A 42716-nucleotide genomic window follows, 5' to 3' on the forward strand; every position below is an offset into this window, starting at 1 on the left:
TTGATGTTCCCAAATCCTGCGCTCGATATGGTGAATAATTCTGGCCCAGGCTATTTAGGTAAACGCCATAGCCGAGTGAGTAAGCTCCCTGATTTTAATGGCGATTATCCAGTCGTTGCTATGAGCGACGAGATGTTGGTAGCAGGTGAGGGGCAATTAAAAGGATTTATTAGCGTCGCGTGAAACCCTGTTTTGAGTACGCCCAATGGTGAAAAATTAGATAAAGCTTTTGCCCAGCTAGATTTTATGGTTGCCATTGACTATTTTGTCAATGAAACGAGCCGCCATGCCAACATCATTTTGCCGCCAGTATCACCGCTTGAGCGCGACCATTATGACTTTACTTTTAATAACTTTGCGGTACATAACGTCGCTAAATATTCACCAGCGTTATTTAGTAAGAAGAAAAATGAAAAACATGACTGGCAGATTTATTTAGAGCTAGCAAAGCGCTTGGATAAAAAAGTGTCAGTAGCGACCAAAGCTGAGCGCCTAGTGATAAAGCAGTTAGGACCAAAATTTGTGCTTGATCAAGGATTGAGGCGTGGACCTTATGCTGGTATGAGCCTTAAGAAATTGAAGAAAAACCCTCATGGTGTTGATTTAGGGCCGCTCAAAACTATGTTGCCAGAAGCTTTAAAGCATAAAGATAAACTGATTCATCTCAATGTTAATTTTTATCAAGCGGATTTGGTGCGTGTGCAAGTAATGATGCAAGATTACGATGACAGTCAGGTTTTATTGATAGGTCGTCGCCATGTCCGCAGTAATAATTCGTGGTTGCACAATAGTTATCGCTTGGTCAAAGGTAAGCCTCGTTGCACCTTGATGCTGCATCCTGAGACGGCTGCTCAATATGGCATCGAAGATGGGCAAGATGTCAAAGTAACATCGCGCGTCGGTAGCGTGGTTATCGCAGCAGAAATTACTGATGAGCTGATGCCGGGGGTAGTGAGTATTCCGCATGGTTTTGGACATGGTCGTAAAGGCGTCAAGCAAAAGATTGCTCAAGCGCATGCAGGCGTCAGTGTTAATGATCTAACGGATGATACGTTAATCGATCGGCTGAGTAGTAATGCTGCTGTGAACGGTGTACCAGTGCAATTAGAGGCAGTTGAGCCAGAAGACATTAATTTAGAAGCTGCCGATTTAGATATTAGTGATTTACACACAACCAATTCTGACGCTGAACCCAGCAGTGCTGCATAACCCTGTCATAAACTATAAGTTTTAATATCGATGCTAAAGGCGCTTACTATATATATTAAGCACCTTTTTTATGCCTATCATCTGTTTAAGACTGAACCTAGATATAGTAAGTTCAAAATAAAATACATACGATCATCACAATATTCTGCTGGTATAAATTTTTCTCACTTGCTGTGCACTGGCGTCAGATAGAGGCTTCGAAAAGTTCATACCAGTAATAATATATTCTTTTTATAGTGAGCTAATTATACCAACAAAGTCAAAATCGACTGCTGGTGTTTCACCTTGTATCAATAAACTAATAGCCTTTGCCGAGCCGCAAGCATGCGTCCAGCCAAGCGTACCATGACCAGTATTGAGCCATAAATTATCAAAAGTTGCTTGCACATTGTGGCTGCCATGCCGCATGTGTCCCATATGGGCGCGCCCGATTAACGGGACATTCGATGGCGTCATTGGCCGCAATCCTGTCCAATATTGCACCGAGTTGGCAATGATGCCTTTAGGAAATAATTGCTGCACACGGCGAGTGATGGCTTCACAGCGTGTGCTATTTAAGTCTAGATTATAACCATTAAATTCTGCCGTCCCTGCTACCCGCAATTTATCACCAAGACGCGAGGTCACTAGCTTAAACTCATCATCAATCAAGCTAACAAAGGGCGCTAAATGCGGTGCTCGTGGATTGACTTGATAGGTCGCAGAATAACCTTTAGCAGGGAAAATAGGCAGATGCATATTGAGTGGCTTCATCAGCGCTACACTATAACTACCAAGTGCCAATACATAACTATCAGCAGTAAAGGTTTGTGCGTTTTCGCCCTTGGGTCGAATGGTAATACTATGTACGTGCGGATGAGCAGAGTGAGCATCCGCATTGACGGCTAAAATCTCAGTATCGTATAAAAAATTAACGCCAGCTTTTATGCAGTACTCTGCTAAACGCTGGGTAAATAAGTGCGCATTGCCTGACTCATCACGGCTGGTATAAGTTGCACCCGTGAGTTTATGAGCAATGGGGTAAAGTGCTGGCTCAAGACTGACGGCATTATTAATGTCAATCACATAACGCTCGCAGCCAAGCGCTTGCATACGCTCCGTTGGGGCAATGGCGGCATCAAACTCAGCTTGATTGGTATAAAAGTGCATAATACCGCGCGTTTGCTGCTCATAATTAATACCGATATCAGCACGCAGCTGCTGCAAAGTATCTCTTGAATACAGACCCAAGCGTACCATTTGCACCAAGTTCGCATCAGCACGATCGGCGCGGCACTCTTGCAAGAATTGCATCGCCCATTTAAGTTGCGCCTTATCTGCCCGCAAGCGATAAAGCAGCGGCGCATCTTCTCTAAATAACCATTTGAGTGCCTTCATCGGGGTCGTAGGGTTTGCCCAAGGCGTGGCATGCGAGACGGATATCTGCCCGCCATTGGCAAAGGAGGTTTGCATGCCAGCGGCAGATTCGCGTTCAATCACGGTTACATCATAGCCTGCTTGGCGAAGATACCATGCGGTGGTCACGCCCACCACGCCTGCTCCGAGTACCGCAATATGGGTCATAAAAATCCCTGCTAGGTTTATATCATTAAGCGCTTTCTATTTGGGACGGGCGACATCAGCTTGTAGAGCTGGTGGTAATTCTAGTATGGTTAAATCACTATCAGCAAGGTGTTCAGGACGGGCGACGACTAATGCTTCAAAGCCTTCTGCATTGGCGATAGCATTAACCACCTGAATTTTTTCTAGCTTGTCACCAGCTGCTGGCACGTCACCTGAACATTTAACACTTGTTCCTTTTACATAGTGCAAAAATGCTTTAGGAGCCGACTTAAAGTAAATACGGGCGATAACTTCTTGACCCAAATAACAGCCTTTATCGTAGTCCATACCACCGCGCTGATGTAGGCGCAGCTCTTGTGGTTGGAACTCGCCTTGGGTGGCTGCGACTATCCAATAGTTACCGACTGCGATACTAGATTGCATCCAAGCTTGGGTATTTTCTGGCGTATTGTGGTCATCTTGATGGCTAAAGGTCGGTACATTATCGAGCACGCAAGGATAAATCGGCGTTGGTGCACTGGTATCAAACTTTGAAAATGCGCCGAATTTTTTTAAGTGTCCTTGTAAAGCCTCAGCGCAATCAGCACTGATAACCACATCATATTGCTTTTCGGCCTGTTTCTTTATCCAAAGTCCAAATTCAATCCGACCTTTTAAGTTACCGATGGCCGCTGCCTGATAGCTAAGTCCGAGCTTGGTGACATCACAAGTTAACTGTCCTTGTAAGAATTTTTCGGCATCCTCGCCTTGGATGGTCATTTGAGAAAATTGTGGTAATGCTGCTGCATTGATAGTTTGTGTCATTGTTATTATCCTTCTAATAAGAGGTTTTTTATAAATTACTAAAGGTTAAAAGTAAATGTTAAGAATAAGCGTCAAAAAATAATGCGTCAGATTTTTATGCCAAATAAGCAGCTATAAAATTAAATGAGGTTAAGAAGAGTACCACAAAAAACACCGTCATAAAAAACGTCATCGTTCAGCTGACTATTCTCATTAAATTGGGTAGAGCGATTGGTTTTCAAGCGCACAAATTGGTTAAAGGTAGCGAGTTACGGTACAATATAGGCTCTACAATAAACCTAATTTATGATGGCTGCCGAGGGAATTATGAGCTTACCAAATTGTCCGAAATGTGATGCTGAATATACGTATGAAGATGGCGCGTTACTGGTATGCCCGATGTGCGCTCATGAATGGACAGCGTCAGAGACCGATGTCGCGCAAGCTGAAGACCAAGATGCGGTCATTCGTGATGCAGTCGGTAATGAATTACAAGATGGCGATACCGTTACTGTCATTAAAGACTTAAAAGTTAAAGGCTCTTCAACCATTATAAAAGTTGGTACAAAGGCAAAAAATATTCGCCTACTTTCTGATGCATCTGATGGTCATGATATCGACTGCAAACTTGATGGCTTTGGCCCGATGAAGCTTAAGTCTTCTGTTGTTAAAAAGGCTTAAATTATTCAGCTTAAACGTGGTTGCATCTAATTGTTTGATCAACAATATTCAATCAGCGATATAAAATACTAAAGAACCAATATTAAAGAAATAATAAATAGAGAATAATTATGAGCACTAAAAACGAACAACTTTTTGCCCAAGCGCGCAAACATATTCCCGGTGGCGTAAACTCGCCAGTCCGTGCCTTTGCTGGCGTCGGTGGCACACCAATTTTTATGCACCGCGCTAATGGTAGCAAGATTTATGATACCGAAGACAATGCTTATATTGATTATGTTGGCTCTTGGGGTCCGATGATTTTGGGTCATGCCCATCCAAAAGTTATTGATGCGGTCAAAAAAGCCGCTGACGATGGGCTAAGCTTTGGGACGCCAACACCGTTTGAAACGACCGTTGCTGATAAAATTTGTGAAATCGTCCCAAGCGTTGAGATGATTCGCATGACCAGCTCGGGCACGGAAGCGACCATGAGCGCCATCCGTTTGGCACGCGGCTATACCGGACGTGATAAAATCATCAAGTTCGAAGGCTGCTATCATGGGCATTCAGACAGCTTGTTGGTAAAAGCTGGCTCAGGCATGCTCGATATCGGCGAGCCAACGTCCAAAGGTGTGCCAGCAGACTTCGCTAAGCACACTATTACCCTTCGCTACAATGACCCACAAGCGATAAAAGATTGCTTTGAGAAATGGGGCGAAGAGATTGCCTGTGTTATCGTTGAGCCAATCGCTGGCAACATGAACATGGTCATCCCTACCCAAGAATTCCATGATACGTTGCGCGCAGAGTGTACGGCGAATGGAGCAGTATTGGTTTTTGATGAAGTGATGACAGGCTTTCGTGTTGGACTTGGCGGTGCACAAGCGCACTTTGGTATTGACCCTGATTTGACCTGCTTTGGTAAAATTATTGGCGCTGGCTTGCCGGTTGGTGCCTTTGGTGGTAAAAAGGATGTGATGTCTTGTATCGCGCCACTGGGTGGTGTTTATCAAGCAGGTACGTTATCCGGTAATCCACTAGCGATGCGTGCTGGTATCGCGATGTTTGAAGACTTAACCGTAGATGGCTTTTATGATGAGCTATCAGCTAAAGTTGACCAGCTAATCGACGGTATTCAAGCGGCTGCTGACAAACATGGCATTAACCTACGCACCAATAAATTGGGTGGTATGTTTGGGATGTTCTTTGTTAAAGACAATGAAACTGCCGCACCAAAAAATTTCGATGAAGTAACAGAGTGTGATATGGAGGTATTTAATACCTTCTTCCACGGTATGCTCGATCGTGGTATTTATCTGGCACCGTCTGCTTATGAAGCAGGCTTTATGTCTATCAAGCATAGCGATGCAGATATCGAAGCATCTATTAAAGCAGCGGATGAGATATTTACAGAAATGGCAAAGGCGTAACGAGTTTATTTAAAACTCAGACGCTTAAAAAAACCAGTATGAGAAATCATGCTGGTTTTTTTATTAAAAATAAATATAGGTCTTATTTTATCGTACCTTATCGAGTTTCCTGTCTTTTAAACTCAAATGACCGCGCAGCACATCTCCATACATACGAAAATCGCTGGCAAAACTTTTTAATGGAAATTTAAAAGAGGCCGGTTTGTTCTTTTCAAAGAAAAAATGTCCAACCCAAGCACAGGCGTATCCTGCAGCAATACCTTTAAGCAATGGTTTTGCTGAGCGATTCTTAATAGATTTTGCGAGTCCTATTAAACCAAAGCTACTACCCGCAAAATGCAGCCGACGGCACGCCATATTTTGATGTTCATCCAAATAAAAATCATAAAATTTCTGTGTGGCTGGGTTGTTTACTTTTACAAGCGTGCTATTACTAACTTCCTCAGCGATTGTAGTCTTGGCTGGCGATTTTTGGGTGATCGTCTGATTCATGGTCTGGTTCATGGTTTTGGCTTCCTTGCTGGTTATTTCTCATCAGTCCGTGATGGGTCTATAAGGCAAAATGGGAATGGTTTTTTATGGCATACACCATTATTGTCACGTGTAAGTGCTTGTTCTTTATTACAATATATGGAATTTTTAATGTAGCAAACTGCTACTGGTAAAACAAGTGCTAGAAGTGAATTGAGGCTTTCTTATTTAACAACGGTTTAATCAATTCCTAACCAGTGTTTAGCTATGGTAGCCGCTTACTTGCCAGCGTTTGGCATAAATGCTTTAATGGCAAAAATTGCGATATAATTGATTCTATTTAAGAGCGATACAGGGTTATTGATATTAATATCTCTCTTTCATTGCGAATTTATATCGGTTTGATGTTTTTAATTCCTGAGTGTTATTACTTTTTTATCTAGTAGATGCTCTATTTTAAAAGCACGATATCTTTTAAATACTCTATTTTTTTATCTAACATGGTAACGACTTCTCTTATGCCCAAAGACTACCTAAAAAACCCACCACTCGCCGAAGATGAAATGATGGCAGCCATTGATATTGGCTCCAACAGTTTTCACCTAGCCATTGCTCGTCTCGACCATGGTGAGGTGCGAAAAGTAGTTTCTATGTCTGAAAAGGTGCAGTTAGCGGCAGGCTTGGATGAGCATAATATTTTAGGTGCTGCTGCTGAAAAGCGCGGTCTTGAATGTCTAAGCCGCTTTGTGGCTCGTTTAGACTCGGTGCCTCCTGAGCGTATTCGTATTGTCGCGACCAACGCTTTACGCCAAGCCAAAAATGCCAATGATTTTATTGATCGTGCGAATAAGATTTTACCCAAGCCCATTGAAATTATTGCGGGACGAGAAGAGGCGCGTTTGATTTATTTGGGCGTCTCGCACACCAATGCCAGTAGTGACAAGCGTTTGGTCATTGATATCGGAGGTGGTTCGACAGAATTTATCATTGGTCAAGAGTTTGACCCGCTATTGACCGAGAGCTTACAGATGGGTTGTGTCGCTTTTACCCAGAAGTATTTTGCTGACGGAATGATTACCAAAGAAGCCTTTCATAATGCAATCTCAGGTGCGCGTAAAGAAGTGCTTGCGATTAATGGTCGCTACCAAAAAGTGGGCTGGAGTAGTGTCATTGGCTCAAGTGGTACGATTAAAGCGGTGCGTAATGTCCTTGTCTCTAAAGGCTGGGCCGATGAGCAAGAACGCATCACTTATAAAGGGGTTAAAAAGTTAGAAAAATTACTGCTGAAAATTGGCAACGTCGATGATATCGATTTAGAAGGGGTCAAAGAGCACCGTAAAGCGGTATTCCCAGCAGGCGTTGCGGTTTTAAGGGCAGTCATGAAGGTGCTGGGCGTTGAGACCATTACTTACTCGGATGGCGCGCTACGCGAAGGGGTCATGTATGACATGCTCGGACGCTTTGCTAGCGAAGATGTGCGTGACCGTAGCGTGCTGGCGCTGATTAAGCGCTACTCAGGTGATAAAAAGCAGGCTAAGCAAGTGGTCAAAACCAGTCGTATTCTCTTTGAACAAGTTCAAGAAAAACTTGGGCTCAGCACCGAAGATGGTGATCTACTCAGGCGGGCCGCTTTTTTACACGAAATAGGGCTGGCGATTGCTCATAGTAGCTATCATAAACACAGCGCCTATTTGATGGAATATTCTGACATTCCAGGGTTTTCGCAAGTCGATCAAAAACGTATGGCGCAGTTGATGCTCAATCATCGGCGTAAGCTTAAAGCTGATATGTTGGAGCAGACTTGTGTGATTGGCGGCGATCAGCTGGTTTATCTCTGTCTACTGCTACGTTTAGCCGTACTGGCGCACCACAGTCGCAGTGAGTATGAATTACCAGCATTAACGCTAAAAGTAGTCGATGAGCACCGTTGGGAAATAACGGTTGCCGATAGTAGTGAGCACTATGCTTTTTTATTATCAGATTTGTATACTGAAATTGAACAATTTGCTAAATGGGGCATTAAGCTGAGCGTCATTGAGGTTTAAAGATTTATAGGGTGAAACCAATATAGGCTGAAACTCATGAGCGATTTAATCGTTATTTGGCTAAAACTAACGTAACAAAAGCTGCGTTGTCGGTAATGTTATGGCATATAAGATGTGCTATTATAGTTTTTATTGAGTTTACAACTGTACTTTCATTATCCTAAAAGCGATAACGATGCCATTATTAAACATAACTCTATTAAACATAACTCTATTAAACATAATTATGAAAGGGAAGCGTCTATGAGTACCGTCTGGGATAGCGTTCAGCTTGCACGGCATGCCAAACGTCCATTGTTTATGGACTATGTGAATCAGCTGTTTACCGAATTTGATGAGTTGCATGGCGACCGTGCTTTTGCTGATGACAAGGCAATCCTTGGTGGACTTGCACGCCTAAATGGTATGCCAGTGATGGTCGTTGGCCAACACCGTGGTCGCAGTACGCGCGAGCGTATCGCCCATAACTTTGGTATGGCCAATCCTGAAGGCTATCGCAAAATCATTCGTTTGGTCAAAATGGCTGAGCGTTTTAATATTCCAGTCATGACCTTTGTCGATACTCAAGGCGCCTATCCTGGTATCGGTGCCGAAGAGCGTGGACAAGCGCAGGCTATCGCCGAGAGCATCGCTGTATTTTCAAGCCTCAAAGTCCCTATCATTGTCACCATCATTGGCGAAGGTGGCTCAGGTGGGGCGTTGGCGATTGGCGTTGGCGATAAGGTAAATATGCTACAAAACAGCATTTATTCGGTTATCTCTCCTGAAGGTTGTGCTTCCATCCTATGGAAAACGGCTGAAAAAGCGCAAGATGCCAGTGAAGCATTAAAATTAAATGCCATCAATCTATATGAAATGGGTTTGATTGATGCGGTTATCGACGAAGGCGAGGGCGCCCACATTCAACCACAGCCCGTGATGAATGCGCTAAAAGCATTACTCGTTGAGCAATTGAATGAGCTTGAGAATTTAGATGCGTACGATCGTTGTGAGCTGCGTTATGAGAAGTTCAAATCTTTTAACTCAGAAGTGATGTTGCCTTGCTAGTGCTCTGTCATTCTAAATAGCTAGTGAGTAGCTTTTAGCACTAGAGGTTTGCGCTTAATGTTAAAATAAAAACGTGTCATTTAATGGCGCGTTTTTTTGTGTTTATTAACCTATGTATTCGTTAATTTATAGCAGCAGCACTGTATCGTTTGAAGTGCTTTAACGATAGTAATCAAATAAATAAGGCTAATGATGAGCAGCAGCGCAATTCTTCCATATCCTATTGAGCCAATCGCTGATCTGTCGATTGATGATAATTTGGCAAAAGCGTTATTAAACAGTCTAGCTGAGTATGGCGAAAAGCTACACGGTCGCCGAATTTGGCTGGCCTGTAGTGGTGGGCGTGATTCATTAGCACTTGCAGCGCTGTGTGTGCAGTTATATTGGCAAGGTAAGTTGCCGTTTTTACCGCAACTACTGCATGTTAATCATGGCTTGCAGGCGAATAGTGGCGCTTGGGCAATGCATGTTGCTAATTGGGCAGAGGCTCAAAAGATACCATGCCATATTTTACATGCGCAAGTAAACGGTCATGATGAGCAAGCAGCAAGACAAGCTCGCTATGATGTTATGCGCGCGCAACTCAATCAAGACGATGTTTTATTGTTAGCCCATCATGCTGACGACCAAACGGAAACCGTATTAATGCGCCTAATTCAAGGCGCAGGTGCTAATGGTCTATCGGGTATGCAGGCGTGGCGTGTACAAACGCAGGGCGCGCATCGCATCGTATTATGGCGACCTTGGCTTACCATACAGCGCACCAGTATTAGCACCTATGCTAAGAGCTTAAAACTACCGTATATCGATGACCCGACCAATGATGGCGGTGATAATGTCCGTAGCGGACTGCGCCGTGACATCATGCCGGTATTGGCAAAATACAATCCCAATGTTATTGATAATATTGCTCGTAGTGCGCAGCTACTAAGCGATGCGCAATTAACGGTTAATGCACAAGCAGCAGAAGATTTACAGCAGACAGAGGCGGCATCATTACAACTGTTGTCTGCTCAGCGCGTTCTAAATATTGATAAGCTACAACAGTTGCCACTTTATCGCCAACGCCAATTATTGCACTATTGGTTAGGTCAAGATGAACCATTACCGCCTGCTAAGCAGCTTATCGATGATGTATTAAGTTTGAGTCAACGTCATGATCATGATCATCAAACGGCGCTTTTTTGGCAAGGTCGCAAACAGTCCTATACTATTCGCCGCTACCGTGAACAGCTTTATCGGCTCAGTAATGAATGGCTAACATGGCTTAAAATCCCACTTGTAGAGCAAACGCAGACGTTGTCTAATACTGCCTTGTTTGAGACTAATTTAACTGGCACTAATTTGCGTGATAGTAAGCCTGTATCCATTACGGTACGTAGCAGCCAAAACCTTACTTGGCAGTTGCAGATTATGCCAAATGCGTTGGCGCAACTATTAAACAATGATAATGATAATGATAATGATAATGATAAAGGTGAGATTGCGCTTAGGACAGTACTAAAAATAGCGCCATTAGATCGTAAGCAGCGCTTGCAAACGGCACTGGCGTCGCGCCCGCAATCTGGTAAAAAGCTATATCAAACCTTGGGTATTCCACTATGGTTACGCGAGAGTTTGATGGTCGTGACTCTTGTATTTATGAATACAAAAGATGAAATACCTCTAGAGTTGCCTTTATTGTTACTTTTGCCCTTTGAAAATTGGGTGTTAAGCGCTGATCATTCGAGTGTTTATAGCAATAACAAACCGCTTGCTGAAAGTATCAAAAGCAATATAATTTTTAATCAAACCCTTTAAAAATTAATATATTTATGCTGATTTAATGACCGTGCTGAAATACTTATAGTGAGCTTCAGACCGTTGTTCCAGTCATGAATTTATTAAACGGGGCTAGTAGCATTATGGTAAACTGAGTGTCATTTTACCTATCGTTATGTTAGTTTGAACACCTTTGAGTTTTTTCAGTAGGAGATATCTATGTCAGTATTGGATAATAAAAAAATCAGCTTTATCGGTGGCGGGAATATGGCGCAGGCTTTGATTAGCGGGCTTGTGAGCTGCGGTATCAAGCCGAGTCTGATTACGGTCGCCGAACCTAGTAGCGATGCGCGTGAGCAACTTTCTGCTAAAGGGTTAAATACCGTTGATCCAACGAAGGATGCCACTGCTGCTGTTATCGATGCTGACATTGTGGTGCTTGCAGTAAAACCGCAAGTGATGAAAGCGGTGGTCAGTGATTTTGCTGATGTTTTGGACAAGCAGTTGGTGATTTCGGTAGCGGCAGGGTTATCGACCGAGATGTTATCTGGCATGCTAGGTGGCTATGGCAATATCGTGCGTGCAATGCCAAATACGCCGGCGATGATTCAAATGGGTGCCACAGGTCTTTATGGTACTGATGCTATCTCTGCTGAGCAAAAACAATTAGCAACGGCCGTCATGGAAGCGTCAGGGCTGGTGATGTGGGTCGATAACGAAGAGCACATGCACGCAGTAACGGCAGTTTCAGGTTCAGCCCCTGCTTATATGTTCTACATTATCGAATCGATGGTTGATGGGGCAGTGGCTTTAGGGTTGGATAAAGAGCAAGCGTCAGCACTCGCGATGCAAACCATGCTAGGCGCGGCAAAAATGGCGATGGATAGTGAAGATGCACCCGCTGAGCTACGTCGCAAAGTTACCTCACCAAATGGTACTACCCAAGCCGCGATTGAGTCGATGCAAGCCAATGACATTGGTCGTCAAATTAGTGAGGCCATGCAAGCTTGCTACGATCGCAGCCAAGCGTTAAGTGAAGAGATGAGTAAATAGTCATCTCTATATCAGAGGCAGTATTTTCATAAAATGCTGCCTCTGATTGTTAATAGTAAATGCCTGATAATGACATTCGTCATCCTAAAATCCGTTAATAATGTCACATTGAGTAGCACTTCATGAACAACATGTTATTGCAAATTTTTGATTTGGTCACCACTTTCGCCATGATGTTGGTATTTATTCGTTTTATGCTACAGTTTGCAGGGATGGACGCCAGCAATCCTATGATTGCGCCTGCTTATAAAGCGACCCATATTGTCGATGTCTTTGGACGTATTTTTCCAACCGTCGGACAAGGTCGTATCAGTATTGCCGCCATCGTGCTGATGTTTTTGATTCGGCTGATTGATATTGCAGGAAAAGCAGCATTAACGCATAAAGGTATTGGTCCTGTACCGCTGTTTTTTACCGGTACTATTAGCTTGGTTTTAGACTTTTTACGCATGTGCCGCTACTTGGTGATTGGTTCCATCATCGTCAGCTGGATTGTAGTATTTACCAGATCTGAGCATCCTATTATCGGTATCATTATCAATTTGGCCGAGCCAATTTTAGCGCCATTTCGCCGTATTACACCAAACTTAGGTATGATTGATTTATCACCGATGATTGCCTTTTTTGCCTTCTATCTACTTGAGATTTTTATCGGTGGTTTGGCATCAAGCTTTATGCCGATGTTGGGCTAAGCTAGTTGAGTTAATAATTTTAAGAAAGTTTGAATAAAAAATCAGTAATAAAAAGGCGCTCTAGCTTAAGTTAGAGCGCCTTTTTTGTATTTGTCATTTATAGTCCGTTCAATATAAAAGAACGTCATTATTAACAGCACTATGCTGATAACAATACTTTGCTGCTATGACTTTTTCTTCAGTGAATCGACTGTATTGATTAATAGAAAAAACAAGTAGATTAAAAGTGGACAAATCTATTAGGTATCAATTGCGCTTTAGTATCATCAGGGTGCGGCGCATCAGCGGCACGCAGTGTTTGAGTAATCCAGCTATCTGCTGCCTTGACTGCATCGATAAGCGCGTCACCCATTGCCAAGCGTCCAGCAATAAAGCTTGCTAGCGAACAGCCAGAGCCATGAAACTCGCCATCTAAGCGTGTCAAAATACTTTTATGTACCATCTCGCCTTTTATATATAAATACTGCTCGATATCACCACTATCAAAATCATGTGAGGTTTTAACCAATACGGCATGAGTACCTTGGGCGCATAATTTTTGCGCACCTGTATGCAAGTCTTGCTCCGCGCTTAAGGCGCGTAGCTCATGGGTGTTTGGCGTGATTAAAGTGGCATACGGCAACAGCTTTCTAAATGCAGTGACCAAAGTTTGCTCATCGCCTAAGCTGCCACCGCTATTGGCAACCAATACCGGGTCTAAAACAAAAGGTGTGCCAGCAGTGATAACCTGCTCGGCAAATAAGTGAGTTAGCATGGCGATATTATCAGTCGTACCAAGCATGCCCGATTTGATAACGGCAACAGGCAAATCATTGAGCACTGCCATGGCTTGATCTCTTACTAAGCTTGCTGCACACGCCTCAAAGCCAATGACCTGCTGCGAGCTTTGTACGGTAATCGCTGTACAGGCGATGGCAGTATGAGCACCTGCTTGCCCGATGGCTTCAATATCCGCTTGTAATCCAGCCCCACCGGATGGATCTAACCCCGAAAAACACAACACAACTGGCCGCATAACAAATCCTTTTATATATTCTATAATGAGTAGCGAATACTATAGCCATCCACTACTAAAAAATCCATAAAGTCCTATAAATTGTTAATTATGAAAAAAGGATGCTTAAAAAGGCAGACAATGCTTGCAATTCGTTTGGGCTTTGCTATAATACCGCCCACGGCATAAGACGTATCACTAGCATTGATACCGTGTTTAAAGAAGTATTTTTTATAAAAATATTTTGATAAGCGTCTTAAATCGTTCGGTGAAGTGGGTGAGTGGCTGAAACCAGTTCCCTGCTAAGGAACCATACGTGTAAGCGTATCGAGGGTTCGAATCCCTCCTTCACCGCCATTTATTCGGTTTATTAGTAGAGTTGTAATGCAATTTAACGTTGTTGAACTGCTTTAATCGTTAAAATAAAAATATTATATTTTAATGATTAAAATGTCTTGACACTGGCAATATAATCTATATAATTACCAACCTAATTTACTACAAAGTTATTTACCGCGTAGTAAATGATGTGTAAAGTACGCGCTTGTAGCTCAGTTGGATAGAGCACTTGGCTACGAACTAAGGGGTCGGGAGTTCGAATCTCTCCAAGCGCACCATTTTACATCATCACTTTTTTACTAAATCAATCGCCTGTCTTATGACAATTTGGCGGTTTTTTTATGTCTGCTGTTTATGATTTTATGGTGTAAACATCAGCGCTGGATAGTATACGATAATGAGCACAATTACGGTACAATAGAGCCATTATTCACTGCTGGCTATGAGCTTGTACCATGTCAAAGAGTCTCCCTAAACGTCCCTCCAAATTTGCTGCTAAAAATAAAGTACATCATGCCTCTGAGATTGAGGAGCTCGCGATTGCCAAACCAGGTACCCGTATGGCGGCTATTCTTTATGATGGCATGTTAATTTTAGCATTATTGTTCTTGGTCGGTACCGTGCTGACCGTTATTGGTACGCTATTGACCATGAATGCAGGTACAGAATCATCACAAGCCCAGTCGCTGCCAACTTGGTATCAAAACTTTATTATGACGCCGTCTCTTATACTGACGCTGGTCGGTTTTTATGGTTTGTTTTGGCGTCGTGGTGGTCAGACATTGGGTATGCAGACGTGGCGCTTAAAGACGGTCAATAGTAATGGTCAGTTGCTGAGCTGGGGGCAATCATTTAAGCGGATTTTGGCAGCCAGTATGATGCCGATTATATTTGGCATCATTGGTAGTGTTATTGGTGGCTCGCGCGCTATCTTATTAACCAGTGCGTTTTTGGGCTTTGTCTTTAACTATGCGTTTTGCCTGTTTAACTCTCGCGGCCTCGCGGTGCAAGACATGTTATCGAATAGCATTACTTTAAAAATGCCAAAAACAGAAAATGATGGGCTATGGCGAGTGATTAGAAACCGCAAGCAAGGCAAATAGCCGCCATTCTAATCTATAGATTAAAAGTTTTTGCCAGTAATACCGTATAACCGATGAAAAATAGTAGCAATATAGAACCCGAAATATGCCCAAGTTGGCGTTTGCTGATAAAAGCCAATACAGAAAGCACAACCAATAACGTGGTCAGCAGCCCCATCGCCAAAACATCGCGTGACAAAATAATTGGGTCGGCTTGAATAGGGGCGATGAGCGCTGCAAGTCCTACTACTCCCAAGGTATTAAAGGTATTAGAGCCAATAATATTGCCCAATGCCATATCATGCTCACCCTTACGGGCCGCTGATAAGCTGGCAACCAATTCAGGCAATGACGTACCAACTGCAACAATCGTTAAACCAATAATCAGTTCGCTCAGCCCCCAATAGGTTGCAAGTTCGACCGCGCCCCAGACGATAGCGCGTGAGCTTAATACCAATATCGACATGCCAATTACTAAGCTTGCCAAACCGCGAGATAAACCAGCGGTTTCAGCTTTGCTATTATCTATATTGTCTCTATTTTCTGTTGTACTCTTCCCCTCACGCAAACCGACAATTATCTGAAAAGTTAATACCGCTAACAATCCTAGCAATAGCAGGACACCGTCTGTCTGACTGAGTTGCCCATCGCGCAGCTGCCATGCTGCCAGTATGGTAATGACAAGTAATAGCGGCAAGTCGCGTTTGACGATGCTACTGTGAATGATAATGGGGCTGATAAGTGCTGTGATTCCCAATACTAAGGCAATGTTCATGATATTAGAGCCATAGGCGTTCCCTAATGCCAGCTCAGGGCTGCCTTGTAGCGCTGCTAATACAGATACTACCATCTCGGGTGCTGACGTTCCCAAGCCTAAAATGACGACACCGACAAGAAAATTGGGAACGCGTAGATGGTTTGTTAGTGTGGTCGCGCCCTCAATAAAGACATCGGCACTCCAAACCAAAATAGTCAGACCAATCAATACTGCGATGACTGCCAGCCCCATCGATAATTTTCCTTATGGATTTAAACGCATCTATGGATATAAAAAAAGCTGAACCTATTTAGATTCAGCTTTTCTATTAAAATTACAGATTCAATCAGCTCGACGTTAACGGTATATACAAATAAGTCAGCTGCTGACAAATATAAAAATACTATTTATAAAAGTAAGCAAATTGAAGGCCGGTACGAATAAGGCTATTACGCCACTTGTACAGGAATAATATTCGCCGTGTCTTTAACGCTGTTGTCCTCGTTGCAATAGACCAGTTTTGGCTGATATGTTGACGCTTCAACTTCATCAAAATGCGCGTAAGCACAGATGATGACGATATCACCTAAGTCAGCCATGTGAGCCGCTGCACCGTTTAAGGAGATAATACCTGAGCCAGCTTCAGCGCGGATAGCGTAGGTGCGAAAGCGCTTACCATTGGTGACATTATAGATGTCGATAGATTCGTTTTCACGTAGACCGGCAAGGTCTAATAAATCACCGTCAATACCGCATGAACCTTCGTAGTGCAGCTCAGCATGAGTAACACGGGCGCGATGTAGTTTGCACTTGAGCATATTAAGTAGCATAGGTTGCTTCCTTAGTGTAACTGATATAAATGAGTCAAATCAAAGTGTTAATGGGGATTGACTTGTTAAAATAAAAGGCTGTTTTGCTTAAATAGCTATTTTATTCAGGCGTTTTAATCAAGCAACTTAAAGCCATTAATTTGCGAACGTGCCTTTTCGACATCACCTTCTAGTAATAGCGGTAGGGCTTCAAAAGCGGCCGTCAATGCGCTATCAATGGCAATTTGCTCATCTGGTGAGGCTTTCGAGAGGACATGTCCACTGACTTTAGATTTGTGACCCGGATGACCAATACCCACACGCAGACGATGAAAGTCGTTGCCGATATGCGGGGTGATGTCACGCAGACCATTATGACCGCCATGACCACCGTCGGTTTTGAGTTTGATGCTACCAGCTGGAATATCAAGCTCATCATGGGCGATTAATAACTCGTCATTATCAATGCCATAAAAATTAACCATGGGCACAACCGACTGACCCGATTTATTCATAAAGGTCAGCGGCATCAACAGACGCACATCAGAGCCATGAATTTGCCCGCGTCCTGTCACCCCGTGGAATTTTTTGTCGGGGGCGAGGGTAATATTAAACTGCTGAGCCAAATGGTGAACGAACCAAAATCCTGCATTATGGCGCGTAAACATATACTCCTGACCCGGATTACCAAGACCGACAATAAGCTTTATGGCCATAAAAATACCCTGCTTGACTATAATAAATGAGTGGTAAGGTTTGTGATGATGGTGCTATTTATTGAATAGCATGCATCGGATTTCTCAAACCTTACTTACAAAAACAGCAGGAGATATGCATCACCTGCTATTTTTTTGACTAAACAAACCTTGTATTACATAGTAGACGATAGGTCGCTATATAGAGGTTGTTTATTATTTGCCGTCTTTATCTTCAGCTGCACTATCACTTTGTGCAGTAGCAGGTACTTCAGCTGCATCAACTTCAGTATCTTCGTCAACTTCTTCAACCGTTGGAGCCTGCATGTTAACGATCGTACGGTCGTGTGCATCTTCCATATCAAGATCAAAGATGATAACGCCTTCAGGTAGTTTGATGTCTGATAGACGGAAAAGATCACCAATTTCCATACCAGATACATCTATTTCTAGATATTCAGGTAGCTGTGATGGTAGGCAAACGATTTCGATCTCAGTTACTAGCGTTGATAGAATACCACTAGCTTTCGTACCAGGCGCTTCTTCACGACCAGTGAAATGTACAGGAATGTTCATGTTGATTTTCTGACCTTTCACAATGCGCTGGAAGTCAGCATGCATTGGGAAACCTTTAGCAGGATGGCGTTGTAGATCTTTGATAACAACTTGATGCTCATCGCCTTTATCGGTCGTGATGGTCAAAATTTGTGAAAAGAAGGCTTCATATTCAAGTGACTTTACTAGCTCGTTGATTTTGATTGAGATAGCCGTTGGTTCTTCACCGCCACCATAAATGATAGCAGGAACTAGGTTCTGCTTACGTAGGCGGCGGCTCGCACCTTTACCTTGTTGTTCAGCAGAGCGGTCAACCGCGTTGATTGCAAAATGATCAATAGCCATGGATATAATCCTATAGAGAGTATGTGAAGTATCTACCAGCAATAATAGACTTGCGACCAGTCTACCACTGGATAATCAATACTTTAGAAAGTATAAATCATGTCGCTAAGTATAAAAACACCTAAAATAATAGAGGTTAGCTAATGATGAATACAGGCGCGCATTATACGTGATTCTTTAACAATAATAAAGACCTACGCAAAATCGCTATGCAAGACACTTATGCAAAACACCGATACAAATAACAGCGCAAGACTATTAAGCAAAAAAAAACGCCAAGTATCTAAACTTGGCGCTTTATCTTTAATCGACCATAACGCTTAAGCATCAAACATCGCGCTGATAGATTCTTCGTTATTGATACGACGTAAGCTTTCAGCCAACATTGGCGCGATGCTGACTTGACGAATTTTGCTACAAGCTTTGGCAGCGTCAGATAATGGGATGGTATCAGTAACGACAATCTCATCCAATGCCGACTCACTAATGTTTTGCAGCGCATTACCAGATAACACAGGGTGAGTGATATAAGCCACTACGCGGCGTGCACCATTTGCTTTGAGTGCTTCGGCAGCTTTACATAGCGTCCCTGCGGTATCGACCATATCATCAACAATCACGCAATCACGATCACGGACATCACCGATGATATGCATGACTTGTGATTCATTGGCACGGGCACGACGTTTATCAATAATCGCCATGTCGGTATCGCCTAACTGCTTAGCCATGGCGCGCGCACGTACGACACCGCCAACGTCAGGAGAGACGACCATGATGTTGTCATAATCTTGTTTTTGTAGGTCGTTGAGTAATACAGGCGTGCCGTAGATGTTATCTACTGGGATATCAAAGAAGCCTTGAATCTGATCTGAGTGCAAATCAACGGTCATCACGCGATCGATACTGACGATGTTTAGCATATCAGCGACGACTTTAGCCGAGATAGGTACACGAGCTGAGCGTGGACGACGGTCTTGACGCGCATAGCCAAAATAAGGCATAACAGCTGTGATACGACCAGCACTAGAGCGACGCAAAGCGTCAGCCATCATCATGATTTCCATCAAATTGTCGTTGGTCGGTGCACAAGTAGGCTGCATGATAAACACGTCTTTACCGCGTACGTGTTCTTTGATTTCCACGGCAATTTCGCCATCAGAAAAACGCGTGATGTCAGCTTTACCAAGAGGTATATGAAGATGATCGGCTACGGTTTTTGCTAATTCAGGGTGGGCATTACCCGTAAAAATCGCCAAATAAGGCATGACAGAAGTCCTATTGATTGACTCAAGCAGCGACCGCTAAGCAGTGTCAAACTGCTCAAATTCAGAAAAGAGTATGGAAAACTATTGATGACTACTATTACAGTAAAAAATGGCAGGGGTAGCTGGACTCGAACCAACGGATGTCAGGATCAAAACCTGATGCCTTACCAACTTGGCTATACCCCTGTAATGTCTAGGCTGTGTACGTCGATATCTAATCGTAACTTTACTAACAGTCATTCTTAGAATAGCGTCACGACCTGTTCGTTATCTGATAAACGGATAAACCGTTTAAAACATAACTTTTCCCTAACGGTGCTCATTGCGAACTATACCGAAACTGGGATAACATTGTCAATGTCAATACGATAAGCGGCTATCTATAAACTGCTTATAATAAGCACACATCAAACGCTTTTAGCTTAAAAATGGCAGGGGTAGCTGGACTCGAACCAACGGATGTCAGGATCAAAACCTGATGCCTTACCAACTTGGCTATACCCCTATTGAGGCGACCTATTATAAATAAATATTCAGCTTTTGCAAGTCATTTACGGCTTTTAATGGCTTTTATTCGAAACTAATTGAATTAGCGTGAATTGAATAACTACTATTATAGTGAATAGATATTTTTTATTAAGTTTTTGAATCGCAAATTGATGCTATACGAGGTTGATTTAGACTAGAGGATTCACCACTCTACCACTCATAAACACCGTGGGTTCTGTCAAACAAGCTGTATTCTCTGGGTCTTCAACAACAATATCACCTTTTCGTAAATAGTAATGACCTATACGTTCTTGAATTCTACCACTCGTAACAACTTCCTCACCGAGTTTAACTTTTGTTCCATTTAGAGAAATGACTTGTTCATTCTCAAAAAGAACGACTCTATCTGGATAAAAAATAGGACTAAGATATTCATTGTTATTTTTGACAAAGTATAAGCAGTTATTTTTAATAACATATTTGCCTTTTAAAACAAAATTGATCTCGCGCATTGAAAGAGTAGTTGCATAAGTGAATAGTTCAGCAGGTGAGCTGACTTTAGAGTCTTGCTGAGAAATGGCCATCTTTTGAGAGTCATCTTTCGCTATTATCTCTAGTTTCTGTGGCAAAACTATATTATCAGACAAGCGATTAGAATTAGATTCATCATGAGATTTGGATAGTGATGTACACCCAGTCAAACTTGATGACAGGCAAACAAAAAACGTGGCTGCTATTACACTCTTATTGAGATGTGAATGGTTCATAGTAATACCAACTGACTTTAGAGTTTGAGTAGGGTGCGCTCAGCGCACAGAAAGGGTACGTACCTCTTAAATATGACCCTACAAATTCTTCACCACATATCCTGCACAAGGCGCATCTGCAATCCATTTTGCTAAAAGTGCCTTATCATTAACCACACTCACATCCAATGGCAAAAATACTGCGCTGCCTGAGCCAGTCATACGAGCTGTCCCTAACGCTTCTTTTTCTAGCCTTTGTAAATATCGTAATGCTTTATCGACGGCTGGAGCAAGACTGGTTACTACTGGCGTAAAGACATTTTGATAAGGTGAATCCAAATGTTGTACATAATCATTGGACTGATTTTTAATGGTTTCAATAGATAACGGAGCGATATCTCGTTGTAGTTTGGGATGCGCGAAAAGCTTAGCAGTATTCACGTGAGCATTTGGTGTCAGTACCAAATATTGCTGATCCGGCAAATCAATGGCAGTCAACTCCTCACCAATACCCATCGCAATCGCATCTTGCCCAAAGATAAAGATTGGCACGTCCGCGCCCACTTTAGTACCGATTTTTATTAGTTTATTGTGAGTAAAATTAAGCTGCCAAATCTTATTCAACGTCATCAATGTTGTAGCGGCATTGGATGAGCCACCGCCCAAGCCTGCGCCCATTGGCAAGTGCTTATCTAAAGTCACTTGTACTGACGGCAGTTGATCAGGCAGCTTATTTGAGTCTATGGCAGCTGCCAGTAGGGTGCGAGCCGCTTTAAAGATTAAATTGTCTTCTATGCTGCTGGTTATAGCTTCTGCACCAGCCAACGTTAGTAGTTGACCACACAGGCTATTAACATTGGCTGCACTATTACCTGTTACGCTATCAATAGTGATTATTGCTTTATCTGCGACCGAAAAATGCAGATAATCGCCCCAATTAAGCAGACGAAAGACGGTTTGCAAATCATGATAGCCATCGGCACGTTTACCAGTGATATGTAAAAATAGATTAATTTTTGCCGGTGATAAGCGCGTGATAACTGATGCGGTAGCAGCGTTTTTAGTCATAAATGATCGTCACAATTCTCAGGTACAATTTTCAAACGCAAACACCCGTTTTTATAAATTGTTATTAGATACAGCAATCAAATCTACTTGGCGTATTTGGCGCTATTATTTTTGATGGTCAATCGTCATGACGACTTTATTGCCTTGCGATTGAACAGCGCTGATTTTGTTCGGTAGTTTATCTGTGCCTTTATAACTAAAGCTCGCTTGCCACTCACCATTGACCGAACTAATTAAACGGTTTTGTGCGTCGAGTTGCGGCGCGCTATCTGAAGGTGCTGGGCGACCAGATACCCAATAAGGCATTTGTGAAATTGGCGCTTGCCAGCCGGTGGCTTTTTTCAGTAGCGTTTCAGGGTCATCCGCGGTCAACGTACCAGTTTTTTCGCTAACCAAAGTCGCTGATTGACCGTTGTATTCGATATTAGTTTTACCAATACCTAGCGCACCGATGAGCTCAATGGCAAAGCGATCGTTTTGTTGGCCCCACGCATAAAACGCACTACCGCCTTGGGTGCCGGTTGTGTCATTGCCAGGTGTTGTGACGCCAATTTTACCAGTGATATTAAAGCTCTCAAGCTTTTTGGGTTGCTCAGCGTTTTGACCTTGTACGGTGGTAGTAGGCTGGTTGGTCGCATTAGCGGTTTTCATTGATTGGCAGCCAGACGTGATTAGCATCGCTGCCGTCATAGCGGTGAATAGGGCTAACTTATTATGCTTCTTATATGAAGGGGTTAGTACTGACATGATATTTCCTCAAAAATGGACAAATTTGCAAAATTATTGTTTAGAAAATAGGTTAGCTTAAGTGTTATTTGTTACTCGGTTATGCGTGGCTGTTAGCTTCTTATAAGTGGCTTGTAATTATAGGGTTCAATAAATAGCGCTTTGCTGAGATGGTTTTTCCTCGCTTGCTGGGCGCTCCACACTCTAAAGGCTTCGAAAAACTTATCCCCGCAGCGCTGCCTCTCTTTTAAAATCACTCGATTACACTGCAAAACTAGATAGCTTATCCAATATGTACATTAGTATAGTTGTATACGGTCATTGATATTGTGCTGTCCAAATGAGAAGCGCTGCTGCAAGTCGGCCAGTAATCTCTCGACTTTTTCATCATCACCTAAGCCTTGATAAGCGCGTAGGAGTAAAGTTCCTGAGCGCAGGGTGGGAAGTACCTCATAAGGTGTTTGTAGGTAGTCGATGACTTGCTGGTAATTCCCGTTGGCTAACGCATTGCCTGCCAGCACATTGAGCGCTTGTAGATGCAACTCATTGTCGTAACGTGGGTCATCGTAGCGAATCTGTATAATAGCGGTTGCCAGCGCCAAACCTTGCTCAGAGCCACGCTCATTGACGAGCAGTAGCTGTGCATAACTAAGCTGATAGGATGGGTTGGTAGGGTCGAGCGTTTGCAAATGATTGAGTAAGGTGCGCTTAACGATATAGTCATCCTTATCATCAAGGAGCTGGGCGCGGGCGAATAGCAACATCTCATTATCAGGGTACTTACGAGCTGCCCGAGTTAATAGACGCAATGCTTCTTCAGGCTCATTTTGCTGCCATAAAATATCGGCTTGTAGCACAAAGCTATCAGGTGCGAACACGGTAAAATCTTTACGCAGCTTTTCTAAAGTGGCGATTGCGGCATCGACATCGTCATTGAGTAAGTCAAACGCCACTACTTTTCTACGAGCTTCTAGTACCAAGTCTTCTTGCATGACGGCATTGAGATAGTATTTGGCTTGCTCAAAGCGCTGCTGGCGCTCGGCATTAATACCAAGATAGTAGTAGGCTTGATCAAGGTAAGCAGTATTTTTGGCCAACATATTAAGTAGCTGGTCGGCACTGTCATACTTTTCAATATCCAAACTGACTAGCGCGGCTAACAAGGTAATCTCAGCATCATCAGCGAAACGCTCGTGGGCGTCCAGTAAGCGTTGCCATGCCTGCTCGCTTTGTTGTAAGTCAAGTAAATAGCGAATCTCGTATAGGTATAAGTTTTTACTGTCAGGATTACGTAGACGTGCTTGGCTGACATACTTAACGACTACCTCCGCCGGTTCGATTTTGCGCAAGATATCGGCTTTTAAGGTAATAAAAGGTACATAGTCCGGTTGGTGCTCAAGCGCCCGATTGATATGCACGAGGGCAATCTCAGGCTCATTAAACTGATAGAGTAAACCGGCTTTTAATACTGATAGCGAGGCGTTTTGTTCACTGGCGATAGGCTGTAAGGCTGCGAGTAATTCGCGCCTGTCTTCATCGGAGTTTGGATAAATTCCAATAAGAATTTCACTGAGGTCGGCGCGAGGATCGTAACTTAAGATACGATTTAGGGTTTCACCCGCCAACTCATAATCGTGCGCCCGCAGTGCTAAATGAGCGACATAAAGCCAAGCGGGCACGTGATCTGGGTTTTGGTCTTGCCATGTTTTGGCAAATTGTAATGAATCTTCAACGTTTTCATGACGTAAAGATAAGCTTAGCGCCCGCTCAAACACTGCTGTCGCGTCTTGTTTAAACGATTGCTGTTTATAGATAGTAACGGCTCTTTCGGTATCATCGCGATCCGCTGAAAACTCTGCATCTAAAAGCGCATACAAGCTTGGTTCGCTAAAATCAGCTGGCGCTTCGCTGGGTGGCAAACGATTTACATCTATCACACTTTCAGTTATCTGAGTTTGAGTATCAAGCGTTTTATTATTAAGCCTTTTACTAGAGGCGCTATCAGTGACGGCTGTATCATTGGCGATGGCTGATGAGATTTCGGATAATTTTATGTTTGATGATGAGCTTACATTGTTGGAATGGTTGGCATGAGCAGGTAATCCTAGGCACAAACAAATGGCCAGCGATAGAGCTAGCTTATAACGTTGGCATAGACGCTCAATAACGGCGTGCAGTAAAGCTCGAAGGCTAGATTGAGCGTTATGCATAGGTTGCTGTCTAAATAATGACCCAAAAAAAACCATAGCTAGCAGTGTCTACCTATTATTTACCCATGAAATTGTCTGCATCATAAAAAGGCGATTTAATTACAATCGCTTTAAAATCAGATGTCTGTGATGAATATTTATATCGAACATTATAAGAGTAGATTGAGGATATAAACAAGAGCGCCCGTGTTACTTAAATATTAGCAATCAAGGAAGCTTTTTACCAGTAAATCGCTATTTCGAGTGGGTCTATTTTGTTTTGAGCTGACTATATAAACAACATAAGTAACCATCTCAATTTTGAGCTGATGCTAGCAGTTGATTCAATTTAAAAAGAATATAGTGCTGCAGGGATAAGTTCTGCGAAGCCTCTGGAGTGCGAAGCGCACAGCAAGCGAGGAAAATTTATCCCAGCATAACGCTATTTTTAACGTACCTCTTTTATATTGAGCTGATGCTAGCAGTTGATTTGTCGCTGGTGCGCCCAAATACAGACAAATAGCTGCCTTGTATAGGCGAGTGTTAAATAAAGCTGGCAATAATGATATAATGAGCGCTTTTTAGCATGTTACTGTGAAGGATTTCTGTTAAAGGCTATTTTTCAAAGACATTTATCAAGAGCTGTCTTTTAAAAATGGTGTCTTAAAAGCTAAAAACGATGTCTCCAAAAAATGATGTCTTCAAAGCTGCTTTTTAATATTTTAAAAAAGCGCTGAAGGCATTTGGCTGGCAGGTAAACGTTATATTTATGGTCTATCAATAATGAGATTAGTGGTCATCGGGGTCAATCATAAAACCGCACCAGTCGCTCTACGAGAGCGCTTGGCACTTGTGGGTGAGGATGTGAATATCGCGCTCAAGCAGCTACAAGGCTTTACTGACGGTAGCGTGATTGTCTCCACCTGTAACCGTACTGAAATTTATGCGCTAGTACCACAAAACTTAGTACCAGAAAACGCTGTAGCACAAAACTCAATCCCGCAAGACTCAGCCTCACAAGTTACAGAGAGTACTGTGGAGGTTGGTTCAGAGAATACACTGAGCAGCAACGCCAATCTTTCTTCTGCTACCATCAGCGCCCATATCTTAAAAATAAAAACGTGGCTTGCTGACTTTAAGCAGTTACCACTGAGCGAGATTGACTCTTATTTATATGTCCATCGTGATACTCACGCCTTAACGCATTGGCTTAGAGTCGCCGCAGGGCTTGACTCTATGATACTGGGTGAGCCGCAGATACTTGGCCAAATCAAGCGTTCTGTACATCTTGCACATGATCAAAAAGCACTTAGTAATCAGCTTGGTTGGATTGTCGATCAAGTGTATGCCGCTGCTAAGCGCGTGCGTAATGAGACCCAAGTCGGTGCACAAGCGGTATCGCTCAGCTATGCCGCTGCCAAACTGGTGACGCAAATATTTGACGATTTGCCCAGTCGGACTTTATTGGTAGTTGCTGCAGGTGAGATGAATCGCTTGGTAGCGACTCATATCGCTGGGCTTGGAGTAGGGCGCGTTATTATTTGTAACCGTAATCCTGAGCGTGCAGAAGCCTTAGCTGCTGAGCTACGTAATCCTAACCGCCGCGTGGATGTGAGACCTCTGCAAGAGCTACCGCAATTACTGGCAGAAGCGGATATTGTGAGCAGCTGTAGCGGTAGTATGGATATCCTAATTGATAAAACAATGACCTTACGGGCGCTAAAAAGTCGTCGCTATCAGCCGATGTTGATGATTGATTTAGCCGTACCACGTGACATTGACTCGACGATTAGCCGGATAGATGATGTCTATCTCTATTCTGTCGATGATCTGCAACACGTGATTGCTGGTAATATCGAACAACGTCGGCAAGCGGCAGTAGATGCCGAGCTATTAGTCAGCCAATTGGTCGTTGAGATGGATCGGCGTTTTCAAGTGCGCCAAGTGGGTAAAGATATTCAGCACTATCGTGCCCGTACTCAGGATCAGGTGGAAAAACTACTGCATGAGTCCATTGCTAAGCTTCAGCAGGATAATACCAGTCCTGAAGATATTATCACCGAGCTATCACGACGCCTGACGCAAACGTTGACCCATGCGCCATCGAAGCTGATGCGTAAAGCGGCTCGCGAAGGGGATAATGAATTGCTCGACTTTGTGGTATCAGGGCTACAAGACGCCCATCGTGGTCGCCGATAGTCGGCTGCTATTTATCGATAAACCTCACCGACAAACCATAAATTATACAAGTGTTATCCTAACGCAAACATGCGTTGTCAAGCTGCATTATCAGTGCTAATATCAAGCTGTTATAACTATATTAAGCGATGATGATTGATTGGTTAATTGATAATGGTTATTGGAATATGCTGGCGGTATTCGTTAAACGTGCTAGCGCCTCTATATTATCTTAACCTCTGTTCCACTCATCAATTGTCAACGCCCATTATTATCAGCCTACCACCGCGTAGCAACGATAATGGTGCGCATATCATATGCGGTTTCGCTTAAAATTTAATAACATCAACGACGTAAAAGATACCACCATCAACGGCAATAGCACTAGGATAAAGCGCTATATCGTCAACCCTGCGTCAAACTCTTAATACATACTCAATATTAATACCCAGTTAATACTATATATATTGGTATTTGGCTAAAACAGTGTTTATTTTTTGCTGTAACCAATACTTAAAAACAATTAAATTATCTAACAACAAACAAGGAACGTCCTATGTCTGCATTACGTCAAGATATTGATCCAAACGGTTTATTAGAATACTCAGTAGTTTATACCGACCGCGCCCTCAATCACATGTCAAAAGCCTTTCAAGAGGTGATGAATGACATATTGAGCAACCTAAAAACGGTTTATAACGCTGAAGCCGCGGTCATTATCCCAGGGTCTGGTACTTATGGTATGGAAGCGGTCGCCCGCCAATTGACCATTGATGAAGACTGCCTCATCATCCGTAATGGCTGGTTTAGCTATCGTTGGACGCAAATCTTAGAAAAAGGCAAATTTGCCAAGTCATCTACGGTATTAACGGCTGAGCGTACGGAAGATACCGAAGCGCCAAAACCATTTGCACCAGTTGATATTGACACTGCGGTTGCCAAAATTAAAGCAGAAAAACCTGCCATCGTTTATGCGCCACACGTCGAAACGTCATCTGGCATTATCTTGACAGAAGACTACATCAAAGCATTGAGCGAAGCAGTGCATAGCGTTGGCGGTTTATTGGTCATTGACTGTATCGCCTCAGGTTGTGTATGGCTTGATATGAAAGACTTGGGCATTGACGTCCTTATCAGTGCGCCGCAAAAAGGCTGGAGCAGCACGCCATGTGCAGGTCTTGTCATGCTCAGCGACGCTGCCATCAAAAAAGTAGAAAGTACTGAATCTAATTGCTTTAGTCTCGATTTAAAACAGTGGCTAACTGTGATGCGTGCGTATGAAAACGGCGGTCATGCTTATCATGCGACTATGCCAACCGATAGCTTGCGTCAATTCCGCGATACCATTTTAGAAGCGAAAGAAATCGGCTTTGATAAATTGTGTGATGCACAATGGGAACTCGGAAACCGTATCCGTAAAGTACTGGCAGATAAAGGTATTGAAAGCGTCGCTGCTAAAGGTTTCGAAGCGCCAGGCGTTGTCGTGTCTTATACTGAGCGTGATGATATCCATAAAGGCAGTGCTTTTGCTGAAGCGGGCATGCAAATCGCTGCTGGCGTACCACTAAATGTCGGTGAGCCTGATAACTTTAAAACCTTCCGTTTAGGTCTATTTGGTTTAGATAAACTGACTGACGTTGACGGTGCAGTAGCGCGTTTTGAAAAAGCACTTGACGAGGTGCTAGCGAAATAATTTGAGCCGCTGACTCGTTTATTAACCAATACCTTTATTTAGCCAGTCAGCAATCAAATAAAGAGATACTGAACTTCTGCGTTACGCGGCGTTCAGTATTTTTTTACCTTTTTTATTATATTTTACAATATAATGTATTTATATAAAATGAATCTTGAATTGGTTTTTGATAAAAATAAGCTTAGGTAAACATTATGAGTATACAAATAGACTGGCAAGCATTTACGCCAATCTCCTTGGTGGGCGGAATGATGCTGGGCGTGGCGACCGTTATCCTGCTATTAGGTATTGGTCGTGTCGCTGGTATTAGTGGCATTTTCTCAAGCCTGCTTAAGCCCAAACGCGTAGAGATGTGGCAAGTGCTATTTATACTGGGGCTTGTTGTTTCGCCAGTGCTCTATAGTCTGATAAGACCGTTACCTGATATAGAAATCAGCACCTCTTTGCCATTGTTAATTGCTGCAGGATTGCTCGTTGGTTTTGGTACGCGCCTAGGTTCGGGCTGTACTAGTGGACATGGTATCTGCGGTAATGCGCGCCTATCGCCACGCTCTATGGCGGCAACAGTGACTTTTATGTTCTTTGGTATTGTGACGGTTTATATTGGTCGGCAGGTTTTGGGCTTGATTTAAGCAGAGGCATGGACAGTACGTTGCTAAGACCTTATTGAATACCACTTATAAAAGTTTAAATAAATAAATGACGTGCGAGAAATAATAATGCTAAAAAATATAATTGGATTGCTGGCAGGTTTACTCTTTGGCTTTGGACTGCTGATATCCGGTATGACCGATCCTGTTAAAGTACAAGGGTTTCTAGACGTCTTTGGCGCGTGGGATATTTCACTTGCACTAGTGATGGGCGGCGGTTTAATAATCGCAATCGTCGGTGTACAATTGGCAAAGTGTCAACAGATCAGCTGGATTGATACACCAATAGATATGCCAACGAAAACCACGATTAATAGCAAATTATTAATCGGAGCGATGCTATTTGGTATTGGTTGGGGGCTGGTCGGTATTTGCCCTGGTCCTGGTATTGTATTGCTAGGAACAGGTCAATGGCAGGCTTATGTCTTTATCCCAGCGATGATAGTGGGTATGCTAATTTATCAATGGCTTGAGCCTAAGCTTGGTTGATAAATAATGAGTTTAAAGTTTTAAGTACACAAAAAAGGTCAGCCTAAGTTTGTTAGTCTGACCTTTTTTGTGCTTAATAACTCAGGAAGTTATGAGACATTAATTGATGAGTTATTTTGTGCTTGTCGTTACTTTTGGCGTTTCATGGGCCAGTGATTTAGCGGCTTGCCGTAGCTCAAACTTCTGTACTTTACCTGTGCTGGTTTTCGGTATTTCAGCAAAGATAATATATTTAGGCACTTTAAAGCCTGCTAAATGCTGCTTGCAATGCTCCATCACATGATCACGCTGCAAGGTGCTACCAGCATAAATCTCGATAAAGGCAACCGGTACTTCACCCCATTTATCATGCGGTGCGGCAACGACAGCACAGCTTTGAATTTCTGGCATTTTATATAGGACGTTTTCGACTTCAATACTGGAGATGTTTTCGCCGCCTGAGATGATGATGTCTTTGAGTCGATCCATAATTTTAATATAGCCATCAGGGTATTTAACGCCCAAATCACCCGTGCGGAACCAGCCATCAGCAAAGGCAGCTTCGGTTGCTTTACGACTTTTTAGATAGCCTTTCATGACCATATTACCGCGCAGTGCCAGCTCGCCCATCTCTTCGCCGTCGGCGGCAACAGGCTCAGTCGTCCCTTGCTTAAACACATCAAACCCTGTCATGAGATGGGAGGTAACGCCTTGGCGTGACTTTTTCTGGGCGCGGGTAGCAACATCGAGTTCATTCCATTCTTCCTGTTCAGCACAGACAGTGACCGGTCCATAGACTTCAGTCAGTCCATAGACGTGGGAGATATGAAAGCCCATCTTCTCCATGGCAGCGAGCATCGTTTCAGAGGGCGGCGCACCAGCAACCCAGCCGTTAACTTCGTGGGTGATAGCCTTTTTATATTCAGGGTTGCCGCTGGCAATCATATTGTGTACCACAGGCGCTGAGCAATAATGGCTGACTTTATACTTAGCAATCAGCTGTAAAATCAAATCAGCATTTATCTGACGCAAACAGACGTTGACGCCCGCGCGTTCCGCAATCGTCCATGGAAAGCACCAGCCATTACAATGAAATAGTGGTAGCGTCCATAAGTACATCGGATGCTTGGGCATGTCCCAGTCTAAAATGTTAGAGATGGCATTGAGCGTCGCACCGCGATGATGGTAGACCACGCCCTTGGGTTTGCCAGTCGTGCCAGAAGTATAATTGAGGGCAATGGCGTCCCATTCGTCTAATGGTTTTTCCCAATTGTCCAAACTGTCGGAGCTAGCAATAAGTTCGTCATAAGTCATTTGCCCAAAACGCTCGGTATCGACGGCAGCATCGGTTGCATGAATGACGATTAAGTTGGGAAAGGTTTCATTGATAATCTCAGCATGCTCAGCATGCTCAGCAAATTCGCTGTCTAAAATTAAAACTTTGGCTTCTGAATGTTGCAAGCAAAAGGTGAGGGCATTGATATCGAGTCGGGTATTCAAGGTACAGATTACGCCACCTGACATCGGCACTCCAAAGGCACACTCGACCATCGCTGGGGTGTTTGGCAGCATGACCGCAACCGTGTCATTTTTATCAATGCCCAATTTACGCAGACCATCCGCCAGTTGTCTGCAACGATCGTGAGTCTGTTGCCACGTTTGGGTCAGATTATTATGCTCTAGGTCGTCATAGATGATGGCGGTCTTATGAGGATAAACTTGCGCGCTGCGAATGATAAAATCAATAGGGGTAAGCGGTTGATGGTTGGCAGCATTTTTGCCAAGACCGGTGTGAAAGTCAGTCATTAAGATAGTCCTTTATCGTCATTCTAGTATTCGTTAACACCATATTTTATCGAAACTACTGTATCAGTAACTGTTAATTATAGACAGTCATAAGCAAAAATTGGGCAGGTTTTGTGGCGTTTATTTAACCAAATAATATAAAGCAATGCCGTCAGTAGATGTTATAAATAGTTAGGATGAACATAGTGTTCACTCATCAGTCGCTTGTCTGCATAGCTGACGATAATAGCGGTGTGGTACGATAGCGATAATGTTAAATCCCGCAGCATAACCATTTCTACAGAGCATTCCCGTAAACCATTCATAAGGAAAATGACATGACCGCCAGCCGCACTGCCAATACGATTGAGACTGCTAGCACCAACGAACATTACCCGCATTTATTTGAGCCGCTAGATTTGGGCTTTACCACATTAAAAAACCGCTTGGTCATGGGTTCGATGCATACTGGTCTTGAAGACCGCTTTTATAACTACGGTAAGCTTGCAGCTTATTTCGCTGAGCGTGCCAAAGGTGGCGCGGCGATGATGATTACGGGTGGTATTTCGCCGAATCGTGAAGGTTGGCTGCTACCTGCTGGCGGCACCATGAATAGCAAAATGGATGTTCTTAATCACCAACGGGTGACCCGAGCTGCGCATAAATACGATAGCAAAATGATTATGCAAATCTTACATAGTGGTCGTTACGGCTATCATCCATTTGTGGTGTCATCAAGCCCGATTAAATCGCCAATCTCACCGTTTAAACCTCGCAAGATGAGCATTAAAAACATCGAACAAACGGTTAAGGATTTTGCACGCTCAGCAAAACTTGCTAAGCAAGCCGGTTATGATGGTGTCGAAATCATGGGCTCTGAAGGCTATTTGCTCAATCAGTTTTTATCTCGCCATGTCAATAAACGCCAAGACATTTACGGCGGTGACATTCATGCGCGTATGAAGTTTCCGGTTGATGTGGTCAAAGCCGTACGTGAAGCGACGGGAGAAGATTTCATTATCCTATTTCGCCTATCGGTGATTGATTTGGTCAAAGACGGTAACGTCATGGACGAAGTTATCATCGTCGCCAAAGCGTTAGAAGAAGCGGGCGTGACCATCATGAATACCGGCATCGGCTGGCATGAAGCGCGTGTACCAACGATTGTCACTAGCGTACCACGTGCTGCCTTTGTGGACTTTACCGCTGAGATTAAAAAGCATATTAGTATCCCAGTGATGGCGGCTAACCGTATCAACATGCCTGATACGGCTGAAAAAATTGTGGCTAGCGGTCAAGCGGATTTGATTCAAATGGCACGTCCGTTCTTAGCCGATGCGCATTGGGTGAATAAAGCTAAAAATGGTGAAGCCGAGCGTATTAATACCTGTATCGCTTGTAACCAAGCCTGTCTTGACCATACCTTTGAGAATAAACGCTCGACTTGTCTGGTCAATCCACAAGCTTGCTATGAGACGGAATTGGTCTATAAGAAAACTAAAAAACCCCAAAAAGTCGCGGTTATCGGTGGCGGTGTCGCTGGTATGTCAGCCGCTCATGTCGCAGCTTTGCGTGGTCATAAAGTTACTTTATTTGAAGCCAAAGATATTTTAGGTGGACAGTTTAACTACGCCAAAGTCATCCCTGGTAAAGAAGAGTTTTTTGAGACGATACGCTACTATATCAATGAGCTTGAGCATTTAGGCGTTGAAGTTAAGCTTAATACCAAAGTTGATAAAGCCATGCTCGAGAAAGCCAAGTTCCATCACGTCATCGTCGCAACCGGTGTCGTGCCAAGAAGCCTAGCACGTAAGTTAGAAGGCGCTGATTTACCACAAGTGATGAGCTATGCTGAATTGCTCTCTGGTGAAAAATCCGTCGGCGATACCGTTGCCGTCATTGGTGCTGGTGGTATTGGTTTTGACGTTAGTGAGTACCTCACGGCTAAGCATGGTCAACCGCTTGATGAGCTAGGTCCCGAGTTGCTAAAAGACCCAAGCTATCGTCCAAAAGCCCAGTCTATCGACGAGTGGCGTGAAGAGTGGGGCGTAACCTGCGATACTGACTATCAAAGCGAAGGCGGTCTGATTAAGCCTGAAGCGATTAAACCTATCCGCCAAGTCTATCTCATGCAGCGTACCAAAGGTCGCTTGGGTAGTGGTCTCAATAAAACCTCTGGCTGGGTACATCGCGCTCATGTCAAATCGCATGGCGTTATCCAAGTATCGGGTGCTCAGTACGATAAGATTACCAATGAAGGGGTTTGGATTACTAATAACCAAGGTCAAAGCCAACTATTACGTGTCGATAGCGTCGTCGTTTGTGCTGGTCAAGAATCAGTCGTGGATTTGATGCCAAATGTCGGTGATGCACCTGATGCACAATACCACTTAATTGGTGGTGCAAAGCTAGCGGCTGAGCTAGATGCCAAACGTGCGATTCGTGATGGGGCTGAGGTTGCGGCAGGAATTTAAAACTTAGGTTAGAAGTTGTCAAAGCGGCAAGGTAGATTATCTTGCTGCTTTTTTGTAGGGTGTATTTTATCTTGAACTAATTTTGATGCTATTGAAAAGGAATTTTTATGGCAAGTAAAACTTTATTACTAGCTTTCGCTACTACAGCTCTTACATTCTCAGCCTCAGCCTCAGCCTCAGCCTCAGCCTCAGCCTCAGCCTCAGCCTCAGCCTCAGCTTATTCTGCACAGTTTTCTTCTATCATTGATGCGATAGCCATTCCTAAAAATGTTGAATACAATGTAAATGGTTGGGAGGATGTAGAGAAGATTCAAGGCATCGAATGGGAATGGCCGTATTATGAATCGGGAGCACATGACAGTACTATGGCAGGCACAACCAAAGTAGGGAACAGTAAAAATCCTAATATTGGCTATACTCAAATAAATGTCAATGGTGCTAGAACTTTCATCACCAATATCGAAATAATGATTCAAAACGAAGGGGGAAATCCTTCCAAGAGTGAAATAAATAAGCTTTTTGGTTCGGGGGAAATAATTAAAATTGCATCATCTTGTGACCAAGACTATGCCACTTGGGCAGATGCTACATATCAGTTTAAGAGATCAAAAGAGCAGCCAGTTTTTATACGATACGGCAGTAGCTGGGGTGCTTCAGGAAGCGGTGCTGTAATTATTGCAGTCGCTAATAATTTAGTATATTTAAACGATTACGATGATTGCTATGATAAGAAAACATTAGAGAAATGGAGTGACTATTAATTCTTAATTTTAAACGATGTTTGACGTATAGGTTCTAGAGCGACTACAAATTAGTATGACCTACTGTTAATTTTTATCTCACCAACTACGCCATAAAAAAAGGATTTTATAATGGCCGCTTTAAAAATACTTTTTAAATGGATCGTTTTGCCTATTTTAGCGCTACTCATTATTATCAGCTTAGGCTTAGTAGTGACGGGCAATGCTTATATCTTTCGCGGCTTACAGCTCACTTATCTTAAAGGTGAAAATACCGCCAATATAGACGATTACAAAGATTTTGATAACCGTACTATCCACACAAAAGATCCTATCGTATGGGAAAAAGACGCTAACTTCGATCAAGTCAAACTCACGCCTACCTTGCGAAATGCTTTAGATACCGATGAAACTGTTGCCTTTGCCATTATTAAAGATGGCAAGCTGCTTTATGAAAACTACTGGCAAGGTTATAGCGCCGACTCACACACCAACAGCTTTTCGATGGCAAAAACCGTCACCACTATGCTGTATCTCAAAGCGGTAGAAGATGGTTATATATCAAGCATCGATGAGCCAATTACCAAGTGGCTACCTGAATATGCTGATAATCAATACGCTCAAGGTTGCACCCTCTCACACTTATCGGCGATGACTTCAGGTTACGATTGGACAGAAGATTACTATTTTCCGATTAATCCCACTGCGGAATCCTATTATGGTCATGATTTAGTCAAGCAAATGGTCAATCGCGACTTTATCGAAGAGTGCGGCGGTTCATTCAAGTACTCATCAGGCGATACGCAAATGCTTGGGATTGCTTTATCACGGGCATTAGAACCACATGGCTATACCGTCTCTAGTTATCTAGAAGAGAAATTTTGGCAACCTCTCGGCATGCAAGGTGACGCCTATTGGTCGCTTGATGGCTCAGAGAGCATCGAAAAAGTATATTGTTGTCTCAATGCTAGCGCTTTAGATTTTGCCAAATTTGGGCAGCTATTATTAAACGGTGGCGAATGGCAAAGTAAGCAGCTACTTAGCAAAGCGCACGTTAACTTTATGATTACGCCCAACGCGCAAGCATTTGCAGCAGGGCAAGCCCAGATATACGGTCACTCGGTGTGGACGGATATGGACAGCCCGATTCCTTTTTATGCCATGCTGGGTCATTTAGGTCAGAGAGTATTAGTGCTGCCCGAAGAAAACGTAATTATTGTTAGGCTAGGAAAACAAAAAGGTTTGCCCACACTAGTAGAGGGATTTCATTTGGAGCCAGATTTGGGGCAGTATGTTACTGAGGTTAAGACTATTTTGGATGTTTTGGCTTTGGAGTGATGGCTTGTTTTATAGGGTGTTTCCAACTCACCAACTACCAATATTTTCCATCGAAATCCATGGTTCAATGGGCTCTAATCGCTTACCATCTTGAAGTAGCTCGATTGAGATATTGTTAGGGTCTTTAACGAAAGCCATATACCCATCTCTAGGCGGTCTTAATATATCGACACCAGCTTCCATAAATATTTCGCATTGCTCATATATATTATCGACTCTAAAGGCAAAGTGACCGAAGTTATTTCCGCTTGTATATTCTTCTTCGTCCCAGTTATGGGTAAGCTCAATTTCTGGAGCGCCTTCATGGGTCGCCAAAAAGTATAAGTTAAATCTACCTGTTTCAGAATTCTTTTTCCTAAGAAGCTTCAAACTCATAAGCTCACAATAGAAAAATAAGGTATCCTCAAGCTTATTCGTTCTAATCATTGCATGTAAATACTTCATAAAACACCTTCTAATTTATTATTGTCTGAAAAATGCATATCTACAGTTTTTGATTAAACACCAAAATCTAACCTTCCATCTGCTCAATCAACCATTTAGAAACATCATCAATCTGCGCAGCTAAATCAGGATGCGCTCTGCCTAATTCATCAAGCTTTGTTTTAATATCGACTTTATTGTATTTAACACCAGTCAGCGACTCTTTTAATAGGTCAATCAGCTCGACATTTAACGCATCTGAGAAAATAACGACATCGCTAATCAGCGCTTGCTTCACATCAAGGTGACAATCAATAATGCCCCAGCCAAAGCGCGTTTCAATGTGATGGGTAAATTCAGGCGTCTTGCCAAAACGCCAATCCCAATCTGCCATTTGCTGATAGTATTTGTTCAATGTAGGCTGCTTGGCGAGGCTGGCTTCATCCAACTCTTCTACTGGCGCGGTGTCGCCATGATATTCACAAAACGCCTCGATAATCGCAGCAGATAAGATTTCGTGATTAATGTCTGAATTAAACTCAACCAAATTGGCGACGCGAGCACGCACAGACTTGATACCTTTGGCTTTCAGCTTAAGTGGATGTGGATTGAGATAATCACCCAGCTTTTGCATATTAGCATTGACCAGTAATGTGCCATGGTGAAAGCTGCGATCGGCCGCATGTTTAAAGGCGCTGCCTGATATTTTCTTATCACCGACCTGCATGTCGTTACGACCAGATAAATCCGCGTCTATACCTAATTTTTTTAGGGCATTGATGATGATGGTAAAGTTTGCTTCTTGGTCGTAATCTGCTTTGGGTGATAAAAAGGTAAAGTTGGTATTGCCCAAATCATGAAATACTGCGCCGCCGCCACTTTGTCGCCGCGCCAAAAACACATCGTCGGCTTCCATCTTATCGATTTTGCATTCTACCCATGGATTTTGCGAGCGCCCAATGACCACGGTCTCGCTATTGCGCCATAAGAATAGCGTGTGCGAGTCAGGATCGAGTGCTTGAAATATCCAATCCTCGGTTGCGAGGTTAAACCAAGGGTTGGTCACGGCAGACATTAAGATGCGCAGTTTCATTATTTATCCTTTTTCTCGAATGATTTTTCTATATTGAGTATTATCAACAGATATTGTCATTGTTGCCGATGCGAGGTTGGAATTCAATGGCTGTGTGGTATGAGAGCATGATTTTGAGATTAAATGAAATAGGTTTTGAAAATGTTTCTACGAAATGCAGAACCTAGGCTACCCTAGTTGCTACAATATACAAAAGTAGATTAAATAAGCGCTGATTTATGGATACATTACTAAAAATTGTACAAATAGGCTTTTATATTACAGCTGCCTCTATTGGTATACTTACATATTTGAAAGCAAAGAATGGACTTCTTAATACTGTAAACACTGAATATCAAAAAAAAGTAATAGACAGGCTTGCCGAGTTATCTACCGAATTATTAGATGAATTTGATAGTAGTTCTGATAATTATTGGTTACGAGAAGATTCAGTGAAAGAAATTCTCGATAGGATACATGAAGAAATAATACCTTATAAAAGTGAGATCATTTCTGGAGCTAGAAGCCTACATGGAATTCCTGTTTCTAAAAAAGAAGAAAAGCTTCAGGCATTCTTATCTAAAGTTATGTCGGATCCGTTCATACCATCTGACATACGTAGCAAAATTTTAAATTTAGTAGAAGGGCGTTTAAATGCTATGCGAAGCGCACATTATACTGAAATAGAGAAATATCAAGAAGGGTTAAAATCTGGAATCTACTGGGATACATTAGATGGCAATGATGGCTGGCTTCATAATAAAATTTCACGTCGTCTTTATAAATCAGGTTACGGTATAAGTGATGTTGAGAGTCAAGTTCATAAGATACGAACAGATATACAGTTATATTTTGAGGGTTTCAATCCAATTAAAAAGTATAATAAGTAGTTTTATTACTTGAGCTTTTCTATCATTCACCAGAATTAGAAAGGAACTCCGAACCCAAATCAAAAAAAATGCCCATCAAGAGCGTTTTTCATCTAATCAAATTTCACAGTTCCAACTCCCTAACCAAAATCTTCCTGCAAAATAGCCGCCATATTACGCTCAGCAAGTCCGGTGATAAACACATACGGATTGACGCCAGCGCTACCCGGGATTAACGCGCCATCTTGCACGTAGATGTTTTTGTGCCCTTTGACACGACCAAACTCATCGGTCGCTTTGCCAAGTATGCAACCACCAAGGGGGTGATAGCAGAAATCATCACCGAAGCCTTTGTTGAATAGCAAGCTTGAGGTAGAGCCGCCGTTGGCTTTGGCTAGCTTATCTAACAGCTCTTTAGCTGCATTTACCGAATACTCATTTTGCTCGCGTTTCCAGTTAAGTTTGACGGTTTTTGAGGTTTTATCATAGTAATAATTACCGCGTTCTGGATTGTCAGTGATGGCGAGATATAGCGTCGTCCACGTCTCAAGTCCTAGCGGCAGTGGTGCAAGTTCGGCAAAGATTTTGTATTTTGAACCGCCTCTATCGCCGTCCCACATATTAATGGCTTTGACCGGAATGGTAGATTGGATAGTGCCAGCGGCGTGGACGAAATTGCGCCCAGTCATGATGTTGCCGTTGGGTCCCCAATGCTGTCCGATATGTTCGTTTAGATGATTAAGCTTGCCTTCAGCTTGGCTTTTTAATAGTAGCTCTGAGGTGCCAGTACTACCCGCATTAAGGAAGAGTTTATCGCAAGTGTAATGTTCAATTTTATCGATGCCGCCCGTCATATTGATAACGTGGACTTCTAATCGTAGCTGATTATTATCGAGCGCTTGGATAGTATTGACTTTGCGGAGGGTCTTAACGGTGACATTGCCAGTGGCTTCGGCGTCCTTTAGATAAGTTAAATCCAGTGAGTATTTGCCCGCATTATTACCATAGATGACTTCGCCGCCGAGTGCTGATTGATATACTTCGCCGCGGGCTTCCTTTTGCATATAATCAAAGTCATAGCTATTACCAAAGAATTCCGTCTTCAGTCCAGCTTTTGAAGCTTGGCGTTCAGCGGCGCGGGTAAATTCGTAATGCTCGGACTCATTAAAGAATGATTCTGGAATTTGGCTAACTTTGAGTTCCTTCATGGCGCGAGGGAAGTAAGTATCGTACATCTCATCAGAATCAATCCACGGAAATACAGATTCAAAGTGCGAGCGCCTTGGCTGAATGGCAATCGCGCCATTAACGATAGAACCGCCGCCATAGGCACGCCCAGCGAAGACTTTCATATCGTCATATTCGATTAAATCCAAAACTCCTGGATATTTTTTAATCGGAATAGGAATGGTGATCGGCGCGTTTGGCCAATTGCTAAACCAGCTTGAGCGTTTATCGGCGCTAATCATCTTGCAAAAAGTATCGTGCTTGGGGCTTCTATCCCAGCGCATACCCATCTCAAGTATCAGCACTTTATGACCTTTTTCGCTCAATCGCAGCGCCGAAACTGCGCCACCATAGCCACTACCAACGATGATATTAGGAAAGTGTTCAGCTTGGGTAACTTTGCTTGGCAGTTTTACTGGTTTTGCCAGCGTTTGGCAACCGCTCATTGCGGCAGAAGCACTGACGGTGGCGACACCTAGACCCATAGATTTGATAAATTTTCGTCGTTGCATGGTGCTTCCTAATCTTTATGCCTACCGTTTAGTCAACGTTGTTGGTTGTCATACTAGCATGCTAGTTTCATTTATAAATCGAGCGCCTGCTGTCAAAATAACTATAAGCCAGCAGTGAAGTATTTAACAAGATATTGCGTATTTCTACTGTCTGATAATGGTAGTCTTTTTATTATATAAAGATGGGCTTATATTCACTTAGCTCAGTGGATATTCATTAAAAATTACTACCTGCAAAAAATCTTGTAGTAGCTAGAGAGAGATCAATTATAAACAAAGCTACTTTTTTAACACAATCATAGAGTATGGTGAATTTTATGGGGAACTTGGATATAGGCTAATAGATTACTTACTTAAATATCAATTATCGTAAATAATATCTTTGGTGTTAAGTTTTAATAATTTAATGTTAAGCAAGTGTTACAATGCTTATTCTGTAAAATCTGCTAGAGCACCTCTAGGGCTTTTTGAACCATTGCAAGCTATACAATTATTTAGGATATTAAGTTATGAATTCATTGTTATCATTTGAGTCTTTTATCACGCCAAAAGTAATTACTATTTTATATTGGTTAATTCTTTTTGCTGTATTTGTTGGAGGCGTGAGCGTAATGTTTTCAGGTATGGGGGCAGCAGGTTTCTTTGCGGGTCTGTTCGTTATGATCATAGGCGGAATCTCTACTCGCATTTACTGCGAATTAATCATGGTTATTTTCCGCAATAATGAATATCTCAAAATTATTAGTAAAAAAGAGCAAATATAATTCAGTAGTGGTAGATTAAGCTACTCAAACTTTAGTCATTATTGTTTGAATGGTTATTACAAGTTTAAGGTCGCTTCAAAAGTGGTTTGCAAAGGCAAACCACTTTTTTTAGTTATGGATAAGCTTGAACGGCTTACTACTCAGATTGTACGATATTACTAAAAGTAGAGTATTACTAAAAATAGTGCACTACGGCAATAGTCCCGCTTCATCCAGATGAGGAAATACAGGTGGATGGTGGAATATAGCTACAGATCCAAACCTCTACGAAAACCCATTATCTACCACAATAATTAGCGTTTATATCACCTTACTCTGTATCAAAGTTCTGGAAAGTCTTTAGAGATTCTGTGGCATAGACTGGCTTGCGAATCAATTTATTGATAATACATCCTGCTCTATAGGCACATAGTCACAAATCTGCAGCGCCACAGCCGTGGCTGTGAGTTTCTTAATTTTGAACAAAAATCTTATCTTTATTTTTAGAATTGTCAAAATCACTTCGATATAGCAAAGTATAGTCTCGATTAATCTTGGGTTGCTCAAATTCATCATGCTCAATATTAGGCAATAAGGTATTTAGGCAAGTAGGTAAGCCATCTCTATAGCCTATGCCATGAAAATCGCCAAGGATATGTCAGCAGATGAAACGATTTTGGTCAATTTATCAGGGCGCGGCGATAAGGATATCGATTTTATTTTGGACAAAATAGATTTATAGAACAATCTGTCATCAGTATAGAAAAAACAACACCCATTGAGCGACGAACCAGTTATTATCGGAGTTTTTTTACTGTCTAACGCTTGATAAGGTTTACCCATGTCCAATCGCGACCTCATTATCTTTGTGACACTGTCCTTTATGTGGTCGCTGTCTTTTATATTTTATCGCGTTGGCGTGCCCGAGTTTGGTTCGTTGGCATTTGCCAGTTTGCGTGTGGTATTCGCCGGTTTGGTCATGCTGGTCTTTGTGTTGCTTAGCCCAAAAAACAGACAAGGTATTCGTGAAAATTGGAAAGTATTGGCACTGGTTGGTTTATTTTCCGCCGCCATTCCCTTCGTGTTGTTTTCTTTTTCAGCGCGCTCGGTAAATGCTGGAGTGTTAGCAGTGCTCAATGCGTCAGTGCCGATGATGAGCGGTTTTATTGCCAGTACCTTTTTTAAAGATAAATTATCAAGAAAACAGATACTTGGTTTGGTCATCGGTGTCATCGGTGTGATTATTTTGATGAGTGAAAGCTTGTTTGGTGGGCAAGGCGCTGAGTCGGGTTCTGGTCTATTACCGATGGGCTACGCATTATTAGCCTGTGTCGGTTATGCGCTTGGGGCAAACATCACTAGAAACTATTTATTTAACGTTTCACCCGTCGCGATTACGGCCGGTTCACTTATCATCGCTAGCGTCATTATGTTACCAATAGCGCTCTATGAATTTTCTTATGGCAAAAGTATCAGTCTCCATGCTTGGGTTTCAGTCATTTGTATCGGCGTATTTTCAACGGCCATCGCGCTGATTTTTATGAATCAGCTGATTAAAAGTATTGGTCCTATGCGGGCGACCAGTATTACCTTAGTGATACCTATTTTTGCCATTATTTTTGGTTATTTACTGCTTGGCGAAGCATTGGATACGCCCGCGATTATTGGCTCAATGGTAATATTGTTTGGTACGTACTTGTCTTTAGAGCTGTCTTTTAAAAAGATGCTAAAGTCATAAAAATAACAGAAGTTAAATAATGCATAT

Annotated in this window: 37 protein-coding genes and 4 tRNA genes; 22 read left to right on the forward strand and 19 right to left on the reverse strand. The window is 42.7% G+C overall.

From position 1 onward, the window contains the following. Positions 1 to 183, forward strand: a 183-nt coding sequence (locus tag CAN34_RS14530; RefSeq protein WP_254423170.1) for a hypothetical protein, incomplete at its 5' end; no start/stop codon positions are given. Positions 184 to 192: 9 nt separating this feature from the next. Then, on the forward strand, positions 193 to 1209 hold the full coding sequence (locus tag CAN34_RS10885; protein ID WP_254423171.1) for a molybdopterin oxidoreductase family protein: 1017 nt from the start codon (positions 193 to 195) through the stop codon (positions 1207 to 1209). A gap of 231 nt (positions 1210 to 1440) precedes the next feature. Here CAN34_RS10885 and CAN34_RS10890 read toward each other — a convergent pair whose 3' ends face one another. Both CAN34_RS10890 and CAN34_RS10895 read right to left on the reverse strand, forming a co-directional pair. Next, a complete protein-coding gene (locus CAN34_RS10890) occupies positions 1441 to 2772 on the reverse strand; it encodes a D-amino acid dehydrogenase (RefSeq protein WP_089555681.1) in 1332 nt (443 codons plus the stop codon). A gap of 36 nt (positions 2773 to 2808) precedes the next feature. Further along, complete coding sequence (locus tag CAN34_RS10895; RefSeq protein WP_089555682.1) at positions 2809 to 3576, reverse strand: folate-binding protein YgfZ; 768 nt, start codon at positions 3574 to 3576, stop codon at positions 2809 to 2811. A gap of 306 nt (positions 3577 to 3882) precedes the next feature. Here CAN34_RS10895 and CAN34_RS10900 point away from each other — a divergent pair, with 306 nt between their 5' ends. Both CAN34_RS10900 and hemL read left to right on the forward strand, forming a co-directional pair. After that, the gene (locus CAN34_RS10900) at positions 3883 to 4236 is read left to right on the forward strand and encodes a zinc ribbon domain-containing protein YjdM (protein WP_089555709.1); all 354 of its coding nucleotides are present in this window, start codon (positions 3883 to 3885) and stop codon (positions 4234 to 4236) included. Between the two features lie 110 nt (positions 4237 to 4346). Next, complete coding sequence (hemL, locus tag CAN34_RS10905; RefSeq protein WP_089555683.1) at positions 4347 to 5648, forward strand: glutamate-1-semialdehyde 2,1-aminomutase; 1302 nt, start codon at positions 4347 to 4349, stop codon at positions 5646 to 5648. Between the two features lie 87 nt (positions 5649 to 5735). Here the strand turns inward: hemL and CAN34_RS10910 are convergent, their stop codons facing one another. Continuing rightward, the gene (locus CAN34_RS10910; RefSeq protein ID WP_089555710.1) at positions 5736 to 6140 is read right to left on the reverse strand and encodes a DUF962 domain-containing protein; all 405 of its coding nucleotides are present in this window, start codon (positions 6138 to 6140) and stop codon (positions 5736 to 5738) included. 497 nt (positions 6141 to 6637) lie between these two features. On the opposite strand from CAN34_RS10910, the gene ppx reads away from it, so the two are divergent. From ppx to CAN34_RS10935, 5 genes are all read left to right on the forward strand, one after another. After that, positions 6638 to 8164 carry an exopolyphosphatase gene (gene ppx / locus CAN34_RS10915; RefSeq protein ID WP_089555684.1) on the forward strand — a complete coding sequence of 509 codons (1527 nt, stop codon included), beginning with the start codon at positions 6638 to 6640 and terminating at the stop codon, positions 8162 to 8164. A gap of 213 nt (positions 8165 to 8377) precedes the next feature. After that, positions 8378 to 9211 (forward strand): acetyl-CoA carboxylase carboxyltransferase subunit alpha, encoded by an 834-nt coding sequence (locus tag CAN34_RS10920; RefSeq protein ID WP_302476521.1) that lies wholly within the window; start codon positions 8378 to 8380, stop codon positions 9209 to 9211. A 192-nt stretch (positions 9212 to 9403) separates the two neighbouring features. Continuing rightward, positions 9404 to 11011, forward strand: a complete 1608-nt coding sequence (gene tilS / locus CAN34_RS10925; protein WP_089555686.1) for a tRNA lysidine(34) synthetase TilS — start codon at positions 9404 to 9406, stop codon at positions 11009 to 11011. Positions 11012 to 11191: 180 nt separating this feature from the next. Next, positions 11192 to 12025, forward strand: coding sequence for a pyrroline-5-carboxylate reductase (gene proC / locus CAN34_RS10930; RefSeq protein WP_089555687.1), 834 nt, complete (start codon positions 11192 to 11194; stop codon positions 12023 to 12025). 122 nt (positions 12026 to 12147) lie between these two features. Continuing rightward, positions 12148 to 12717, forward strand: a complete 570-nt coding sequence (locus CAN34_RS10935) for a YggT family protein (protein WP_089555688.1) — start codon at positions 12148 to 12150, stop codon at positions 12715 to 12717. 220 nt (positions 12718 to 12937) lie between these two features. Here CAN34_RS10935 and CAN34_RS10940 read toward each other — a convergent pair whose 3' ends face one another. Further along, positions 12938 to 13732 carry a hydroxymethylpyrimidine/phosphomethylpyrimidine kinase gene (locus CAN34_RS10940; RefSeq protein WP_089555689.1) on the reverse strand — a complete coding sequence of 265 codons (795 nt, stop codon included), beginning with the start codon at positions 13730 to 13732 and terminating at the stop codon, positions 12938 to 12940. Positions 13733 to 13978: 246 nt separating this feature from the next. On the opposite strand from CAN34_RS10940, the gene CAN34_RS10945 reads away from it, so the two are divergent. The 3 genes from CAN34_RS10945 (at position 13979) to CAN34_RS10955 (ending at position 15153) form a co-directional block, all read left to right on the forward strand. Next, positions 13979 to 14068, forward strand: a tRNA-Ser gene (locus CAN34_RS10945). A gap of 183 nt (positions 14069 to 14251) precedes the next feature. Next, positions 14252 to 14328 (forward strand) — tRNA-Arg (locus CAN34_RS10950). A 177-nt stretch (positions 14329 to 14505) separates the two neighbouring features. Beyond that, positions 14506 to 15153 carry an RDD family protein gene (locus CAN34_RS10955; RefSeq protein ID WP_089555690.1) on the forward strand — a complete coding sequence of 216 codons (648 nt, stop codon included), beginning with the start codon at positions 14506 to 14508 and terminating at the stop codon, positions 15151 to 15153. 13 nt (positions 15154 to 15166) lie between these two features. On the opposite strand, the gene CAN34_RS10960 is transcribed toward CAN34_RS10955, so the two are convergent. The 11 genes from CAN34_RS10960 to CAN34_RS11010 form a co-directional block, all read right to left on the reverse strand. Next, positions 15167 to 16141: a calcium/sodium antiporter gene (locus tag CAN34_RS10960; protein ID WP_089555691.1), complete on the reverse strand. Its 975-nt coding sequence runs from the start codon at positions 16139 to 16141 to the stop codon at positions 15167 to 15169. Between the two features lie 197 nt (positions 16142 to 16338). Further along, positions 16339 to 16719 carry an aspartate 1-decarboxylase gene (panD, locus tag CAN34_RS10965; RefSeq protein ID WP_079690677.1) on the reverse strand — a complete coding sequence of 127 codons (381 nt, stop codon included), beginning with the start codon at positions 16717 to 16719 and terminating at the stop codon, positions 16339 to 16341. 113 nt (positions 16720 to 16832) lie between these two features. Further along, complete coding sequence (gene pth, locus CAN34_RS10970; protein WP_079690678.1) at positions 16833 to 17414, reverse strand: aminoacyl-tRNA hydrolase; 582 nt, start codon at positions 17412 to 17414, stop codon at positions 16833 to 16835. Positions 17415 to 17609: 195 nt separating this feature from the next. Continuing rightward, positions 17610 to 18293: a 50S ribosomal protein L25/general stress protein Ctc gene (locus tag CAN34_RS10975; RefSeq protein WP_079690679.1), complete on the reverse strand. Its 684-nt coding sequence runs from the start codon at positions 18291 to 18293 to the stop codon at positions 17610 to 17612. 320 nt (positions 18294 to 18613) lie between these two features. Then, positions 18614 to 19561 (reverse strand): ribose-phosphate pyrophosphokinase, encoded by a 948-nt coding sequence (locus CAN34_RS10980; protein ID WP_079690680.1) that lies wholly within the window; start codon positions 19559 to 19561, stop codon positions 18614 to 18616. Positions 19562 to 19671: 110 nt separating this feature from the next. After that, a tRNA-Gln gene (locus CAN34_RS10985) sits at positions 19672 to 19747 on the reverse strand. A 243-nt stretch (positions 19748 to 19990) separates the two neighbouring features. Beyond that, positions 19991 to 20066, reverse strand: a tRNA-Gln gene (locus CAN34_RS10990). Between the two features lie 172 nt (positions 20067 to 20238). Next, a complete protein-coding gene (locus tag CAN34_RS10995) occupies positions 20239 to 20817 on the reverse strand; it encodes a hypothetical protein (RefSeq protein ID WP_089555692.1) in 579 nt (192 codons plus the stop codon). 78 nt (positions 20818 to 20895) lie between these two features. Next, a complete protein-coding gene (ispE, locus tag CAN34_RS11000; protein WP_089555693.1) occupies positions 20896 to 21864 on the reverse strand; it encodes a 4-(cytidine 5'-diphospho)-2-C-methyl-D-erythritol kinase in 969 nt (322 codons plus the stop codon). A gap of 105 nt (positions 21865 to 21969) precedes the next feature. Further along, complete coding sequence (gene lolB, locus CAN34_RS11005; protein WP_089555694.1) at positions 21970 to 22611, reverse strand: lipoprotein insertase outer membrane protein LolB; 642 nt, start codon at positions 22609 to 22611, stop codon at positions 21970 to 21972. A 278-nt stretch (positions 22612 to 22889) separates the two neighbouring features. Beyond that, positions 22890 to 24800 (reverse strand): lipopolysaccharide assembly protein LapB, encoded by a 1911-nt coding sequence (locus tag CAN34_RS11010; protein ID WP_254423172.1) that lies wholly within the window; start codon positions 24798 to 24800, stop codon positions 22890 to 22892. A gap of 762 nt (positions 24801 to 25562) precedes the next feature. On the opposite strand from CAN34_RS11010, the gene hemA reads away from it, so the two are divergent. From hemA to CAN34_RS11030, 4 genes are all read left to right on the forward strand, one after another. Continuing rightward, on the forward strand, positions 25563 to 26978 hold the full coding sequence (gene hemA, locus CAN34_RS11015) for a glutamyl-tRNA reductase (protein WP_089555696.1): 1416 nt from the start codon (positions 25563 to 25565) through the stop codon (positions 26976 to 26978). A gap of 535 nt (positions 26979 to 27513) precedes the next feature. Then, positions 27514 to 28650: an aminotransferase class V-fold PLP-dependent enzyme gene (locus CAN34_RS11020; RefSeq protein ID WP_089555697.1), complete on the forward strand. Its 1137-nt coding sequence runs from the start codon at positions 27514 to 27516 to the stop codon at positions 28648 to 28650. A gap of 194 nt (positions 28651 to 28844) precedes the next feature. Continuing rightward, entirely contained in the window at positions 28845 to 29282 is a 438-nt protein-coding gene (locus tag CAN34_RS11025; protein ID WP_089555698.1) for a YeeE/YedE family protein, read from the forward strand. Between the two features lie 87 nt (positions 29283 to 29369). Continuing rightward, positions 29370 to 29789, forward strand: a complete 420-nt coding sequence (locus tag CAN34_RS11030; protein ID WP_174668365.1) for a DUF6691 family protein — start codon at positions 29370 to 29372, stop codon at positions 29787 to 29789. Between the two features lie 111 nt (positions 29790 to 29900). On the opposite strand, the gene CAN34_RS11035 is transcribed toward CAN34_RS11030, so the two are convergent. Then, the gene (locus CAN34_RS11035) at positions 29901 to 31574 is read right to left on the reverse strand and encodes an AMP-binding protein (protein WP_089555699.1); all 1674 of its coding nucleotides are present in this window, start codon (positions 31572 to 31574) and stop codon (positions 29901 to 29903) included. A gap of 317 nt (positions 31575 to 31891) precedes the next feature. Here CAN34_RS11035 and CAN34_RS11040 point away from each other — a divergent pair, with 317 nt between their 5' ends. The 3 genes from CAN34_RS11040 to CAN34_RS11050 all read left to right on the forward strand — a co-directional run bounded on the left by CAN34_RS11040 (position 31892) and on the right by CAN34_RS11050 (position 36105). Continuing rightward, positions 31892 to 34027: an NADPH-dependent 2,4-dienoyl-CoA reductase gene (locus CAN34_RS11040; protein WP_089555700.1), complete on the forward strand. Its 2136-nt coding sequence runs from the start codon at positions 31892 to 31894 to the stop codon at positions 34025 to 34027. A gap of 107 nt (positions 34028 to 34134) precedes the next feature. Then, positions 34135 to 34788 carry a hypothetical protein gene (locus tag CAN34_RS14260; protein ID WP_089555701.1) on the forward strand — a complete coding sequence of 218 codons (654 nt, stop codon included), beginning with the start codon at positions 34135 to 34137 and terminating at the stop codon, positions 34786 to 34788. 111 nt (positions 34789 to 34899) lie between these two features. Next, a complete protein-coding gene (locus tag CAN34_RS11050) occupies positions 34900 to 36105 on the forward strand; it encodes a serine hydrolase (protein ID WP_089555702.1) in 1206 nt (401 codons plus the stop codon). Between the two features lie 27 nt (positions 36106 to 36132). Here the strand turns inward: CAN34_RS11050 and CAN34_RS11055 are convergent, their stop codons facing one another. Together CAN34_RS11055 and CAN34_RS11060 are read right to left on the reverse strand one after the other, a co-directional pair. Then, complete coding sequence (locus CAN34_RS11055; RefSeq protein ID WP_089555703.1) at positions 36133 to 36549, reverse strand: VOC family protein; 417 nt, start codon at positions 36547 to 36549, stop codon at positions 36133 to 36135. A 67-nt stretch (positions 36550 to 36616) separates the two neighbouring features. Then, entirely contained in the window at positions 36617 to 37621 is a 1005-nt protein-coding gene (locus tag CAN34_RS11060) for a lipoate--protein ligase (protein ID WP_089555704.1), read from the reverse strand. Between the two features lie 218 nt (positions 37622 to 37839). Here CAN34_RS11060 and CAN34_RS11065 point away from each other — a divergent pair, with 218 nt between their 5' ends. Then, positions 37840 to 38490, forward strand: coding sequence for a hypothetical protein (locus tag CAN34_RS11065; protein ID WP_089555705.1), 651 nt, complete (start codon positions 37840 to 37842; stop codon positions 38488 to 38490). 119 nt (positions 38491 to 38609) lie between these two features. On the opposite strand, the gene CAN34_RS11070 is transcribed toward CAN34_RS11065, so the two are convergent. Further along, positions 38610 to 40208 carry a GMC oxidoreductase gene (locus CAN34_RS11070; protein WP_089555706.1) on the reverse strand — a complete coding sequence of 533 codons (1599 nt, stop codon included), beginning with the start codon at positions 40206 to 40208 and terminating at the stop codon, positions 38610 to 38612. A gap of 509 nt (positions 40209 to 40717) precedes the next feature. Here CAN34_RS11070 and CAN34_RS11075 point away from each other — a divergent pair. Continuing rightward, the gene (locus CAN34_RS11075) at positions 40718 to 40972 is read left to right on the forward strand and encodes a DUF4282 domain-containing protein (protein ID WP_089555707.1); all 255 of its coding nucleotides are present in this window, start codon (positions 40718 to 40720) and stop codon (positions 40970 to 40972) included. A gap of 820 nt (positions 40973 to 41792) precedes the next feature. Further along, positions 41793 to 42689, forward strand: coding sequence for a DMT family transporter (locus CAN34_RS11080; protein ID WP_089555708.1), 897 nt, complete (start codon positions 41793 to 41795; stop codon positions 42687 to 42689). Positions 42690 to 42716: the final 27 nt, after the last annotated feature.

It is taken from the genome of Psychrobacter sp. DAB_AL32B (assembly GCF_002224105.1).
Lineage (GTDB): Bacteria > Pseudomonadota > Gammaproteobacteria > Pseudomonadales > Moraxellaceae > Psychrobacter.

Excerpts from the sequence above, each read along its gene's own strand:
- CAN34_RS10890 (WP_089555681.1), bottom strand. The coding sequence starts at position 2,772 with ATGACCCATATTGCGGTACTCGGAGCAGGCGTGGTGGGCGTGACCACC.
- CAN34_RS10895 (WP_089555682.1), bottom strand. The coding sequence starts at position 3,576 with ATGACACAAACTATCAATGCAGCAGCATTACCACAATTTTCTCAAATG.
- CAN34_RS10900 (WP_089555709.1), top strand. The coding sequence starts at position 3,883 with ATGAGCTTACCAAATTGTCCGAAATGTGATGCTGAATATACGTATGAA.
- hemL (WP_089555683.1), top strand. The coding sequence starts at position 4,347 with ATGAGCACTAAAAACGAACAACTTTTTGCCCAAGCGCGCAAACATATT.
- CAN34_RS10910 (WP_089555710.1), bottom strand. The coding sequence starts at position 6,140 with ATGAATCAGACGATCACCCAAAAATCGCCAGCCAAGACTACAATCGCT.
- ppx (WP_089555684.1), top strand. The coding sequence starts at position 6,638 with ATGCCCAAAGACTACCTAAAAAACCCACCACTCGCCGAAGATGAAATG.
- tilS (WP_089555686.1), top strand. The coding sequence starts at position 9,404 with ATGAGCAGCAGCGCAATTCTTCCATATCCTATTGAGCCAATCGCTGAT.
- proC (WP_089555687.1), top strand. The coding sequence starts at position 11,192 with ATGTCAGTATTGGATAATAAAAAAATCAGCTTTATCGGTGGCGGGAAT.
- CAN34_RS10935 (WP_089555688.1), top strand. The coding sequence starts at position 12,148 with ATGAACAACATGTTATTGCAAATTTTTGATTTGGTCACCACTTTCGCC.
- CAN34_RS10940 (WP_089555689.1), bottom strand. The coding sequence starts at position 13,732 with ATGCGGCCAGTTGTGTTGTGTTTTTCGGGGTTAGATCCATCCGGTGGG.
- CAN34_RS10955 (WP_089555690.1), top strand. The coding sequence starts at position 14,506 with ATGTCAAAGAGTCTCCCTAAACGTCCCTCCAAATTTGCTGCTAAAAAT.
- CAN34_RS10960 (WP_089555691.1), bottom strand. The coding sequence starts at position 16,141 with ATGGGGCTGGCAGTCATCGCAGTATTGATTGGTCTGACTATTTTGGTT.
- panD (WP_079690677.1), bottom strand. The coding sequence starts at position 16,719 with ATGCTACTTAATATGCTCAAGTGCAAACTACATCGCGCCCGTGTTACT.
- pth (WP_079690678.1), bottom strand. The coding sequence starts at position 17,414 with ATGGCCATAAAGCTTATTGTCGGTCTTGGTAATCCGGGTCAGGAGTAT.
- CAN34_RS10975 (WP_079690679.1), bottom strand. The coding sequence starts at position 18,293 with ATGGCTATTGATCATTTTGCAATCAACGCGGTTGACCGCTCTGCTGAA.
- CAN34_RS10980 (WP_079690680.1), bottom strand. The coding sequence starts at position 19,561 with ATGCCTTATTTGGCGATTTTTACGGGTAATGCCCACCCTGAATTAGCA.
- CAN34_RS10995 (WP_089555692.1), bottom strand. The coding sequence starts at position 20,817 with ATGAACCATTCACATCTCAATAAGAGTGTAATAGCAGCCACGTTTTTT.
- ispE (WP_089555693.1), bottom strand. The coding sequence starts at position 21,864 with ATGACTAAAAACGCTGCTACCGCATCAGTTATCACGCGCTTATCACCG.
- lolB (WP_089555694.1), bottom strand. The coding sequence starts at position 22,611 with ATGTCAGTACTAACCCCTTCATATAAGAAGCATAATAAGTTAGCCCTA.
- CAN34_RS11010 (WP_254423172.1), bottom strand. The coding sequence starts at position 24,800 with ATGCATAACGCTCAATCTAGCCTTCGAGCTTTACTGCACGCCGTTATT.
- hemA (WP_089555696.1), top strand. The coding sequence starts at position 25,563 with ATGAGATTAGTGGTCATCGGGGTCAATCATAAAACCGCACCAGTCGCT.
- CAN34_RS11020 (WP_089555697.1), top strand. The coding sequence starts at position 27,514 with ATGTCTGCATTACGTCAAGATATTGATCCAAACGGTTTATTAGAATAC.
- CAN34_RS11025 (WP_089555698.1), top strand. The coding sequence starts at position 28,845 with ATGAGTATACAAATAGACTGGCAAGCATTTACGCCAATCTCCTTGGTG.
- CAN34_RS11030 (WP_174668365.1), top strand. The coding sequence starts at position 29,370 with ATGCTAAAAAATATAATTGGATTGCTGGCAGGTTTACTCTTTGGCTTT.
- CAN34_RS11035 (WP_089555699.1), bottom strand. The coding sequence starts at position 31,574 with ATGACTGACTTTCACACCGGTCTTGGCAAAAATGCTGCCAACCATCAA.
- CAN34_RS11040 (WP_089555700.1), top strand. The coding sequence starts at position 31,892 with ATGACCGCCAGCCGCACTGCCAATACGATTGAGACTGCTAGCACCAAC.
- CAN34_RS14260 (WP_089555701.1), top strand. The coding sequence starts at position 34,135 with ATGGCAAGTAAAACTTTATTACTAGCTTTCGCTACTACAGCTCTTACA.
- CAN34_RS11050 (WP_089555702.1), top strand. The coding sequence starts at position 34,900 with ATGGCCGCTTTAAAAATACTTTTTAAATGGATCGTTTTGCCTATTTTA.
- CAN34_RS11055 (WP_089555703.1), bottom strand. The coding sequence starts at position 36,549 with ATGAAGTATTTACATGCAATGATTAGAACGAATAAGCTTGAGGATACC.
- CAN34_RS11060 (WP_089555704.1), bottom strand. The coding sequence starts at position 37,621 with ATGAAACTGCGCATCTTAATGTCTGCCGTGACCAACCCTTGGTTTAAC.
- CAN34_RS11065 (WP_089555705.1), top strand. The coding sequence starts at position 37,840 with ATGGATACATTACTAAAAATTGTACAAATAGGCTTTTATATTACAGCT.
- CAN34_RS11070 (WP_089555706.1), bottom strand. The coding sequence starts at position 40,208 with ATGCAACGACGAAAATTTATCAAATCTATGGGTCTAGGTGTCGCCACC.
- CAN34_RS11075 (WP_089555707.1), top strand. The coding sequence starts at position 40,718 with ATGAATTCATTGTTATCATTTGAGTCTTTTATCACGCCAAAAGTAATT.
- CAN34_RS11080 (WP_089555708.1), top strand. The coding sequence starts at position 41,793 with ATGTCCAATCGCGACCTCATTATCTTTGTGACACTGTCCTTTATGTGG.